This window comes from Kitasatospora sp. NPDC057936 (assembly GCF_042887525.1).
In the GTDB taxonomy this organism is placed as follows: Bacteria; Actinomycetota; Actinomycetes; order Streptomycetales; family Streptomycetaceae; genus Kitasatospora.
Genome location: NZ_JBHVPD010000002.1, coordinates 1 through 57,107 on the forward strand (window position 1 = coordinate 1; position 57,107 = coordinate 57,107).

The following is a 57,107-nucleotide window of genomic DNA, read 5'->3' on the forward strand; positions in this document are numbered from 1 at the left end:
TCGGCACCGGCGCCTCCGCCATCCAATTCCTCCCCCACATCCAACCCCAAGCCGCACGCCTCGACCTCTACCAGCGCACCCCACCCTGGATCGCCCCCAAACCCGACAAACCCAACACCCCCCGCCACACCTGGATGCTCCGACACCTCCCCGGCTACCAGCAATTCCGCCGCAACTTCAACAAACACGGCCGCGAAATCATCGCCTACTTCATGTCCCGCCCCACCCGCACCACCGCCATGAAAAACATGGCCACCACCCACCTCAAAAAATCCGTCCCCGACCCCCACCTCCGCACCCTCCTCACCCCCGACTACACCATCGGCTGCAAACGCCTCCTCTTCTCCAACACCTGGTACCCCGCCATCCAACAACCCAACGTCAACATCATCACCACCCCCATCAAAAACATCGGCCCCACCCACATCACCACCACCGACGGCACCACCCGCCACATCGACACCATCATCCTCGCCACCGGCTTCACCCCCACCAACCAACCCATCACCCACCGCATCCACAACGCCAACGGCACCACCCTCAACCAAACCTGGACACAACACGGCATCCAAGCCCACCGCGGCACCACCATCCACGGCTACCCCAACCTCTTCATGCTCCTCGGCCCCAACACCACCCTCGGCCACTCCTCCCAAACCGTCATCATCGAAGCCCAAATCACCTACATCATCCAAGCCCTCAAAACCACCACCACCCACAACATCACCAGCCTCCACCCCCGCCACCAAGCCCAAACCCACTACAACACCCAACTCCAAAACAAACTCAAAAACACCGTCTGGAACACCGGCAACTGCCACAGCTGGTACCACGACACCCACGGCAACAACCCCACCATCTGGCCCACCTACACCCACACCTACCACAAACAAACCAACCACTTCGACCACACCAACTACCAAACCACCACCACCCAAAACACCACCCACACCACCCACAACTAACCCACACACACACAAAACCGAAGGCGAGGTCAACTGCCGTGCACACCATCGACGTCATCGACGAGACCATCCTCAACCACCCCACCGACCGCGTCTGGCACGCCCTCGTCGCCGAGCTCAACGGCGCCGCCAACTGGTGGACCCCCCACAACACCTTCCAGCCCGGCCCCACCGCCCCCCAGCACAAGGGCGGCACCTCCCGGATCACCGTCCACCCCAACGGTGTCGGCAAGCCCGGGCCGAAGTTGCGCTTCACCGCCACCACGACCCACGTCGACGCCGAGCGCCAGCTCACCACCACTCTCTCCGGCCACTTCACCGGCGACTTCTCCTACACCCTCACCCCCGTCGACGACGGCGCCCGCACCCGGCTGACCATCACCTTCACCAGCACCCCCCACGGCTGGCCCGCCCTCCTCGACAAGGTCGCCCACCTCGGTTTCAAGCACTCCCAGCAGACCCAGCGCGCCCTCACCCAGCTCCGAGCCCACCTCGACACCCACCTCGACACCCACCGGGACGACGCCAAGGGCACGAGCGCGTGATCACCGCCGCGGCGCCGCCCGCCCTGCCGATGCGCGGCGCCGCGCGCGGCCCTGTCCGGTGGGCGGAGGCGTTCGGGGACGGGCCACAGGCGCCGCTCCTCCCGGCCGAGGCCGCGCACGTCGCGGGGCGGCCGGAGCGGCGCACGCGGCAATTCACCGTCGCCCGTACGCTCGCGCGGCGGGCGCTCGGGCAACTCGGCTTCGCACCGTCGCCGTTGCTGCCCGGGGCCGGGGGTGCACCGGTGTGGCCGGACGGCGTGGTCGGCAGCATCACGCACTGCGACGGGTACACCGCGTGTGCGGTCGCGCCGGCCGGGCGGCTCGCCTCGCTCGGCATCGACGCCGAGCCGGCTCGGCCGCTGCCGGTCGGCATCCTGGGGCTCACCGCCTCCGCCGCCGAGCGAGCCGGTCTGGCGCAGTTGCCTCCGGGCCTCGTCCCCTGGGACCGGCTGCTGTTCAGTACCAAGGAGGCCGTCTACAAGGCCTGGTACCCGCTGACCCGGCAGTGGGCCCCGCTCGTCGAGATGCCCGTGACGGTGTGCCCTGACGGGACCTTCACCACCCACCGGGATGGACAAACCCTCACCGGCCACTGGCACCACGCCGGCGGCATCCTGATCACCACGATCGCCCTCCCGTGAGCCCGTGCCAGGATGGCTCCATGCTGAACGCGGCGCTGCGCGCCTCCACCTCGCCGTCCTGGTCGGACCGGGCGAACGCCGGCCGGCAGCTCGCCGCCCACGCGGACGTACCCGAAGTCGCGGCGGTCCTCCGCCGCCTCCTGCAGGACGGCCACGACACGGCCGTCACACAGAGGACGGCGGAGGCGCTGCTCAGGCGGCGCGATCTCCTGGGCCTGCGACTGGTCCTCGCGGCCTTCGCCGGGGCCGACGTCGACACCACCGACCACCTCGGCGACGCGATCCTCAACGTCTGCCTGCGGTCGGACGAGGACCAGGAGTACTTCGAAGGCCTCGTAACGGAACTCGCCTCGGACGCGGAACCCGACGAGGCGGCACGCACGGAGGCCGGGCTCCTGCTCCAGGACTGGAATCCTCGCTTGGCATGATGCCGGTCATGGGAACATCGCTGCGCATCGACGGCTATTCCGCGGCCGACCGTCCGGTCTCCACGCCGACGACCAAGTTCGGCGGCCAACCGGTGTGGCTGACCGGCCCGCAGTGGCCGGTCAGCACGGCATGGGACCGGCCGATGCGGTTCGTCGGCCAGGTCGAGTTGGGCCCGGTGCTCGGAGCGGCCGGGGACGGGAAGGTGGCCTACCTCTTCGTGACCCACGCCGATCACGAGGAGGACTTCTTCGATCCCGACGTCATCGACCCCGACGGCGGTGAGAACGCGGTGATCGTGCAGCCAGCTGGCGACCTTGCCGGCCCGGTGCTTCCGCTCACGACCCTGCCACTGGAGACCGGCCCCGGCCTGTACGGCGACGACGGGTCGGCCGTGGAGTTCACCGTCGATCTGCGGCCCGTCTCCGAGCCCGCTCCCATGACGGATGAGGAACTCGAAGCCCTGCCGGCCGCCGACCGCGACCGCTACGTCGAGCGGATCGACGGCGACAAGATCGGCGGGACGCCACTGTTCTTCCAGGGGGACGAGTGGCCGGACGGCGGCCCCTGGCGACTGCTGCTGCAGCTGGACTCGAACTGGGTGCCGTTCCGGCTCAACCTGGGCGCGGCGCCGAGGTTGTTCGCCTTCGTGTCCGAGGACGGTGCCCAGGGCAGGATGGTCGTCCAGGATTCCTGAGCCGTCAGGATTCCTGAGCCGTCAGGATTCCTGAGCCGTCAGGACGCCCGAGTTGGCAGGGCGCCTCAGCCGTCAGGGCCCCTCCCGGTGGAAGACCCGCGGCCGGTACCTACCTCCCCACCTGGGGGTTCGGTTTTCCGAACCCCGGATTCGGGTGCCAGCACGATCGTTTTCGGCGCTCCGCCCGCCCAGGATTGAGGCATGGCTGAGATGACGATGGATCCGGGGACGGCGGTCCTCGCCGCGCGGGCCGAGGGGCTGTACCGGGAGTACGGTCGCGGCTCGGGTGCCGTGCGGGCGTTGCGCGGGGTGTCGGTGGGCTTCGCGCCCGGGACGTTCACGGCGGTGATGGGGCCGTCCGGGTCCGGGAAGACCACCTTGTTGCACTGTCTGGCGGGCATGGACCGGCCCTCCCGGGGGTCGGTCTGGTGGGGCGGGACGGAGGTGTCGCGACTGCCGGAGCGGCGGTTGGCGCAGGTACGGCGCAGCCGGGTGGGGTTCGTGTTCCAGGCGTTCAACCTGATGCCGGCGATGACGGTCGCGCAGAACGTCGAGCTGCCGGCTCGGCTGGGTGGTGAACGGCCGGCCCGGGGTCTGGTTTTGGAGGCGATAGCGAGGGTGGGGCTGGCGGGGCGGGAGCGGCACCGGCCGGGGCAGCTGTCGGGTGGGCAGCAGCAGCGGGTGGCGATCGCCCGGGCGCTCGTGAGCCGGCCGGAGGTGCTGTTCGCGGACGAGCCGACGGGGGCGCTGGACCGGGCCACGGGCCACGAGGTCCTGGCCCTGCTCCGGGCGGGGGTGGACGAGGACGGGCAGACGTGCGTGATGGTGACGCACGATCCGGTCGCGGCCGGGTACGCGGACCGGGTGGTGCTGCTGGCCGACGGCGTGGTGGTCGACGAGCTGGAGCGGCCAACGGCCGCCCAGGTCGGCGAGCGGCTGAGCCGGCTGGGCGGGTGAGGGCCGTGGTCTCGATCGCGCTCGGGCAGCTGCGCCGGCGGCCGGCCGCCTTCGTCGGTCTGGCGGTCGCGCTGCTCCTCGCCATCGCCGCCGTGACGCTCTTCGGTTCGCTGATCGCCGCCCAGGCCGCCGCTCCGGCGGCTGCCCGGAAGGCCGTCGCCGGGCCGGGGGTGATGGTGATCGCCGGTGCGTTCGGTGAGATCGCCGTGCTGGTGTCGTTCTTCGTCGTGGTGAACGCGCTCGGCTTCGCCCTCCGGCAGCAGAACCGCGAGCTGGCGCTGCTGCGGACGATAGCGGCCACGCCCCGGCAGGCGCGGCGGCTGGTGCGCGGCCAGGTGCTCGCGACGACGCTGCTGGTGGCGGTGCCGGCCTGGGCCCTGGGGTCGGTGTCGGCCCGCTGGTTCCTGGCCGCGTTGCAGCGGCGCGGGATGGCGGCGCCGGGTGTGCGGGTGCCGGGCAGTCCGGTGCCGATACTGGTCGCGGTCGCCGCCGCACTGGTCGTCGGCCTGGTGGCGTCGGCGGTGGCCGCGCGGCGGATCTCGCGGATCGCGCCGGCGGCCGCGCTGACCGCGAGCTCGACCGAGCAGGGGCGGACGGGTGTGCTGCGGCTGCTTGCCGGGGCCGGTGCGCTGGTGGGTGGCGGGCTCCTGCTGCGGCTGGCCGCGACCAGGTCCGCGGAGGATCTGGACAAGGCCGCTCAGGCGGCGCTGCTCGGTTCGCTCGTGCTGCTGGTCGCGGCGGCGCTGCTGGGGCCGCTCATAGCGCGTGTGTTGGTGGCCGTCCTGGGCGCACCGATACGGGTGCTGGTCCCCGGTGCGGGGTGGCTCGCCGATGCGAACATGCGGGGGTACGCGCGGCGGTTGTCGTCCGCTGTGGTGCCGGTCGCCCTGCTGGTCGGGCTTTCGGGCACCATGTCGATCATGACAAGTACCGCCGGGCACGCCGCACGGGCGAGCGCGGGCAGCGTCACCTCCGCGACGGACGTCTGGCTGCGCCAGGCCGAGTTGGGGCTGCTGATCTGCTTTGCGACCGTCTCCACCCTGAACACCCTGGTCGCCGTGACCGCCGAGCGGCGCCGCGAGTTCGCGCTGCTGCGGCTGGTCGGCGCGACGCGTGGGCTGCTGATGCGCATGCTCGGTGCGGAGGCGGTGCTGACGGCGGCGCTGGGCGTGCTGCTGGGCGCGGCGGTGGCGGGGGCGGCGTCGGCGGCGTTCAGCCGAGCGGTGACGGGTTCGGCGGTGCCGTCCGTCCCGGTGGGCGCGTGCGGGTGGATCGTGGCGAGCGCGGTGGCGCTCACCGTTCCGGGGATCCTGGTGACGGGTCTGCGGGCGATCGCGGGTCCGGCGACGGAGCTGGCCGGCGGCGGGCGTGACTGAGACTGCATCGAGGGAGCGGCGGCCGTACCTCTCCGTGCGCAAGGGCGAATGGGCGTTCGCCGTCCTCGGCCTGCCGCTCGCGCTGCTCGGCAGCCTGTACGCGGTCGCCGTCCTCTACGCGGGGGCGCTGCTGTCGCTCACCGTGCTCGGCCTGCCGTTCGTCGTCGCCGCGCTGCTCGGCGCGCGCGGGATCGGCACACTGCACCGGTGGCTGGTCGGCCGGCTGCTGGGCGCGTACGTCGAGCGGCCGGCCCGGCTGCCGCGGCCCAAGGGCGTGTTCGCCCGCGGCCGGGTCGTGCTGACCGATCCCGTCGCGTGGCGGACGCTGCTCTACCTCGTCCTGCGGCTCCCGGTCGGCACCCTCGGGTTCGCCGCCGCCGTGGGGCTTCCCCTCGCGTGCGGCTGGCTGATCGGCTTCCCGCTCTGGGTGCGTTTCCTGGACGGACCGCACCCGGTCGACTGGCTGGACACGGCGCCGCTGGCCGGCCTGGCCCTCCTCACCACCGTGCCCGCCGCCGTCCGGGCGACGGGCGACCTGAACCGGTGGCTCGCCCGGCTGCTGCTGGGCCCGGCCCGCGCCCAGCAGCGCGTCCGGGAGCTGGAGAGCGCCCGGGCCGTCCTGCTCGCGGAGAACACCGACCAGCTCCGCCGCCTGGAGCGCGCCCTGCACGACGGCACCCAGGCCCGGCTGGTCGCCCTCGCCATCACGCTCTCCCTGGCCGACGACACCCTCACCGGAGCGCCGCCGGACGCCGAACGGCTGCGCACCCTCGTCGACCGCGCCCGCGGCCAGACCGACGACACCATCGCCGAGCTGCGCCGCCTCACCCGGGGCATCCACCCGGTGGCCCTGGACGGCGGCCTCGGGGAGGCACTGCCGGGGCTCACCGCCACCTCGCCCGTGCCGGTCGACGTCAGTCTCGACCTGCGGGAGCGCCCGGACCCGGCCGTCGAGCGGGCCGTCTACTTCTGCGCCGCCGAGTTGCTCACCAACGTCGCCAAGCACAGCGGCGCGCAGGCGGCCGAGCTCACCGCGCACGCCGCAGACGGCCGGATCCGCCTCATCGTCCGTGACGACGGCCGGGGCGGCGCAGCACTCGGCACCCGACCCGCACCCGGCACCGGACCCGGCGGCGGCACCGCACCTGGCGGTGGCACCGGCCTGACCGGTCTGGCCGAGCGGCTCGCGGCGGTGGACGGCGTCCTGCGCATCGACAGTCCGCCCGGCGGACCGACGGTCATCACCGCGGAGCTGCCGACGCACCTCTGAACGCCCCTACGAGTTCACGCGCCCTAACGAACCTCCCAACGAACCTGCAGGAACCAGCGTCGCCCCGCCGGCAGGTCCGACGGCAGGTCCGACGGCAAAAATCGGTAGGCCGATCCGGCCGGATCTGCCACGATCACCGGATGGGTGCATTGGATGCGGTGGCGGCCAGGGTCGCCGGCGGGGCCACCGTGGAATTCCGGCCGAGCGGCTCGTCGATGGTCCCGCTGATCCGCAGCCGCCAGTTGGTGACCGTCACCCCGGTCGACCCGTCGAAGCTGGAGCCCGGGGACATCGTCCTCGCCCGCGTCGCCGGGACGGTGTACCTGCATCTGGTGTCGTCCCTCGATCCGGCGAAGCGGCGCGTGCAGATCAGCAACAACCGGGGCCGCGTCAACGGTTGGACCGGTCACGACCGTGTGTTCGGCATCTGCGTCGCGGTCGACGGGGTCCCCCGGGCCGGTGCGGCCGACAAGGCGGTCGAGGCTGTCAACTCCCGTTCTCTGCCAGATAGGTGAGGACCGCCTTCACCCGCCGGTTGTCGGCCTCCGTCGCGTGCAGGCCGAACTTGGCGAACACCGCGGCGACGTGCTTCTCCACCGCGCGCTCCGACACCGTCAGGAGTCCGGCGATGGAGCGGTTCGAGTGTCCCTGGGCCATCAGCTCCAGCACCTCGCGCTCGCGCGGGGTCAGGGTGTCCACCCGGCTGCGCTGACCGCCACGAAGGAGCTGGGCGACGACCTCCGGGTCGAGCGCCGTGCCGCCCTCGGCGACCCGGTGCAGCGCGTCCACGAACTCCGAGGTGCGGGCCACGCGTTCCTTCAGGAGGTACCCGACGCCCGCCGAGCCGTCCGCCAGCAGGCGCGCTGCCCAGGCCGCTTCGACGTGCTGGGAGAAGACCAGGATGCCGACCCCCGGCGCCGTCGCGCGGATCTCGACGGCGGCACGAATGCCCTCGTCGGTGTGGGTGGGCGGCATCCGGACGTCGACGACGGCCACGTCCGGCCGGTGCTCGGCGACGGCGGCCAGCAGCTCGGGTGCCGTCCCGGCGGTGGCGACGACGTCGCAGCCGCGGGCGCCGAGCAGTTCGACCATGCCGTCGCGGAGGACGACGGAGTCCTCGGCCAGGACCACGCGCAGGTGCTTGTTGATCACCCGACCATTATCCGGTCGGCCCGACCCCGCCCGCCCACTCTACCCGTGGCTCCTCGACCAGGGAGTCGAGTGCCGCTTTGACGCCGAGGTCACCGACGTCGACTTCGCGTTCACCGCTGAGGGAGCGTCGTGCCCGCCCGGAGCCGTCCGGGCGGGCACGCGTGTCGGGCGGGTCCGCTCAGCGCGAGCCGCGTCCGTGGAGGAACAGCGCACGGGTCAGGGCCGCCAGGCCCGCCGTGCACAGCAGTGTCCGGAGCATGTTCGTGGCCACCCAGGTGCCCTCGAACTTCTCCCGCACACCGTGGAAGTCCGTGATGTGCGCCGGGTCACCGGCGGCCGCCAGCTGGTTGTTGAGCGGGATGTTGACACCCATCGTGACCATCAGCGCGGCCACGTACAGGACGGTCGCAGCCGCCGCCCAGAACGCCGCGGTGCGCCGGCCGGCCTTGTACTGGAGGTAGGCGGCGACGCCCGTCGCCACGAAGGCCCCGACGAAGACCAGGCCGAACAGCCCGTTCTCGATCGCCTTGTTGATGTTCTGCATCGCCGTCACGTAGGTGCGGTCGTCGCCCTTCGCGAGGCCCGGCATCACCGAGACGTCGAAGGCGAAGAACAGGCCCGCCATCAGGCCCATCGCGATGGTCGCCGCCACCAGCACGGGCCCGGCGGCCTTGCCCTGGGCCGCGACGGGGGCGACGGGGGCGCCGTAGCCGGCCTGGAAGGTGGAGGGTGGTGCGGTTCGGTTGGTGCTCATCGGTACTCCTTCGGGACGCGGATGGTGCGGTGACCGGTCACAGGACCGGGGCCAGGGTGCGCCGGTAGCGGCGTTCCAGGACGGTGCGGCCCAGCAGCCGCACCGGCGCCGGGATGGTCGCCGCGACGGCGGCCACCGAGGCCGCGTCCGCGCCGTCGAACATCCACGGCTGCAGGTAGGTCATCACCTGGGCGGGGGCGCTCCCGATGATCCACCGCTCGACCCGGCCGTACTCCGCGACGCCCAGGGCGGCGAGCACCGGGAAGACAACGCGCTCCTCGTGCCGCAGGTGGTCGCGGACGAGGTCTGCGAACTCCTGGGCAGCCTCCGGGAGTTCTTCGATCCGGCCGGTGGTCAGGACGCCCGCCACCCGGCTCATCGAGCGGTCCAGGGCGCCGTGGTCCTGTTCCAGCGCGCCGCTCCCATCGAAGCCGGGCACGTGCCCGCGCAGGTAGGGCCAGAGGATCTCGTCCTCGCTGTGGTGGTGCCAGTCGATCACCGCGCGCAGCCGGCCGAACCACTCCCCCAACGCCCGTGCGCCTCCGGGCCGTACGCTCCGCGCCGCCGCGCACAGGCGAGCCGCGTCACGCCGCATCGCCACGTGCATCAGGCCGAATCCCCGGACGTGCTCCGGGAGGCCGCCCAGACCCTGCTCGCTCGACCACACCACGCTCTCGTTTCCAGACATGACGCTCCATCACCTCCGCGATCACACCTACCTGTTGACCTACCCGGTGCCCGTCCCCGACCTCGATGGGAACACACCGGCTCGACGGCGAACCACGCATTTCCACCCCTCCTCAAGCCGCTTTCGAGCGATCGTCGGAAATAGCCACCGAATGCGTACGGAAGAGGCGTTCGGAGAATCAGGACCGGGAATTTCCGTGAAACAGCCGCGCATCAGCCGTGTCCCGGTTCCGCGACACGGCCGCGCCCGCCGCCGTCCGCGCCCGGTAGTCTCGGCCTGCTCTCGATTGGAAGGCATGTCCATGGCCAGGTTGATAGTTCTGCTCATCGCGCTCGCGGTCCTGTTCTCCGTGTTCGGGTTCCAGGGCGGCAACCCCTTCGTCGGCGTGCTGTTCGCCGCCGTGGCGGTCGCCCCGTTCGGCTACCTCGTGTACGCGGTCGTCCGCAGAAGGCGCGGGCCCCTGGACGGGAAGGCCGTCACCCCGGCGCAGCGGCAGCGCCGCACGTGGGCGCTGCGGGTGGTCGCGCTGGCGATGGTGGGGGCGATCGGGTACGGCGGCTACTGGGTGGTCTTCGAACCGCACGCGAGCGACAAGGCGCTGCGGAGCCTGTCGGACTTCGAGTCCGGCTGCGGGGGCTCGTTGGCGCGCAAGTACTTCCCGCAGGCCGCCGAGCACACCGGCCCGGGCCCGCATCCGGTGGCGATGTTCGACATCAGCGAGTCCGGCTCGTCCCACCCCGTCTACCCGTCCCTGGAGGCGCCGGACTACTGGAGCGCGAACAAGCTCGACCCGCACCGCGTGCAGTTGCTCGCGTGCCTGGACGAGCCGGACGAGGGCGACCTCCTGACCACCTGCAAGTTCACGACGGACTCGCTGAAGCTCTACCGGGGCGTCTACAACGTCACCGTCTACGAGGCCCGGACGGGCCGGAAACTCGGCAACGAACGGCTGCTGGGCAGTGCGAAGGCCGCCTGTCCGAGCATGGTCTACCTCGGCAAGAACGTCGACAAGCTCCACACCTCGCCAGAATTCGCGGACTACCAGCAGGTGTTGAAGAAGTACGTCGAGCAGTAGCGGGAAAGGGCGAGGCCCCCGGGGACGGTGCTCCCGGGGGCCTCGTGCTCGATGGAACGCTCCGCGCCTCAGGCGGTCATGGCGGCCAGCACGGTGCGCCAGTCCTCGCCCGGCCCGGGGCGCAGGACCGCGGCGAGGGTCTCAGCGCCGTAGTGCCAGGGGCGTCGGAGCTCCCGGTCGGCGTCCGGCCCCGGGGTGACCGTGCTCGCGGACCCCAGCAGGCGGACGAGCTCGGCCGTGAAGTCCGTCCAGGAGAGGTGCCCCGTGACGGCGTTGACGATCCGTCCGGCCGCGGGCGGCTGCTCCACCGCGCACGCGCCGAGCGCCCGGGCGAGGGCGGCCGAGTGGACCCAGCAGGCGCCGGCCCACTCGGGGCCGTCGGGCAGGGTGATCGGTTCGCCCGCCAGGGCGGCCTGGTAGAGGGCGCCGGTGGAGCCCCAGCGGAGCTGGTCGCGCAGCCGCTGGTGCGGGCCCCAGACGATCGGGGCGCGCACGATGCTCGCCGGGCCCCGGCCGGATTCGAGGAGGATCCGCTCGCAGTCGAGCTTGGCCTGCCCGTACGGGGTGAGCCCGGGGCCGGGCTCGGCGCCCTCGGGGACGTCGACGGCTGCGGGCCGGCCGTAGGCGTCGATGCTGCTGACGAAGACGAACGGTCCGCCGCGCCAGCCGTCCACGAGGGCGCGCATCGCGGCGACGTCGGTCGCGTGGTCGGTGAAGGTGCACGCGGCGTGGATGACGGAGTCGGCGCCCTCCACGGCCCGCCGGAGGCTGTCGGGGTCGGCGAGGTCGCCCTCGGCCACCTCGACGCCGTTGAGGGCCGGGAGGTGCGCCGACTCGGGCCGGACCAGCGCCCGCACCGGGCGGCCCTGGGCCATCAGTTCCTGGAGCACGGCCGCTCCGACCCCGCCGGTGGCGCCGGTGACCAGGACCGTGCCCGCGCGGGCCCGTGTGACGGGGGCGCCGGTGCGGGCGAGGGCGGCACGGCGCTCGTCGCCACGGGTGGCGAGGAGCCCGGCGAGGGCCCGCGGGGTGCGCTGCTCCAGGATGTCGAGGCCGGTGAGCGGCAGGCCGGTCCGGGTGCGCAGGCGCTCGGCGAGCTGGACGGCGACGAGGGAGTGGCCGCCGAGGGCGAAGAAGTCGCCGTCGGCGGGCGGGACGGTGCCCAGCAGTTCGCCGAAGGCCGTACGGACGGCGGCCAGCGGCCCGGACTCGTCGGCCCCGGGTGCGGGGGGACGGGCCGCGCCGGGCAGGCAGGCGTGGTCCGGCGTGCCGTCGGGAAGGCGGGGCAGTCGGTCCAACAGGACGACGGCGGACGGGAGTTCGTCTGCCCGCACGGCCCGACGCAGGAGCGATTTGAGCTCGGCACCGCTGGGCGCGACCGGTCCGCGCACGACGGCGTAGCCCAGCAGCGGCCCGTCCGCCGACCTGGCGAGCGTCGCCTCGGCGACCCGCGGATCGGCCAACAGTGCGGTGATCGCCGGGTGTTCGGAGATGGTGAGGCGAGAGCCGGGGAGCTCGTCGACACGGCGCTCCCCGTCCGCGGCGACGGCCGCCAGCAGCTCGGCGAACGCGGCCAGCAGGTGCCCGGCCGTCTCCTCGTCGAGGGCGTCGCGGTCGTGCTGGACCAGGCAGCGCGGCTGCGGGCCGTCCTCGACGAGCAGCGCGAGGCCGAACTTGGCCAGCCCGAGGTCGAGTTCGACGCTCTCGGCGGCGAGGCCGGGCAGCGCGAGCGGCTCGGAGGGGCGGACGACGTCACAGCTGACGGAGAGCAGCGGGGTGCCGTCCGCGCCGCGGGCCGAGGCGCCGAGGCGTTCGAGGACCAGGTCGAACGGGACCTCGTGGTGCTCCTGCGCGTCGAGCAGCGCGCTCCTGACCTGCCCGAGGACCGCCGTGAAAGCCGTGTCCCCCGCGATGTCGGCCCGCAGCGCCAGGGTGTTGACGCTCAGGCCGACGGTGGTGCGCAGGTCGGCGCGGTGGCCGCTGGCGCAGCCGAGGACGAGGTCGCTCTCTCCGGAGGCGTTGCGGAGCGTGGCGAAGGCCGCCGCGAGGACGACGCCGAACAGGGTGGCGCCGTGCCGGGCGCCGAGGCGGCGCAGCGCGTCGACGGTGCCGGGGGCGAGCGGGGCGCTGTGCAGGGCGGCGCGGCGTTCGCGTGCGCCGGGCGGGACGGGCCGCAGGAGCGGCAGCGGGCGGGCGCCGGCCAGGTGGGCGGCGCGGCTGTCCGCGGCGGTGGTGAGCTCGGTGTCGCGGGCGCGTTCGCGGCGGGCGTGCTCGGCGTACGCCGGTCCGGGCGGCGGGAGCTGGGCCGGACGCTGATCGCGCGCGGCCTGGTAGAGGGCGGCGAGTTCGGCGCCGACGATCGGCAGGGAGCCGCCGTCGACGGCGATGTGGTGGATGGTGAGGAGGAAGGTGTGGTCCTCGGGTGCGTGCCGGAGCAGCAGGGCGCGCAGGACCGGCCCGGTGGCGAGGTCGAACGGGCGGGCGGCCTCGGCGGCGAGCAGTCCGGGGGCGTCCGCGTCGGTGGCGTCGACGACCGGGAGCGGCACCGGGGTGGCCGGGAGGGCCTCCTGGTAGGGCTCGTCGCCGCGGCTGCCGTAGTGCGTGCGCAGGACGGCGTGCCGTTCGGTGAGCGCGGTGAGGGCGGCGGCGAGCGCGGCGGGGTCGAGCGGGCCGCGCAGGCGGGTGGCGAGCGGGACGTTGTAGAGGGCGCCGCCCTGGCCGAGGTGGTCCATCAGCCACATCCGCTGCTGCGCGTGCGAGAGCGGGGCGGGGCCGGTGGGGTCCGCCGCCGGGGCGGGCTCGGCGGCGGCGGGACGGGTGCGGCTGCGGGCGCGCCGCAGCAGGTCGGCCTGGTCGACGACGTTCATCGGTCGACCCCCTGCGCTTCGGCACCGGCGACCGCTTCGGCGTCGGCGGCCGCTTCGGCCGCGGCGACGGCTTCCGCGTCGCGCAGGGCCCGTTCGAGGAGTTCGGCCTGGCCCGCGACCGTGGGGTCGGCCAGGAAGGCGGCGAGCGAGAGCTCGACGCCGATGTCCCCGCTGAGGTCGTCGACGACCCACATGGCGAGCAGCGAGTGGCCGCCCTCGGCGAGGAAGTCGGCGGTCGGCGAGGTCACCCGGCGGCCGAGGGCCCGCTCCCAGGCCCCGGCGACGACCTGTTGGATCGGCGTCAGCTCGACGGCCTCCCCAGTGACGGCGGCCCCTGTGGCGGCCTCCCCCGCGGCCGACGCCGTCCCACCGTCGGCGGGCGCGGACTCGGCGAGCGCCCGGCGGTCGACCTTGCCGGTGCCGGTCAGCGGGAGGGCGTCCAGGACGGCCCACGCGGTGGGCACCAGGTGGGACGGCAGCCGCTCGGCGAGCCGGGCGCGCAGCGTCTCGGCCTGTGGCCGCGTGCCCTCGGCGGGCACGACGCACGCGGTGAGCGCCGCCTCCGGCCGGCCGACCCCGCGCACGACCACGGCGGCCTCGGCGACCTCGGGGAACTGCAGCAGCGCGTGCTCGACCTCCTCCGGCTCGATCCGGAAGCCGCGCACCTTGACCTGGTGGTCGACGCGGCCGTGGAACTCCAGGACGCCGTCCGGGCGGCGGGCCGCGAGGTCGCCGCTGCGGTAGGCGCGCCCGACGCCGGGCAGTTCGCGGAATCGCTCGGCGGTGAGCTCGGGCCGGTCGAGGTAGCCGTCGGCGACGCGGGCGCCGGCGATCCACAGCTCGCCGACGGTGCCGTCCGGCGCGGGGGCGAGGTCCTCGTCGAGGACGAGCACGCGGGCGCCGCCGGTGGCGCGGCCGATGGGCACCGGGCCGGCGCAGTCGGCCGGGTCGACGCGGTGCAGGGTGGTGAAGGTGGTCCCCTCGGTGGGCCCGTAGCCGTTGACGAGCTCCAGCCACGGGAACGCGCGCAGCACGGCGGCGGAGTGGTCGGGCGAGAGTGCTTCGCCGCCGACGGCGAGGGTGCGCACGACGCCGAAGATCCGGGACTGGCGGGCCGCGAGGTGGTGGAAGAGCGCGGTGGTGAGGACGAGCACGGTGACGCCGAACCGCTCGACGTCGGCGGCGAGTTCCTCGGAGGTGGGCCGGTCGGCGGGCGAGACGGCGACGGCGGCGCCGTTCGCGAGCGGCGCCCACAGCTCGAAGGTGGAGGCGTCGAAGGTGACGGCCGAGTGGAACAGGACGCGGTCGCGCGGCCCGACCCGGATCCCGTCGGGCGCGGTGACGAGGTCGGCGATGCCGCCGTGCGGGATCCGGACGCCCTTGGGGCGGCCGGTGGAGCCGGAGGTGAAGAGCACGAGGGCGGTGGCGGCCGGGCCCGTGGTGGGCAGGGCCCGGGTCGCCGGCTCCTCGTCGGTGCCGCGCTCGCCGAGGACGAGGGTGCGGTCGTCGGACAGGCCGGCCTCGGCGAGCAGGGCCTTGTCGCCGAGGGTGAGCTCGACGCCGGCGTCGGCGATCATGTCGGCGATGCGCGGGCGCGGGTAGGCGGGGTCGAGCGGCACGACGTGGCCGCCGGCCTGCCAGACGGCGAGCTGGGCGACGACGAGGCGGGTGGAGCGGGCGCAGAGCAGGCCGACGGCGCGGCCTGGGCCGATCCCGCGGGCGGCCAGCACGGTGGCCAGCTTCCGGGCGGCGTCGGCGAGTTCGCGGTAGGTCAGGACGGTGGTGCCGTCGGTCACGGCGAGCGCGTGCGGGCGCTCGGCGGCGTGCCGGGCGATGAGGGCCGGGACGGTGTCCGCAGCAGGCATGACGTGGTTCCCTTCCGGGCGCCCCGGCGGCTGGCCGGGGCACCCTGGGTCAAGGCTTCGAGGACGCGGTCAGGCGGTGGCGCCGGCGCCGGCGCGCCGTTCGTCCACGAGCCGGGCGACGGCGCGCAGGTCGGGCTGGCGCAGCAGTGCGGCGGCGCGCAGCCGCACGTCGTACTCGTCCTCCAGCGCGGCCAGCAGGCGGGCGGCGGCGAGGGAGTTGCCGCCGGCCTCCAGGAAGTTGTCGTGCGGTCCGAGGTCGGCGCGGCCGAGGAGGTCGCGGGAGAGCCGCAGGACGGTGCGTTCGGTGTCGGTGGCGCCTTCCGCGGCCGTCACACCGTTCTCAAGGGATTCGGCGGCCAGCAGCGCGGCGCGGTCGACCTTGCCGTTGGCGTCCAGGGGGAAGGCGTCGACGAGCCGGACGACCGAGGGCACGGCCTGTTCGGGCAGCCACGGGCGGACGGCCTCGATCAGGCCGGCGGCCTCCGGCAGTTCGGTGGAGGCGGCCTGGACGAAGGCGAGCAGCCGGTAGCCGCCCGCCGGGGCCGGTGCGGCGGCGACGACGGCGCGGCGCACCCGCTCGTCGCGCTCGAACGCGGCCTCGACCTCGGCGGGCTCGATCCGCACGCCGCTGACCTTGACCTGGTCGTCGAGCCGGCCGAGGAACTCCAGCACGCCGTCGGCGCGCATCAGGACGCGGTCGCCGGTGCGGTAGACCCGGTCGCTGCCCTCGACGGCCTCGGGCGCGCCGACGAAGCGGCGGGCGGTGAGTTCGGGGTCGAGGTGGCCGGCGGCCAGGCCCCGGCCGCCGATGCGCAGCTCCCCGGCCTGTCCGCGCGGCACCGGCCGCCCGTCCTCGTCGGTGACGAGGACGACGGCGCCGGGGATCGGCAGGCCGATCGGCGGCGCGTCGGTGCCGTGGTCGCCGCCGGGCGCCATGGTGTGGACGGTGGTGGTGACGGTGGCCTCGGCCGGGCCGTAGGCGTTGTGGACGGTGGCGGTGACGTCCGGGCCGGGGGCGCGGCGCAGCCGGTCGCCGCCGATGGTCAGGTGCCGCAGGGCGAGCCCGGCGGGCCAGGGCCGGTCGAGGACGGGCTCGGCGAGCGGGGTGGGCAGCACGGTGACGGTGATGCCGGCCTCGCGCCACCAGTCGGTGAGGGCGCCGGCGTCCCAGCGGACGGCGTCGGGGGCGACGCTGAGGGCGGCGCCGGAGGTGAGGGTGGCCCACAGCTCCTGGAGGTGCGGGTCGAAGGCCACGCCGATGAGCAGGCTGTGCCGCTCGCCGGGGCCGAGGCCGGTGAAGTCCCGGTACCAGTGCAGGAGTGCGCCGAGGGCGGGTTCGCCCACCGCCACGGCCTTGGGGGTGCCGGTGGAGCCGGAGGTGAGGACGGCGTAGTGGGTGCCCTTGGGGATCTCGACCCCGCCGCCGTCGGAGCCGTCCGCGAAGGCGGCGATGACGGTGGCGGCCGCGTTGGCGCCCTCCGTCGGCAGGGCGAGCTTGAGCTGGTCGCCGGCCTGGCGGCCGGTCGGGAGCAGGGCGGGGTCGCCGATCAGGCAGGCCGGCCGCAGCTGTTCGGCGACGGCCTGGAGGCGGCGTTCGCCGGGGCGCGGGCCGAGCGGCAGGTGGACGGCGCCGAGCTTGGCGGTGGCGAGGGTGACGGCGACCAGGGCGGCCGAGTGGTCGAGGCAGATGCCGACCAGGTCGCCCGGGCGCACGCGCTCGCGCAGCGCGTCGGCGACGGTGTCGGCGAGGCGGTCGAGTTCGGCGTAGCTCCAGGCGTGGTCGCCGTCGATCAGGGCGGGCGCGTCCGGCGTGCGGTGCGCCCAGGTGGTGAAGAGGTCGAGGACCGCGCCGTCCTGGTGCGGACGGCCGTACTCGATGCTGAGGGGTTCCATCATCGTCTCCCGGTTCAAGGTCACGGCGCGTCAGTTCAGGCCCATGGAGCGGGCGATGATGACCTTCTGCACCTCGGAGGTGCCCTCGATGATCGTCATCATCCGCACGTAGCGGTAGAGGAACTCCAGCGGGTGGCCGCGCACCCAGCCGGTGGCGCCGTGGACCTGGAGCGAGCGGTCGACGGCGCGGACGGCGGTCTCGGAGGCGGTGAGCTTGGCGAGGGCCGCGTTCTCGGGCGCCTCGGTGCCGTCGTCGACGAGCCGGGCGCACGCGAGGGTGAGCAGCTTGGAGGCCTCCACCTCGGCGCGGGTGGTGACGAGGTGCTCCTGGACGTGCTGGTAGTCGCCGATCGGCCGGCCGAAGGCCTCCCGCTCACGGGCGTACTCGACGCCTGCGCGCAGCGCGTACTCGGCGACGCCGTTGCACATGGCCGCGACGACGAGCCGGCCGCGCGAGAGGCTGTCGATGGCGAGCGCGGTGGCCGCGCCGATGCCCTCCTCGCCGCCGATGACGGCCTCGGGCCCGACGGTGACGCCGTCGAGGAGGAGCTCGAACAGCGGCTCGCCGGACATGCCCTCGTAGCGCTGGCCGATCCGCAGGCCGGGCTGGTCCATCGGCAGGACGAAGGCGGTGGCGCCCACGGTGCTGCCGTCGCCGAGGTCGGTGGCGGCGACGACGAGGACGATGCCGGCCCGGTCGGCGTTGCTGACGAAGGTCTTGCGGCCGTTGAGCACCCACGTGTCGCCGGTGCGGACGGCGGTCGTGGTGAGCCGGAACGCGTCGGAGCCGGCGTGCGGCTCGGTGAGGGCGAGGCAGCGGGTCTGCTCGCCGCGCACCAGCGGCACGAGGTGGCGCTCGATCTGCTCGGGCGTGCCGTTGCGCAACAGCGGGCTCGGGCCGTCGGAGCCGGCGAGGGCGTACGGCGCGAGGGAGCAGCCGCTGCGTCCGGCGGCGTGGTGGAGCAGGACGACGGCGGTGAACGGCATGTCGGAGCCGCCGAGTTCCTCGGGGTAGTCGCCCGCGTAGAAGCCGAGGGCGGCGGAGCGCTTGCGGACGTAGGCGCGCAGGTCGGCCGGGGGCTGGTCGGCGGTCTCGGGCAATTCGGCGGCGAGCGGCACGAGTTCGCGGCGGATGAAGCTCTCGAACGCGTCGACGAGTTCGCGGTGACCGTCCTCCAGGACGGACGAGGGGCTCGAAGTCACTTGGCGTCTCCGGTCAGCGCGCGGGCCTGGTCGGCCAAGACGGGGTGGCGGAAGAGGATGCGCAGCGAGGGCCGGGTGCCGAGGTGCGGCTCCAGCCAGGCGGCGACCTGGGCGGCGAGCAGCGAGTGGCCGCCGACCTCGAAGAACTGCGACTCGGCGGTGAACCGGTCGTGGCCGAGGACCTCGCGCCAGGCGGCGGCGACGAGCTCCTGCCCCGGGCCGTCGAAGGCCGCGCCGGTGGCGGCGGGGGCCTCCTCGGGGGCGGTGGCCTCGGCGGCGAGCCGGGTGAGGGCGGCGCGGTCGGGCTTGCCGCCGGGCAGGGTCGGCATGGCGGGCAGGGCGGTCCAGGTGGCCGGGACGAGCCCGCCGGGCAGGCGCTGTGCGAGGGCGGCGTGCAGGGCGGTCTGGTCGGGGCGGTCGGCGCCCTCCAGGAAGCCGACCAGGCGCGGGCCGGCCTCGGGGTCGGTGTGCAGGACCACCGCGCAGGAGCGGCCGCCGAGTTCGGCGGAGGCGGCGGCCTCGATCTCCTCCAGCTCGATGCGGTAGCCGCGCAGCTTGACCTGGTTGTCGGTGCGGCCGAGGAAGCGCAGCCGGCCGGTCAGGTCGCGGTAGCCGCGGTCGCCGGTGCGGTAGACCCGGCCGAGGCCGGGCAGGTCGCGGAAGCGCTCGGCGGTGGGCTCGGGCAGGTCGAGGTAGCCCTCGGCCAGCATCGGTCCGCCGACGGCGAGTTCGCCGACGCAGCCGGGCGCCAGCGGGCGCAGCGCGGCGTCCAGGACGTGCATCCGCACACCGGGCAGTTCGGCGCCGAGCGGCACCTCGCCGTCGCTGTCAAGGTCGGCGGGCCCGACCTGGTGGACGGTGGAGGTGACGGTGGCCTCGGTGACGCCGTAGGCGTTGAGGACCGTGGTGGCCTCGGTGAGGCCCGCGAGGGCGCGGGCTGGCAGCCGCTCGCCGCCGAGGACGAGCAGGCGGGGCGTCCAGCGGCCGTCGCGCAGCGCCTCGTGCAGGTCCTCGCGGACGGCGAGGAGGTAGCTGGTGGGCAGGTTGGCGACGGTGACGCCGCGGGCGGCGAGGACGGCCACCAGTTCGGGACCGGTGGGCACTTCGCGCTGCGGCACGACGAGGGCGGCGCCGGCGGCGAGCGCGGGCAGCACCTCCTCCAGGGCCACGTCGAAGGACGGGCGGGCGAAGAGCAGCACCCGGTCGGCGGCGGTGAGCTCGTAGCGGGCGGCGATCGCGCCGACGTAGCCGGCCAGCGCCTCGCGGCCGACCAGGACGGGCTTGGGCACGCCGGTGGAGCCGGAGGTGTGGATGACGTACGCGATGCCGTCGAGCACGGCCGCGGGCTCGGCCTTGGGAAAGGCCGGTCCGTCCAGCAGCGCGGGGGTGACGCCCTCGGCGGGCAGGGCGAGCGCGCTCTGGCGGGTGGCCAGCACGAGCGCCGGGGCGAGCCGCTCCAGCAGCAGACCGAGGCGGGCGGCCGGGTCCTCCGAGGAGAGCGGGGCGTACACGGCGCCGTGGCGCAGGCAGGCGAGCAGGGCGACGACGCTGTCGACGCCGCGCGGCAGGACGGCGGCGACCGGCTGGCCGGGCTCGACCCCGGCGGCGCGCAGCCGCTCGGCGAGCTCGGAGACGCGGCGGTCGAGCTCGCCGTAGGTGATCCGCTCGGTGCCGGCGACGAGGGCGAGGGAGGTGGGGTCGTGGGCGGCGGCCGGGTCGAGGTCCGCCGGCTCGACGGCCGTCTCGACGCTCTCCGTGATCGGGGCGGCCAGGGCTGCCAGGGGCTCCTCCGGCCGGTCGAGGTAGGCGCGCAGGAGGTCCAGGAGGCGCTCGGACAGCAGTACGGCCTCGGACTCGGCGAACAGGTCGGCGTCGTAGTCCCACACCAGGGTCATGCCGGCGGCGCCGTGCTTCTCGCCGACGACGCGGCGGTCGTCGGGCATCAGCACGAGGTCGAGGTCGAAGCGGGTGGTGCCGGTGTTGAAGCCCTCGTAGAGGAGGACCTCCAGGCCGGGCACGCGCACGTCCGGGAGCGGGGCGTCGTGGGCGCTGAACATCACGTTGAACAGCGGGTTGTCCGCGCCGGTGGTGTGCAGCCCGAGGCGGCGGGTCAGCTCCTGGACGGGCAGGTCCTGGTAGGGCAGGGCGCGCAGCAGGACGTCCGTCACCTCGTCGATGGCGTCGGTGCCCGAGGTCTCCGCGTCCGGCCGCAGGCGCAGCGGGACGGTGTTGACGAACATGCCGAGGGTGCCCTCGAAGCCGACCGGGCGGTTGCCGACGGCGGTGCCGACGACGATCTCGTCGTGGCCGCTGTGGCGGCGCAGCAGCTCGGTGAACAGGGTGAGCAGCGTGCTGAACGGGGTGTGCCCGTCGGACTTGCTGCGCTCGCGCAGCCGCTCGGCGAGGTCGGCGCCGACGGCCTGGCGCAGCTGGCCGCCGCGGTGGCGGCGGACGGCGCCGGGCCGGGCTAGGCCGGGGAGGGTGACCTCGCGCGGGGCGTCGGCCAGTTCGCGGAGCCAGAAGGCGAGGGCGTCGTCGCTCGGGCCGGTGGCGGTGCGGGCGTGCTGTTCGTAGGAGGGGGCCTGGGCCAGCTCGTAGGGCTCGTCCAGGACGTGGGCGCGGTAGACGGTGAACAGGTCGCGCAGCAGGATCGCGAAGGAGTGGCCGTCGTGGATCAGGTGGTGCTCGACGTGGATCAGCCGGTGGTGGTCGTCGGCGACGCGGACCAGGTGCCAGCGCAGCAGCGGGGCCCGGCTGGTGTCGAGCGGCTCGGCGGCCTCGGCGGCGAGCAGGGTGCGGAAGGCGGCCTCGGGGTCGGCCTCGGCCGAGAAGTCGCTGGTGCGCAGCCGGGGCTCGCAGTCCTCGGCGACCCGCTGGCCGGGTACGCCTTCTTGGCGGGCGACCAGCTCCAGACGCAGGCCGGGGTGGTGGGCGACGACGGCGGTGAGGCCGGCGCGCAGGGCGTCCCGGTCGACGGTTCCCCAGAGGTCGAGGACGGCGGTGAAGTTGTAGGCGCGACTGCCGGGCAGCATCTGCTCGTGCAGCCAGACGATCTCCTGCGAGGAGGAGAGTGCGAACATGGGCGGCTACTCCCTAGTGGTGGCGGGCGTGTTCGTCCTGCGGGCGGCGGGGCGGGCGAATTGTGGGGTCCCGTCCCGGCCGGCCGGGCGCGCCGGGGTGGTGGCGCGTGCGGCACTGCTGCGTGGGGGAGTTCGTGGTTCCTTGCGGAAGCTCGCGTCGAACGGCCCGGGGCCGTCGGCGGATCGGCGGCGCTCTGGTCAGGCGGCCGGCCGGAGGTGGTGGCGCAGCGCGCCGAGCAGGCCCTCGAAGGCCGCTTCGGCGGTGGCGTCCGGGAAGCGCTCGCGGTCCCAGGCGAGGCGGACCAGCAGGTCGTCGCCGTGCGAGGCGGAGACGGCGAGCGGCACGGGCAGGGGGCGCCCGGCGAGGTGGGTCTCGCGGCCGGGGACGCCGGCGAGGGCGAGCGGCGGGCGGCGGTGGAGGTCTTCGAGGGTGAGGAGGCCGTCCAGGGCGCCGTTCCAGCCGGCGCCGGCCGCGCGGGCGGCGCGGACGACCTCGTCGAAGGGGGTGTCGGCGTGGTCGAGGTCGTCCCACCAGCCGTCGGCGAGCGCGTCGAGGTCCCCGGTCGGGCCCGGGAGCGCCGGGTGGACGAGGGTGTTGATGAAGCAGCCGAGCGCGGCGGGCGCTCCGGGCGGGCGGCCGCCCCACGGGTAGCCGAGGGCGAGCGGACGGCTCCGATCGGGGCCCGTCCCGAGCGGGCGGCTCCGGTCGGGGCCGGTGCCGTGCGGGCCGCCGGTGCCGTGCAGGCGGTGGGCGGCCACGGCGACGGCGTCCAGCAGGACGGGGAAGACCGAGCCGCGGACGGCGCCGGGCACGCGTTCGGTGAGCATGCCGGTGGAGTGCGCCGGGCCCGCCTCCGTGGTGGCGAGGCCGCCGAGCCGCTCGCCCCAGTGGGCGTGGGCGGCGGGGGTGGAGGCGGCGTCCTCGGCGGCGAGCTGGCGCTCGACGGCCTCGCGGTAGTCGGCGACGGCGGCCTCGTCGGGGCCGCGGCCGGGCTGGGCGTCCGCCGCGTAGGCGTCCTCCAGTTCGGCCGTGACGACGCCGAGCGACTGCTCGTCGCAGGCCGCGTGGTCGAGCGCGACGGCCAGCAACTCCTCGTCGCCGTCCCGCTCTTCGGCCACCAGCAGGCGCAGCGCCGGTCCGTCGGCCGGCCAGTCGAGGAGGGCCTCGCGCAGCGCCTCGCGGGCGGAGCCGCCGGGGGCGACGGCCACCCGGGCGGCCTCGGCCGACGGTCCGCCGACGCGCAGCACGGGCGTGGCGCGCACGTTCGCGAAGGCGCCGCACAGCGCGGGGTGCCGGGCGGCCACGGTGGTGGCGGCGCGCTGGAGCCGGGGCAGGTCGACGGTGCCGCGCGGGTAGGCGAAGAAGACCGGGACGATCTCCGGGCGGCCGCCGGGGGTGAGCCGGCAGGTGATCAGGAAGCGCCGCTGGGCGCCGGTCAGCGGGAGGAGGGTCTGCGGGGTGTCGGCGGCGATGGCGCGGTAGCGGGCGAGGTAGGCGGCGGTGATGCTGGGGGCACCGGTAGCGGTGCTGGTGGCGTGCACGGAACGGTCTCCGGTCTCCGGGTCTCGGTCTCGGTACGGGTTCAGGGCGTGGGGCTCACGGCCGTGTCGGGCGTCTGCGCCCTCGTCTCGGACGCCTCCGCCGCCGCCTCCGGAGCGGGCGCGACGGCTGTCGGCAGGTCGCGCATCCGGAGCAGCGGCGAGAGCAGCAGCGGCACGGGCACGAGCAGGAAGCCCGCCGCGCACAGCCACAGCGCGGTGCGCGGCCCGGCCGCGTCGGCGACGGCGCCCCCGGCGAGCGCGCCGAGGGGCAGCGTGCCCCAGACGAGGAAGCGCATGGTGGCGTTCATCCGGCCGAGCAGGTCGGGCGGGCAGACGGACTGGCGGAAGCTCACCTGGGCGACGTTGTAGGCGACCGCGCCGAACAGCACCACGGCCGAGCCGACGCCGAAGAGGACGACGCCGAGGCCGCCGTCGGCCAGCGGCCACAGCACGGCGAACGGTCCGGTGACGACCGGGGCGAGCCAGATCAGGCGGGCCTGCCCGACGCCCCGGGCGAGCGGCCCGGCGCACAGCGCCCCGGCGAGGCCGCCGACGGCGGAGGCCGACAGCAGCACGCCGATGGCGCCGGGCGGGAGGTCGAGCACGCGCACCCAGAACACGGTCTGGACGGCCATCAGCACGGCGGCGAACAGGTTGGAGACGGCGGTGGCGGCGGCGATGACCCGCAGCAGCGGGTGCCCGAGCACGAACCGCACGCCCTCCCCCACCTCGGCGCGCAGCGACTTCCCGGCCACGGGCTCCGGCTGCGGTTCCTCGGCGCGGATCCGGGTGAGCAGCAGCGCGGAGGCCAGGTAGCCGCAGGCGTCGGCGACGATCGCGAGCGGCGCGCCGAGGAGTTGGACGAGTCCGCCGCCGAGGCCGGGCCCGGCGATCTGCGCCGAGGAGCGGACCGTCTCCAGCGCGCCGTTGCCGCCGACGAGGTGCTCGCGCGGCAGGACGGTCGGCAGGAAGGACTGGTGGGCGACGTCGAAGAACACCGTCGCCACGCCGGTGACCAGCGCGACGGCGTAGAGCTGGGCCATCGTCAGCGCGCCGAGCGCGGCGGCCGGCGGGATGGACCCGACGGCCACGCAGCGCACGACGTCGGCGCGGATCAGCACGGGCAGTTTGCGCATCCGGTCGAGCCAGGCCCCGGCGGGCAGGCCGACCAGCAGGAAGGCGGCGGTCTCGGCGGCGGTGAGCAGGCCGACCTGGAAGGGGTCGGCGTCCAGCACCAGCACGGCGACCAACGGGAGGGCGACCAGGGTCACCTGACTGCCCGTCTGGGCCGCGGCGGCGCCCGCGAGCAGGAGCCGGAAGTCTCGGTGACCGAGGAGGCGAGGGCGGGGAGGGGACGGAGTATCGCTCTTCTCGTTCATCAGTACGACTCTCGGTCACTGATTCGACACGCGGCAACCGCCAGGTCCGTTTCCGGACGAAGCGATGGCCGGTCCGATCCCGCCACCGCCCCGACCGGCCTTCACGCGCCGCTTATCCGCCCCGCAAAGGGGCCCGCAGCGCGCTGCGCAGGGGAAACCGGCCCTCCGGTCGGCCGGTCGCCCCCGGCGTGCGAAGTCCATACCTCCGTCCGAAATACGGACACGCCCTTTCCAGCCATCGGACGGATACGCTCAACTTGGCCGGATCCTGTGAGGTATTGACGTTTGGTCACCTCGGCGTGGTGTCGGCGTGATACCGACCCGTCCGATCGCCACCGCGTCAGAGCGCGGCGCGCAGCCGCTTCTTGTCGGGCTTGCCGACCGCCGTCAGCGGGATCTCGTCCACCACGTGCAGGGCCTCGGGCGCGTACATCCGCCCCTTGCGCGCCGTCACGAACTCCCGTACGTCGTCGAGCTCCGGGCGCCGCCCGGGCGCCGGCACGACGGCGACGTGGACGTGTTCGGCCTCGTCGCCGTCGCGCACGCCGAACACCGCGCACTGGGCGATCGCCGGGTGGGTGACCAGCAGGTCCTCGACGTCGGACGGGTAGACGTGGCCGCCGACCACGATGATCACGTCCTTGAGCCGGTCGGCGAGGTAGAGGTAGCCGTCCTCGTCGACGTAGCCGACGTCCCCGGTGTCGAGCCAGCCGTCGCGCAGCACCGCGGCGGTGAGGTCGGGCCGCTTCCAGTAGCCGGCCATGACGGAGGCCGAGCGCACGTGGATCCCGCCCTGCTCCCCCACCGGCAGGTCGGTGCCGTCCGCCGCGCGGATGGCCACCTCGACGCCCGGGAGGGGGCGGCCCACCGAGATCTGGCCGCCGCGCCCGACGCGGTCGTGCTCGTGCGGGCCGAGGACGGCGATGTTCTGCGCCTCGGACTGCCCGTAGCCGCTCGCCAGCACCGGGCCGAACACCTTGATCGCCTCCCGGATCCGCGTCGGCGAGGCCGCGCAGCCGCCGTAGAGGACCCGGGCCACGCTGGACAGGTCGGTGCGGCCGATCGCCGGGTGGTCGAGCAGCCGGTAGAGCAGGGGCGGCAGGACCCACAGGTCCGTGATGCGCTCGCGCTCGACGGCCGCCAGCACGTCGCCCGGGTCGAACGCGCGCTGGAGGACGACCGAACCGCCGTGGTAGAGCGCGAGGTCGACGAACACCCCGGCGAGGTGGGCGATCGAGGTGGCCGCGAGGAAGCGGGGCCGCTCGCCGGCCCCGTACGGCGACGCGTCGAAGATGCGCCGGTAGGGGCCGTGCAGGCTGCGGATGCCCTTGGGGATGCCGGTGGTGCCGCCGGTGTGGCGGATGCCCCAGTCGTCGTCCGGGCCGATGCGGACCGACGGCGGCTCGGCCGGCTGTGCGGCGGAGGCGGCGACGACGTCCTCGCCGGGCCCGCCCGGCCCGAGCGAGAGGACGGTCGGGACGTCGACCAGGGGCAGCAGCTCCTCGGCCACCGGGAAGCGTTCGGCGTCGACGAGCAGCACGGCGGTGTCGACGCTCGCCACGATCTCGGCCATCGTCGGGGCGCCCATGCCCTCGTACAGGCTGACCAGCCGCGCACCCGCGAGGCTCGCGGCGTAGCGGGCGCTCAGCGCCTCGGCGGTGTTGCCGGTCAACAGGGTGACGGTGACGCCGCGCGCCGCGCCGCGGTCGGCGAGCTCGCGGGCGAGGCGGTAGGTGGCGGCGGCGAAGTCGCCCGCCGTGACGTCCACGCCGTCGGCGGTGGTGACCGCCCGGCGGGCGGGGTCGGCGGCGAGGGCGCTCAGGATCAGTACGGGGGCGCTGACGAAGTCCTGCTGGTGCATGACTGCTCCTACCTCACGTTCTTCTGCGGGTCGTTCCTCGGGCTCTTCTCGGGTCCACTGACGCTGTGCAATCGCACCATAACGCCATGTCCCTGCCGGTTTCCCGGAGTTCGCGCACCGGCGCCGGCCGCGTCGGGGGCACGCGTCACCGCGCGAACCGCGCCGCGCCGGAGCCGGCGAGGAGGCCTGCGGGCACGCGCCGGCCGTAGGCGAGGAGCAGCAGCTCCTGGGACCGGCCCTCGACGAGGTCCGCGCCGTCGCCGTACCGCCAGTCCGCGTCGACGGCCCGCAGCCGGACGCCGTCGAGGCGCGCGCCGAAGAAGCGCAGGCCGCGCGGGGTGATCGCGTCGAGCAGGGCGGTGGCGCGCGGGAGCGGGAGGCGGGCCGGGAGGCCGAGCGCCACGGTGATGTCGAGGCCGTGGACGGCGTCGTGCGCCAGGCCCGCGATCCGGCCGCCGACCGGCGGGCGCCACGGGTGGGCGGCATTGTCGCGGAGCGCGGCGGCGATCTCCTGCTCGCTCAGGGCGGCGGCGTCCCGGCGGGCCACCCGGTCCGCCATGCGGTGGATCGACCCGCCCGCCCGGACGATCTCCAGCAGGGTGCGGGCTCTGGAGTGGCGGAAGCCGGTGCTCATGTGGGCGGCGACCGCGCGGACGGTCCAACCGTCGCACAGTGACGGCGAGTTCCACTGGTCGGCGGTCAAGGAGTCCAGCACGTCGGCGAGTTCACTGCGCTCGGCCGCGATCTGCTCGCGCAGCCACGCTGGGTCCTGTGCTCGTGACACGGTTTGCATGCACCCAGCCTGCGGGCGGGAGCGTCCGCGCGTCCAAGACCTGGATCTTCTTCCCGGGATAATCGCAGGTTATGGAACTCCGGCAGCTCACCTACTTCGTCACCGTCGCCCGGGAAGGCAGCTTCACCCGGGCCGCCGAACTGCTGCACGTGAGCCAACCCGGCGTCAGCGCGCAGATCAGGCAGCTGGAGAAGGACCTCGGCCAGCGGCTCCTCGACCGCTCCGGGCGCCGCGTCGGCCTGACCCCGGCCGGCGAGGCCGTCCTCCCGCACGCCAGGGCCGCCCTCGCCGCGGCCGGGGAAGCGCGGCGCGCGGCCCAGGAGTTCGGCGGCCTCCGGCGCGGGCACGTCCGGCTCGGGACGGTCTCCGGCGCGGCGCTCCCCGGCTCCGGCGCCCTGCCCTCGCTGCCCGGCCTCGCCACGACGCTCGCCGCGTTCCGCAAGGAACACCCCGGCATCGACCTCTCGCTCGCCGAGAACACCACCCGCCACCTGCTCGCCGAGCTCCGCGCCGGCCGTCTCGACCTGGCCGTCGCCGGACTCCCCGCCCCCGCGAGCGGCCGTCCCGGCGACGACGGCTGGGACACCCTCGCGGGCCTCGCCCTGCACCCGGTCCTGGAGATCCCGCTCGCCGCGGTGCTCCCCCACGACCACCCGCTGGCCGCCGACGGCCCGCTCCCGGTCGCCGAACTCGCCGGCCACGCCCTCGTCGGCACCCCGCACGGCACCGGCCTGCGCACCGCACTGGAACGCGCCTTCGCCGAGGCCGGCGCGACCCCGGCCATCGCCGTCGAGGCCGCCGCCCCGGCCCACCTCCTCGAACTGGCCGCCCACGGCATGGGCGTGGCGGTCCTCCCGACCCCGACCCACTCCCCCGGCCTGCGCGTCCGCCCCCTGACGTCCCCGGTCCCCCTCGCCCGGATCGCCCTGGTCCACCCCACCGACCGACCGCGCACGGCCCCGACGGCGGCTCTCCTCGCGCACCTCCGGAAGACGTACCCGGGCCTGTGAGAGCCGTGTCCGGGCGGAGGCGCGCGGGTACGGTACCCGCGTGACAGGAACCACGGACACCGTGCTGATCGTGGTGCGCGGGCCGAGCGGCGCCGGCAAGTCCACCGTCGCCGCGCGGCTGCGCGCCGCCTACGGGCGGGGCGTCGCCGTCGTCGCCCAGGACGTCCTCCGCCGGACGGTCCTGCGCGAACGCGACGTGCCCGGCGGGGCGAACATCGGCCTCGTCGAGCTCGTCGCCCGGCACGCGCTCGACCACGGCTACCACGTCGTCGTGGAGGGCATCCTCGCCGCCGACCGCTACGGCCCGATGCTGGCCCGCCTCGCCGCCGGCCACCGGGGCCGCACCCACCTCTACTACCTGGACGTCGAGTTCGACGAGACGGTGCGCCGCCACGCCACCCGCCCGCAGTCCGCCGAGTTCTCCCCCGCCGACATGGCCGAGTGGTACCGGCCCCGGGACCTCCTGCCGGGCGGCGTCGAGCGGGTCGTCCCCCAACACAGCACCCTGGACGCCACGGTGGCGCGGATCCTCGCCGACACCGCCCTCACCCCGCCCGGCTGGACTCCCCGCCCCTGAGGCGGCGGCCGACCGGGAGGGGTCCCGGCCAGCCGCCTCTCGCCGGGTCAAACGAGTCGAACGGGTCAAACGGGTCAAACGGGTCAGACCGGCAGGGCCTGCCAGTCGCCGAAGGTCGTCGGCGTCGTGCCCGCGCGGAAGTACACGCGGCCGTCCGTGCCGATCGCGAGGACGTGGAGCACGCCGGCGCCGTCGACGACGGCCGACGGGTAGTCGAGGACGGTGCCCCCGAGGTCCTGCCAGGCGCCGTAGCCGGAGTTCGGCGCGGTCTGGGCGGTGGTGCTCACGCCGCCGCCCCGGTTGCGCTCGAACAGGACGACCTGGCCACCGGCCGTGGTCGCGGCGGGCTCGCCGACGCCCAGGTGGCCGCCGAGGGAGGCCGGGGACTGGCTCCACGCGCCGCCGACCTGCGTCTGGTAACTGACCAGCACGGCGCCGGTGCCGGCCTCGCGGTAGGCGAGTTCGATGCGGCCGTCCTGGTCGAGCGCGGCCTTCGGCGGACTGGCCGGCTGGGCGTTCGGGATCTGGCCCGGGCCCGCGAAGGTGCCGTTGGGCGCGCTCTGCCACCAGCCGAGGATCCCCGTGCGGGTGCTCGCGAACACCTCGATGGCCCCGGTACCGTTGCGGATCGCGGTGACCGGGTCCTGGACGTCGCTGCCGCCGTGGTCGGCCCACGTGCCCGACCACGCGCCGCCGGGGGCGGTCTGACCGGTGCGGCTGACACCTCCCCCGCCGTTCTTGACGAAGACCTCCAGCCGGCCGTCCTGGTCGTTGGCAACGGCGGGCACGCCAACCTGGTCCTCGTTGCCGAACCCGGCGTTGGGGTTGCCGTGGTCGGTCCACGAGGACGCCCACGCCCCGTTGGGCGTGAGCTGGGCCAGGGAGACGATGCGGTGGTCGGTCAGCCGGCGGCCGAACACCTGCAGCCGGCCGTCGGCGTTGGTGCCGACCGCGAGGGCCGGGACGAGCCACCCACCCGGGTCGGCCATCCGCAGCGGGGCGGACCAGGTGCCGTCCGCCTGGCGCCAGTTCGTGTAGAGCGCGCCGCTGCGGACGACGAACACCTGCGGCCGGCCGTCCTGGTTGAGCCCCGCCCAGGAGGTGCCCCGGGACCAGCGGTAGTACATCCGGGCGTACCAGGACTGCGAGTAGTTCCCCGAGTGGTCGTGGCTGGCGTACTCGGAGACGAACACGCCCTTGTCGCCGACCGTCGCGGGGTCGAGGTTCACCGGGCCGTCGCCGATGTTGTAGTCCCGGTAGTTCACCTGGATCAGCTGACCGCCGTACTTGGCGGCCGCGAGCCCCGCGAACCGCGCGGCGGCCACGTGGTCCCCGTGGTCGGCGGAGTAGCGGCTGTCCGGGAGGTCGTCCTGGGCCCGGAGCACGGTGGGCTGGTACGTCACCATGATCTGCCGCAGCACCTCGACCACGTCCGCGGCCGTGAAGGTGGAAGGACCGGTCATCGGGCTGCCGACGGGGACGACCGTGGTGTCCGTGGCGCCGCCCAGGACACCGGCGAGCTGGGCGTCGTGCAGGTTCATGAAGACGAGGTGCACCGGCCGGTCCTTGAGGACGTACCGCTCGACCTGCTTGCCCGCGACCGTCCACGCCTCGGCCGTCCAGTGCCCCACCTCGTCGGTCGACGGGTCGGTGTCGCCGACGCCGGTCATCCGCGAGTAGGCGTTGATCGCGCCCATCTGCCGGTTCCAGGTGCGCAGCGGCTCGCCGGCCGGGTCCCAGCAGACGGTGGGGCACGGGTCGCCGGTCCCGTTGCCGGCGGTGACGAAGACCGTGACCGACGGCGTGCCGTTGGCGAGCGAGTTGGACAGGTCCGGGTTCATGAACAGGATGTCGTCGTCCTCGTGCGCGACGACCTGCATGAACAGCGGCCCGGAGCCGGCGGCCGGGGCGGCCGTGCTACCCGCCGCCGCGGCCGCGCGGGTCGCGGTGCCCTTGGCCAGCACGGGCACGGCCAGGGCGGTGAGTGCTATGGAGGACAGGAGTTGCCGTCGTCCGATTGCCATGTGATCCCCCCAGGATCGAGATCGGCATGTGGTCATGCCAGGGGGGAGGCTAGCGCACGGAGAGTTGACGGGAGGTCAACGGCGAGGCGGTTTTGCCTCAGGGGTAGCGGAGGTACTGGTAGGTGCAGGCGCCCTGGGTGACGGTGCCCGTGACCGTCCACCCTGCGGGGACGGGGTAGCCGTAGACGCGCCCGCCGGGCATCCAGCACACGACGTAGGCGGTGGCCCCGGCGCCGTGCGCGGCGCCGCCGAGGTAGGAGACCTGGGCGGTCTGGCCGTCGAGCGAGGCCCCGACGAGCACCCAGCCGGCCGGCACGGTGGTGTTGGCGAGGACGGCGACCCTGGCGCCGTAGGGGGCGCCGCCGAGGTACTCGATGAGCTTGTCGTGGACGGCGGTGTTGATGCCGACCACCGCCCAGCCCGCCGGGACGGGGTTGTACTGGGGAATGCGCATCTGTGTCCCGAACGGCGGGTTCACGACGCGGGCGGCCGGGGCCGCGACGGTGGCGGGGGCGGCTCCGGCAACGGTGGCGGACCCGAGGAGGGCGGCGAGGGCGGCGGCGCAGGCGGTGAGGACGGAGGTTCTTCGACGCACGGTGGGGCTCCTCTTCATCGGCGGAGGGCGCGTGGTGCACGGTTCACGCTCCGCCCCGGCGCCGCCCGCCGTCAACGCCGCCCGCCCCCTTCCCCGGGGCGCAGAGGGGCACGCGGCGGCGGATTGCCGCCGGTGCATCACGCCCCCGCGATTCGGCACTCCTCCCTTCATTACTGCCTGGATCAGTACTGCTTGTCGATCAGCCGACGTGCCGCCACCAGCGCCCCGTCCGTCCGGACCCGGCCGGCCAGTTCCCGGGCCTTCTCGACGGTCCGCGGAGCCAGGGCCCGCCGCAGCTCCGCCGTCAGGGAGTCGGCCGTCAGCTCGCCGCCCGGGTGCGCGGCGCCGATGTGGAGCTGCTCGACGCGCTGGGCGAAGTAGAACTGATCGAACATCTGCGGCACGACGACCTGCGGCGCGCCGGCCCCGGCGGCCGCGGTGGTCGTGCCCGCCCCGCCGTGGTGCACGACCGCGGCGACCCGCCGGAACAGCGCCTGTTGGTTCACCTCGCCGATCACCAGGCAGTCGGGCGCGGCCAGGTCCGCGGCCAGGTCGGCCCAGCCCCGGGCGAGGATCACGCGACGGCCGAGGACGCGGGCGGCGGCGAGCATCGTCCGGGCGGCGTCCTCGGGGGCGCGGACGCTGCCGAAGCCGACGTGGACCGGAGGTTCACCGGCGTCGAGGAACGCCGTCAGCTCGGCCGGGAGCGGGCGGTCGTCCGCCAGGGTCCACGCCCCGGTCTGCCGGACGTCCAGCTCCGACCGCCCGGGCCACGGCGCCAGCGTCGGATCGGCGGCGAGCCACGGGGTGCCGGTGAAGATGTGCCGGCTGACGTCGCCGATCGGGCCGAGGCCGACGGCCTCCCGCTGGACGTTGAGCGCCGCACCCCACATGACGTTCCAGCGGTGGGCGTCGCGGTCCCACAGCGTCCGGTTGTCGACGCTCCCGTCCGCCGGCTTCTCGCCGAGCATCCCGAAGACGGGCGGCGCGTGGTGCGGCGACGGCAGCGTGATGGGCGCGAACGCGGCGTAGACGTAGCCGGCGCCCCGCTGTTCGGCGACCGAGCGCGCCGCGACCGCCAGCGCGCCGCCGCCCACGATCACGTCGCACCCCTCGGCCGCCGTGCCCACGGCCTTGAACTGGTCGGCCACCGTGCTCTCGATCATCCGCCGCCGCTGCTCGGGCGTGGGCACCTGCCCGGCCGGGCGCTTCGCCGTCCCGTGCAGCAGCGGGCCCACCGGCACGTACTCGATCCCCAGCGACCGCGCCCACTCCTCGAAGTCGGGCGGCGCGCACACCACGGCCTCCTGGCCCAGCTCCAGCAACCGCAGCGCCAGTGCGACCACCGGTTGCGCCTCGCCCCGCGAGCCGATCGTGGACAACAGCACCCGCATGTTCGTCACTTCCCGTCCGTCCGCCGCGTCCCGTCACGCGGAGGTCCATCTTCGCCCGATATGGGGGCCTTGCGGCAAGATCCCCCGTGCGGTATACCGTGGAACGGGAGGGGAAACGGGCGACCCCACGCCTGCGCGCCGGAAATTGCCGCGACATCGTGCGCGTACGGGTGTTAGCTTCCGCCCCATGCAACCCCTGAACGAGACCGAGATCCGCGAATCCTTCGTCAACTGCTCCAAGGGCGAGGCCCGCCGGCTCAACCTCCCCCGGGGGCTGGCCGAACTCCCGTGGGAGCAGCTGGACTTCCTCGGCTGGCGGGATCCGGGCGCGCCCGACCGCGCCTACCTGGTGGCCCACCACGGCGGCGAGCTCGTCGGCGTCACCCTGCGGGTGCCGTCGGTGCGCCGCAGCCTCACCAAGAGCAACGTGTGCTCGTTGTGCGTCACCGCCCACGCCGGTTCCGGCGTCGCGCTGCTGGCCGCCCGTCGGGCCGGCGCCGCCGGGCGCGAGGGCAACTCCGTCGGCAGCTACATCTGCGCCGACCTGGCCTGCTCGCTGTACGTGCGCGGCCTCAAGAAGTCGACGCTGGTGACGCGTCCCAACGAGTCGCTGCCGGTGGAGGAGCAGATCGTCCGCACGGTGGGCAATCTCGACGCCTTCCTCGCGAAGGTGCTCACCGACTCCGTCGCGTAGTACCCACGGCGTAGGCCCCGGCGCCGACCGCGAGGACGGCGGCGCCGGCGGCCACCGATGACGGCGGCAGCGCGAACGCCAGCACCAGGCAGCCCGCGAGGCCGACCACCGGGACGGCCCGCGGCGGGCGGCCTTCGGCCCTGGTCAGCGTCCAGGCGGAGGCATTGGCGATCGCGTAGTAGGCGAGCACGCCGAAGGACGAGAAGCCGATCGCCCCGCGCAGGTCCGCCGTCGCCGCGACGGCCGCCACCACGGCCCCCACCGCGAGCTCCGCCCGGTGCGGCACCCGGAAGCGCGGGTGGACCGCCGCCAGCGCATGCGGCAGGTGGCGGTCGCGCGCCATCGCGAGCGTCGTCCGGGAGACCCCGAGGATCAGCGCCAGCAGCGAGCCGAGCGCCGCCACGGCCGCGCCCGCCCGCACCACCGGGGCCAGCCACGCGGCACCGGCCGCCCGTACCGCCTCCGAGAGCGGCGCACCCGCGGCGGCCAGCCGTTCGGGCCCGAGCACCGCCAGGACGGCGGCCGCGACCAGCGCGTACACGACGAGCGTGATGCCGAGGGCCAGCGGGATCGCCCGGGGGATCGTGCGGGCCGGGTCGCGGACCTCCTCCCCGAGGGTGGCGATCCGGGCGTAGCCGGCGAACGCGAAGAACAGCAGGCCCGCGGCCTGCACCACCCCGTGGAACGACGCGTCCGCACCGAAGCCGAGCCGGGCCGCGTCCGCGTCACCGGACGTCAGGGCCGCCACGACGACGGCCGCGAGCACCGCGAGCACCACGGCGACGACCGCCCGGGTGAACCACGCGGACTTCTGCACGCCGCCGTAGTTCACCGCCGTGAGCGCCACGACGGCCGCCGCCGCCACGGCGCGCTCCTGCCCCGGCCAGACGTAGCCGCCCACCGTCAGCGCCATCGCCGCGCACGACGCGGTCTTGCCGACGACGAACCCCCATCCGGCCAGGTAGCCCCAGAACTCGCCCAGCCGCTCCCGCCCGTACACGTACGTCCCGCCGGACTGCGGGTACCGGGCGGCCAGCCGGGCGGACGACGTCGCGTTGCAGTACGCCACCACGGCCGCGAGCGCGAGCCCGGGAAGCAGTCCGGACCCCGCAGCGCCGGCGGCCGGGGCGAGGGCGGCGAAGATGCCCGCCCCGATCATCGAGCCGAGGCCGATCACGACGGCGTCGAACGTGCCGAGCCGCCGCCCGAGCCCGTCCGGCGCGTGATCTGTCGACGGTTGTCCCACGGTGCTCCCCTGTCCGCCCCCGGCTCCGCCCCCGCCCCCGGCTCCGGGGGACGAGCGTCAGCCGACGGGCTTGCCGTCCCGGCGGATGACCTGCGGGAGCAGGCCGTCGACCTCGCCGGCGATCGCGTCGAGCAGCTCGGTGCCGAACACGCAGAGGGACTTCTCCGACGGGTGCCCGAAGACGCCGAAGCGGAAGTCCTCGGCGAGCTGGACGGAGTGGTTCCCGTCCGGGTACGGGCTCAGCGGCCACCCCTGCCACGGCTGCCCCTCGACGACGCGCGGCGTGGCCGCGCCGTCCGGCACGAGGTCCGGGCGCAGCCGGTAGGACGCGTGCGGCTGGTCGAGGAGCCAGAGCGCCTCGCCGGGCCGGCAACATCGCGCGAGCCCGTCCTGCACCACGCCGACGAGCCGGTCGAGCTTCCGGTACCCCGGGTCGTCGTCCAGCGCGTCGAGGCTCCACGTCACCGAGGACGCGGGCTCCGAGATGCCGGGAATGACGGACGTGTCGGGTCGGAAGTCGAACGCGGCCTGGAATCGGTTCCAGATCTCGCCGTGCTCGGAGTCGTTGAGTCGCCGCAGGGCCTCGGTGGTCATGGGGGTGAACTTATCAAGGACCGACCCCCCTGTTGCCACCCCTGCATGTGTCCGCAACCCGTCCCGGATTTCTCTCATAGAACCTGGTCAGCGAACGTGTGTACGGCTGCGGCACTTCACGGTACGGTGGCCGCGCCCGCGGTCTGCCGACGGCCGCGCCCCTGCAGTCCGCCGACCACCGCACCTCCGCAGCCCGCCTGACGGCAAATCCGGTGGCAACGGCCCCTGCCGGCTGGCATGGTGACGGCCATGGATTCTGCCCACCCAGCTGACTGATCGTCAATATCGTTCCATCAATGGACAGTTGCCCATGGCGCTCCGGCTCCCTACCACCCGCCCGACCGCCTGCCGCTGTTCCTCCGCTTTCGGCCCGCGCCGACAGCCGGGCCCTGTGGCCGGGCCCGGCCTCACGTCGGCGGCGCAGCTCCCGTTCGGATCATGCCCCGGGCTGCTCCGAGCGGGCCTGGAACGGGCAGCGCCACTCCCCGTCCGTCGCCATCCCGGAGTACTGGCGCGCCTCGGAGGACTCGCCGAACTCGGCGAGGTTCGGGTTGATCGAGTCCTGGAGGCGCAGTTCGCGCTCGCGGATGCGGCGCTGGAGGCCGCCGTAGACGCCGTTCTCCACGAGGCGCTTGAACTGGTGGTGCGAGTTGAACGCCAGCGCGGGGAAGGCGAACCGCCGGGTGATCCGCGACGCGTTCTCGTGCAGGCCGACGATGAAGAAGGGGTGGCCGGCGATGCTGAAGCCGAACGACGGGGATTCCGGGTCCGGGTTGGCTCCCTCCGCCCAGGGGTAGCCGCTGTCGGCGTCGAGGGCGTGGAGGTCGGCGAGCTGGCGCCACAGCAGGGCGTGGAATTCGGGCTCGGGGAGGCCTGACGGGCCGTCGAAGACGGCGACGATCGACGCGAAGTTCTGGTCGGGGCCGAGGTCGTGCGTGACGAAGTCGACCAGGGCGTCGTGCAGCGCCTCGGTGGTCGCGGCCTCGCCCATGGGTCCCACCTGGATGGGGCGCAGGCTCTCGCGGCGCAGCGCCGCCTTGGCCCCCAGACAGGAGAAGTCCTCGCTCTCGATCCAGGCGGTCAGTTGCCGGTGGATGGATGTGGTGGTCATCGGTATCTCCTCATAACGAATGACGGATCATGGGGCCGGGGCTCAGAACGGCCGGGGCTCAGAACCGCTCCATCCGGGCCGCCACCGCACGCGCGCTGCCCGCCGCCACCAGGTCGGAGGCGCGCAGGCGCCAGCCGTGCCGCTTCATCGCACCGCTGACGCGCAATGCGACCAGCGAGTCGCCGCCGCGGGCGAGGAAGTCGTCGTCGGGGCCGAAGTCGGGCGCGCGGAGCAGCGTGCGGACGAGGTCCAGCAGGAGCGAGAGTTCGGAAGCCTGGGCGGTGTGCGCGACGACGTCGGGCTCCGGACCGGCGGCCGTCGTGGCTGTCGCAGCGGCCGCGACGGCCCGGCGGTCGATCTTGCCCGAGGGGGTGAGCGGCAGCCGGTCCCGGACGAGGATCAGGCCGGGCACCATGTGCCGGGGCAGGCGCGCCCGCAGGTGCTCGCGGATCCCGTCGGCCGTCGGGCCGTCCGGACCGACCGAGACGACGGTGGCGAGCGTCCGTCCACCCGTCCCCGTCCCGTCGTCGATCGCCACGGCGGCGGCGGCCGTGACGCCGGGCGTGTCAAGCAGGTGCCGGTCCACCTCGTCGAGCTCGATGCGGTGGCCGCGCACCTTGACCTGGTTGTCGAGGCGGCCGAGGAACTCGACGGCGCCGTCCGGGTGGCGCAGCACGAGGTCGCCGGTGCGGTACATGCGGGCGTCGTCGTCGGCCGCCGAGAACGGGTCGGGGCGGAAGTTCTCGGCGGCGCGGGAAGGGTCGTCGAGGTAGCCGTCGGCGAGCGGGGTGCCGCCGATCCAGAGTTCGCCGGGCGCGCCGGGATCGGCCGGGCGCCGGTCGGCGTCGAGGACGTGGAGCCGTCGGTCGCCGACGGGGTCGCCGATGGGCAGGCCGGTGGTGGTCGGCAGCGGGTCGTCGGGGCGCAGGACGAGGGCGGTGCAGGTGATGACGGTCTCGGTCGGCCCGTAGCCGTTGACGAGCGTGCAGTGGCCGAGCGGTCCGGCGCGGTGGGCGTGGACGTCCTTCGTGCCGGCGCTCTCACCGCCGATGACGACGGTACGGACACCGGCGAAGGAGACGTCCGCGCCCTGCATCTCCGCACACAGCAGACGCCAGTAGGCCGTGGGGAGTTGCAGCATGGAGACGTTCAACTCACGAGCACGGGAGGCCAGTTCGACGGACGGTAGCGCCCGGGCGGCGGAGTCCAGGAACGCCACCGTCCCGCCGACGGCGAGCGTGGGCCAGATCTCCTCCTGCGCGACGTCGAACCCGAGCCCCGCGAACTGCAGCACGGTGTCGGCGGGTTGGAGCCCGAGCAGGTCCGCGACGCCCACCGCGTGCGCGGCGAGCGCGTCCTGCCCGACGAGCACGCCCTTCGGGGTGCCGGTCGAGCCGGAGGTGTAGATGGCGTACGCCGCCCGGTCGGCGAGGCGCCCGACGTTCAGCTGCGCCGCCGTGCCCGCGTCCGCTCCGGCGAGCGCGTGCGGGCCTTCGGCGTCGACGAGGGCCCGGGCGCCGGATCTGCTCAGCAGCCGGTCCCGGTACTCGTCGGGCACCGCCGCGTCCATCGGCAGGAAGGCCGCCCCGGCGAGCCAGCTCGCGAGCATGGCGACGACGACGCCCGGGCCGGAGGGCAGCCGGATGCCGACGAGGTCGCCGGGTCCGATGCCCAGGGCCGACAGCTCGGCGCCCGTCTTCTGCGCGCGCTCCCAGAGCTCGGCGTAGGTGGTGTCGGTGCCGGTGGTGCGGAGGGCGACGCGGGAACGGACGGCGGGGTCGGCGGACTCGGCCCGCGCTCGGATCCGGTCGGCGATCCACGGTGGGGAGGGAAAGGAAGTCATCGGGTACCCGGCTCGGAAGTCTGGAGGTTCGACGGGGGTGTGGTGGGCAGGGCGGGCCGCGGTTCGAGGCGCCGTCGCCCCGCCATGACGACCACGAAGCCCACGCCGCCGCACAGCGCCGCGAAGGCGTACGCCGCGTGCGCGCCGAAGGAGTCGGCGAGGTGGCCGCTGGCCGAGGAGCCGACCGCCACCCCGAGCCAGAGGGCCGTGGACTGCCAGGCCATCGCCTCGGTCCGGCGGGAGGCTGGAACGCCCTCCCCGACCAGCATCATCGCGGCGATCATCGCCGGGCAGGAGCTCGCCCCGGCCACCAGCAGCACGATCCCGGCGGCGAGGAAGCTGTGCACGAGGAGCATCGGCAGGATGCCGACGGCCATGATGACGGTCGAGACACGGAGGATCTGCGCCAGCGGCGCCGGCCATTCCCGCGCGCCGTACACGACGCCGGCCACCGAGCTCCCGATCGCGTAGATCCCGAGCAGCACGCCCGCCATGAAGTTCTGTTCCTCGGCGCCGGAGAAGGCGACGGTGGCCATGTCGACCGAGCCCCACATGCCGCCGAAGCACAGGTTCACGCCCGCGACGACGGCGACCGGCCCGAGGAACAGGGCGCTGCCCGTGACACGGTCGCCGGGCCGCCTCCGGGGCTCGGTCCGGCCGCTGAGCGACAGCAGGACGCTGCCGCCGCACACGAGGACGAGCGATCCGATGATGCCCGCGGTCGGGTTCACACCGACGGCGAGGGAGGTCGCGACGACCGGGCCGGCGATGAAGATCACCTCGTCGACCAGCGATTCGAGCGCGAAGGCCGTCCCCTTGAGCGGCGAGCTCTCCAGCAGTCCGCTCCACCGCGCCCGCACCATCGAGCCGATCGCGGGCGTGGCCGCGCCCATCACGGCCGCCGTCACGAACAGCGTCCACAGCGGCATGCCGGTGTGCAGCGCGCTCACGACGAACGCACTGCCGCTGACGCCACACACCGCGGCGCAGGACAGCAGGACCCTCCGCTGCCCCACCCGGTCGGCCAGGCGCGCCAGCTGCGGTGCGGCGACGGCGTACCCGATCGCGGCGAGGGCCGACAGGGCGCCCGCGGTCCCGTAGTCGTGCCGCGTCTCGGAGACGAAGAGCAGGATGCTGATCCCGGTCATCCCGATCGGGAACCTGGCGAGCATCCCGGGGATGAAGAACCCCCACGCACCGGGCGTGGACAGCGCCTTCCGGTAGCGATCGATCCCGAGCGTCACGGCGTCGGCCCGGCGGCGGCGCCGGTGACGAACGCCGCGATCAGCCGGGTGAGCGCGTCCGGCTCCTCGAACTGGACGGCGTGGCCGGTGTCGAGCTCGTGCACCTCCAGGTCCGGGTGCGCTTCGAGGAAGGCGCGCACGCGGGCGTTGTCGACGAGCTTGTCGCGCCGGCCGAAAACGGCCCGCACCGGGAGCCGCCCGATCCGTGCGTAGTCCTTCTCGGAGGCGACGGCGATCTCCTCCCAGGAGTCGACCGTGCCGACGGTGACGTGCCCGAGCTTGAGCCGGTCGGCGTCGATGGCGGCGAGCCAGTCCGCGTCGTCGGTGAAGTCGCCGGGGCGCAGCGGGATCTTGATGAACGGGCGGCTAGGTTCGACGCCGAGGTCGAGCACCTCGACGACGTCGAGGGCGGCGTCGATGGAGCGGTCGAGGACGTCGTTGTACCGCTCGTTGAAGAAGAAGCCGGGGCAGACCATCAGCAGGCTCGCGAGAACGGTGCGCTCGGCGAGGCGGGCCGCGACGACGGTCGCCACCTGGGCGCCGAAGCACCAGCCGGCCAGGTGGATCCTGGTCCCGGGGCGGGCCGCACGGATGCTGTCGAGGAGGCGGGCGACGTCCTCGACCGCCAGGTCCCCGGCGGGGATGTGTCCGCGCACGGCGTTGAGCCCGGAGCCGCGCAGGTCGACGGCGAGGAAGGCGACGCCGGCGCCGAGTTCGGCGAGGCGGGTGCCGAGGGGCGCCTGCCAGCCGGAGTGGCTCATGCCGCCGTGCAGCATGACGACGAGGTCGGGGGCGGCCTCGGCGCCCCACACCCGGTAGTGGGTGAGGTAGCCGTCCGGCTGCTCGAAGGTGCGCACGCCTTCCTGGGCGCTCTGGTCGATCGTTGTCACGGGTTCTTTCCTCTCTCAGGTGGACGGGTTCTGCCGCGCGCGGAGGTCGTCCGTGCGGGTGCGGATCTCGTCGGTGACGTCGTGGACCCGGCCGGTCGGGCGGGCGGCGATCTGGGCGAGGACGGCGGAGTAGAGGCGGGCCAGGTCGTCCAGCGCCGCCTGCGGGAGCCGCCGTCCGTCGGCGTCGAGGGTGATCTCCAGCGCGGCGCGGGCCGGGTCGCGGCCCACGGTGGCGAGGAGCGGGGCGTCGGTGTGCTCGAACCACCGGACGTCGGTGAGGTACGCGCGATCGGCGGCCACGTCGGAGTAGGCCGGGAAGTCCGTGTAGTTGAACAGCGCTGCGTAGCGGGGCTGTTCGGGCGCCGCGCACCGCCGGTGGGCCAGCACCTGCATCTCGGACGCGAACACCTCGTCGATCAGCTCGGGCCACGTCTGCCCGTCGACGCGCACCCGGTGCGGCTGGAAGTTGAGGAACATCCCGACCAGCGCCTCGGCTCCGTCCGTCTCGGGTCGGCCGTGCGTGAACACCCCGCTGACGACGTCCTGCTCGCCGGTGACGAGCGCCAGGACCCGCAGGTGGGCCGCCAGGAGCACGTGCTTGAGCGGGTGCCCGGTGCTCCGGGCGACCTCGCGCAGCTCGGCCTCCTGCGCGGCCGGGACGACGACGGTCGCCTCCGCCCAACGCGCGTCGCGACCGTCGGACGGGTAGCCGGGCAGCGCCGTCCCTGGGTGTCCGGCGAGGACGTCCCGCCAGAACCCCTGCGACTCCTCCGAGGCTCGGGCGGAAGCCTCCGCCTCCACGTAGGCGCGGAAGGAACCGGGCTGCGGCCACTCCACCGGCGTGCCCGTGTACGCGAGCAGGAGGTCCCGGACGAGCAGCGACAGGCTCCAGCCGTCGATGATCGCGTGGTGGAAACCGAGCGAGAGGACGAAACGATCCTCCGCGAGCCGGTGGGCGGCGAACCGCAGCGGCGGCCGGTCCCAGGCGAAGCCGGAGCCGCGCTCGCGCTCGAACCAGGCGCCGGCCGAGCCGTCGTCGTACACGGTGAGGTCGGGCTCGGCCGAGGCGTGGACGAGCTGCCGCCGCGCGTCCAGGTCGAACGAGGTCCGCAGGGTCTCGTACGCCTCGATCATGCGCCGCAGCGAGGCCCGGAGCAGCGGCTCGTCCAGCGGCAGGGCGACGGTGTACGCGAAGACGTCGTGGTACGCGGACTGCGCCGGGTCGCGCCGCGTCGCTTCGAGCATCCTCAGCTGCGTGGCCGTGAGCGGGTACGCGTCGACGACGCCCTCCGGCAGCGGCCCGGCCGTGCCGGCGCTTTCCGTCACGTGCACCGCCTCGGTGACGGGCGCCTGCCCCGCCAGGCGACGGACGAGGGCCCGGACCGTCCGCGCCTCCATCACGTCGCGCATCGCCGCGCCGGGGAACACCTTGCGGAGCTTGACGAGGATGCGGATCGAGGTGATCGAGTCGACCCCGGCGTCGAGGTAGTTCTCGTTCGCCCCGACCGTCTCCCGGCCGACCGCCTTAGCGATGATCCCGGCGACGGCGAGCTCCGTCTCGTCCTCGTCGCCGCCCGCCGCCCCGTCGGCCGCGTAGCGCCCGAGGGCCGCGAGGAAGTCGTCGACGAACGCCTCCGCCGTGGCGCTCTTGATCCGGGACGGGTCATGGCACACGGCGATCTCCGTGGCGTCCGCGAAGTGGTCCCGGTGGACGTGGACGAGCACCGGGAAGCTGGTGAGCTCGAAGTAGCGGGCGCTCGCGATCGTCACCGGGCCCTCCTGCGCCGCGACCTCGCCGACTCCCCCTACTCCGCCCGCTCCCGCCGCGTACGCGTGGAAGTCGGTGTAGTTGAAGACGACGTCGAAGAGCGCTCCCCCGTGCTGCCGCTCGATGTCGGCGAGCGGGTACCGCTGGAGCGGGATCAGCTCGCGCTCGCGCGCGAAGACCGCGGCCGGCAGCGCCGGGTCGTCCGCCTCGCCCACCTCGACGGGGAACGGCAGGGTGTTGAGGAACAGGCCGACCATTTCGCTCCCGCCCGGGATCTCCGGACGGCCGTTGCCGACCAGGCCGGCGATCACCCGGGAGGCGCCGCTGAGCTCGGCGAGCGCGGCGCAGTGCGCGGCCAGGTAGAGCGACTTGAGCGGCAGTCCGAGGGCGGCGGCGCGCCGGCGCAGCCGGGCTTCGAGGTCGGCCGGGACGATCCGCTCGACCGCCGCGGTCTCGATCTCCTGGCCGGGCGACGGACGGCCTGCGACGAGCGTCGCGGAGTGGCCGCCGAGCAGGCGCCGCCAGGTGGCCCGGTCCTCGGGCCGCTGCGCGCTCTCGCGTTCCAGCGCCACGTACGTGCCGTAGCTCGGCGCCGGAGCCGGCACCCGCCCGCCGGGGAGTTCGCCGCACCGCCGCCGGATCTCTTCGACGACGAGTGCGACGCTCCACCCGTCCAGGATCAGGTGGTGGAACGAGACCGCCAGGTTCACGCGGTCCGCACCCCGCACGTGGACGCAGAAGCGGATGGGCGGCCGGGCGAGATCGAGCGGGCGGTGCTTCTCGGCCTCGATCCAGTCCTCGACGGCCTTGTCCTGTGCGCCGGAGGGCAGCTGGGAGACATCCACGAACTCTACGGCCGGCAACGCCTCGGCGAGGACGATCTGGAGAGTCTCCTCGTAGTTCTCCAGGTCGAAGTACGACCGGAGTTGGGCGTGCCGGGCCACAGTCTCGCGGACAGCACGGGCCAGTTGGCCCGGGTCGGGCAGGCCAGCAAGCTCGTAGTCGAAGATGTCGTGGTAGACGGGCGAGTCCTCGTCCAGCAGCGAGTGGTAGATCATGCCGGACTGGAGCTTCGTGAGCGGCCACGCGTCGACCGCGTCGGCGGGTAGCAGGGCCCGGTCCTCGTCCGCCACGAGCGCGAACGCGGGCGTGACGGCCGCCTCGGCTGCGCCGCCCCGGGTGAGCGTAGCGGCGAGCTCCCCGAGCGTCGCGTGGGCGAACACGTCGCGCAGGCCCACGGGGTAGCCGGCCGCGCGCAGGCGGGAGGAGACGCGCAGGGCGAGGATCGAGTCGCCGCCGAGGGCGAAGAAGTTGCTGTCCAGACCGACCGGTTCGGCCAGGCCGAGCACCTCCTGCCAGGCGCGGGCCACGGCACGCTCGGCGTCCGTGGCGGGTGCGGGGCCGGGGCTCGCGGTCTCGGCGGCACCCGCCGTCGGCGCGGGCAGCGCCCGGCGGTCGAGCTTGCCGTTCGGCGTCGTGGGCAGGGCGTCGAGCCCCACGAGGAACTGCGGCACGAGGAACTCCGGCAGCAGCTTGCGCAGCCGGGCCCGCAGGTCGTCGGCGTCGAAGGCCTGGCTGACGACGTACGCGGCGAGCGCCTGCGCGGGCCCCGACGAGTCCACGACGACGGCCGCGTCCTGGACACCGGGCAGGTCCCGCAGCACGGCGGCGATCTCGTCGGGCTCCACGCGCAGCCCGCGCAGCTTGACCTGGTTGTCGATGCGGCCCAGGTACTGGATCTGCCCGTCCGGCAGGAAGCGCGCCAGGTCACCGGTCCGGTAGAGACGGGCGCCGGGCGCGGTGCCGTACGGGTCGGCGACGAACATGCGGGCGGTGAGCTCGTCGCGCCCGTGGTACCCGGTGGCGACGGCCACGCCGCCGATGCACAACTCGCCTGGCACACCGACTGGTTGGAGCCGCAGGTCCTGGTCCAGGACGTACAGCCGCACGTTGGCGATCGGCGTGCCGATGGGGACGATCTCGCCCGGGTAGTCGGTCGTACAGGGCCAGTGCGAGACGTCGATCGCGGCCTCGGTGGGCCCGTACAGGTTGTGCAACTCGCAGCCCGGGAGCGCGGCGTCGAACACCTCGATGGTCTTGCGCGGCAGCGCCTCCCCGCTGCAGACGACGCGATTGAGCGAGCCGCAGTGGCCGGCGAGGCCGTCCGTCTCCAGGAACACGTTGAGCATGGAGGGCACGAAGTGCACGGTCGTGACGGCGGCGGAGCGGATGAGCTCCTTCAGGTGGTCCGGGTCCCGGTGCCCGCCGGGCTTGGCCACGACGATGGCGGCGCCGGTCATCAGCGGCCAGAAGAACTCCCACACCGACACGTCGAAGCTGTACGGGGTCTTCTGCAGGACGCGATCCTCGCCCGCGAGGGGGAAGGCGGACTGCATCCAGTGCAGCCGGTTCGCGAGCGCGTCGTGCCGGTTGACGACGCCCTTGGGCTGCCCGGTGGAGCCGGAGGTGTAGATCATGTAGACGGGGTCGGCGGGGCTCGACTCCCGTACGGGGTCGACGTCGTCCTCGTGCCACGATTCCGGACCCGACAGGACGAGGACGTCCGCCGTCACCTCACCGAGCCCCTCGCGGTGCCGCTCCTGGGTGAGGATCAGCGGCAGGTCCGCGTCCTGCACCATGAAGGCGGTCCGGGCGGCCGGGTACTCGGGGTCGATCGGGACGTACGCGCAGCCCGCCTTCACGATCGCGAGCAGCGCGACGACCATCTCCACGGACCGTTCCATGAAGACGCCGACGAACGGGCCCTTCCCGCGCGCCGCGAGCTGCCGACGGATCCGGTGCGCCACCCGGTTCGCCCGTCGGTTGAGCTCGCCGTACGTGAGGCGCTCACCGTCGAACGCGACGGCAAGCACGTCCGGGGTCCGCCGGACCTGCTCCTCGATGACGTCGACGACCGTCCCGGCCGGGTATTCGGCCCGCGTGGCGTTCCAGTCGTCGAGGATCAGCCTCCGGTCCGCCTCGCGCGTCATCGACGCCGCGCCCACCCGGGCGTCGACGCCGGCGGCGGCCAGCGAGGTCAGGAGCTGCGCGTAGTTCCGCAGGATCCGCTCGGCGGTCTCGCGCGTGAAGAGGTCGGTGTTGAACTCCAGCTCGAACGCGTACGCGTCGTCGGCCGCCTCGACGTACAGCATCAGGTCGAACTTGGCGGCCGTGCGGCGGACCGGGCGGTACTCGGCGACCGGGCCGGGCCCGAGGTCGAGCGCGGGCCGGCCGCCGAGCAGCGTGAGCATCGTCTGGAACACCGGGTTGTGGTCGCGCGGCCGCTCGACCCCGAGCGCCTCGACCACCTTCGGGTACGGGGTGTCACCGTCGTCCAGCAGCCGCTCGGCTGCCTCCTGCGCGCTGCCCAGCACCGTGCGGAAGCTGTCGTCCGGGTCCACGGGGACGAAGAGCGGCAGCGTGTTGACGTAGCAGCCGACCTCGTCCAGGTCCTCGGCGCCCGGCCGGTTGAGCACCGTGGTGCCGACGGCGAACCCGTCCTGGCGCGTGTACCGGTTCAGCAGCACGGCGTACGCGGCGAGGAACACCGGGAACGCGGTACTGCGGCACTCGCGCGCGCACTCCTTCAGCAGCGGCTCGACGTCCGCGCGCGGGACGGTCACCGTCAGGCTGTCGCCGCGGAAGGTCTGCACGGCGGGTCGCGGGCGGTCGAGCGGCATGCCCAGCAACTCCGGGCAGTGGGCGAGGGATCGGCGCCAGCGCTCGACCTTCTCGGCCTGGTCGGCGGTGGCGTCGGCCGTGCGGCTCGCCGCGACGAACGCGCGGAACGCAGCGCCGGCGGCGGGCCGTTCCGGGATGCGTCCGTTCGCCGTGAGCGCGCGGTAGTTCTCCCCGATCTCCTCCAGGACGAGATGGATGCTCCAGTCGTCGATGACGATGTGATGAGCCGTCAGTCCAAGGAGCCAGCGATCGCCCGGCAGCGCCACGAGGAGGGTGCGCAGCAGCGGGGCCGCAGCGAGGTCGAACGGCTGCCGGTGGTGCTCGGCGAGGAGCTCGTCCGCCTGAACGCGGGCCTCGGCCGGGGCGGTTGTGCGGAGGTCGGCGAAGGTCGTGCGGTCCGGAGCGGAGTCGTGCACCCTGGCCCGTGGGCCGTCCGGGGTTTCGAGGAACGTGGTGCGGAGGGCGTCGTGTCGGAGGACCGTCGCGTGGACGGCCCCGCGTAACGCCTCCGGATCGAGCGGGCCGCGTATGTCGAAGGCCACCGATTCGTTGTAGGCCGGTTCGTCGAAACCGGCGAGCTCGTGGAAGAGCCAGAGGCTTTCCTGGGTGTGGGAGAGCATGCGCATGCCAGATTGAGGGATCGCGGCCATACCGCACTCCAAAGTCGGGGCAGGGCTTCAGCCCGTGGGCGTGAATTTGCTGTTGTGCACAATCACGGCGTGCTGCAGCGGAGTTGCCGCCACCGGCCGGAACCGGGGCAGGCCACTCCCACGCCGCACCAGGTCGACGTTCGGACGGGTCCCGCCGCTGCCCTACGAGGCGTCGGCGGACCCGTGGAACGGGTCGAACACCTCGTCGTAGGGGCGGAGGATCGCGTCCAGCGTTTCGGGCGCCGCCGCTGCGTCCGGGCCTTCGGCGACGGGCTCGGTGGTGATCACCACGTGGGCGGCCGCCTTGCGGGCCAGGGCCACGGCCGTGTCGACGTCCTCGGCGTGGACGACGACGAGCCCGCAGCGGTCGTCCGACCAACGGAGCTCCGACACCACCCCACCCGGCCGGACGCTCACGACCACGTCCACGACGCCTTCGACGGCCTTCGCCGCGTCGACACCGGTCACGGACGTGACGACACCGGGGTCGGCGGTCAGGAAGCGGACCGCCGCCGCACCGCGCGCCGGGTGGAGGCCGTCGAGCGGAGAGCCTCGGCCGGCCAGCCGAAAAGCGGCTTCCTCCATGTCGATTCCGTACACCAATTTCACGAGATCGTTGATGCGGTCGCCGCCGCGCCGGGTGTGCGATTCGATGATGCGCGGTCCGTCGGCGGTCACGATCACCTCTGTGTGCGAGGGACCGTCCTGAAGGCCGACCGCGTCGAGCAGGCGAATCGTCACATCACTGATCTCCGAGAGTTCGATGTCGGAAATGGGCGCGGGAATGACGTGCCCGACTTCGACGGTCCCGCCGTCGGTGTCTTTTGCCGTGACCGCGACGACGGTGTGCCGCCCGGCCTCGGAAAAGGCCTCGACACTCAGTTCCGGGCCGACCAGGAGCTGCTCGACCTGGAATTCACCGAGCCCGAACTCCTGGCACCAGGCCCACACGTCGTCGACCTCGTCGAGCGATGTGATCCGCCGCACCCCGAGACTGCCGGACCCCATCGTCGGCTTGACGATCGCGGCACCGTGCGCCGCGACGAACGCGCGCAGCTGCGCATGGGTGGGGTTCAGCTCGAAGGGCACCGGGCCGATGCCGCGCTCGTCGAGGAGCGCACGCATGGCCGACTTGTCGTGCAGCAGCCGGGCGGTGCGTTCCGTGGTGCCGGCGATCCCGAGCAGCGAGGTCAGGTGGCCCGCGACGAGCTGGGCCGCCTCGGTCTGGGTGACGATCCGGTCGATCGGGCCGAGCTCGTGCAGGGCCCGCGTCATGGCGACGGCGGAGGGCACGTGCTGATAGTCCACCAGAACGAGCTGACGACAGAACGGAATAACCGCCTGGTCGAATTGCGAAGGCTTCTGGAGGTAAACGACGTCGACATCGGCCGACGTGGCCTTCGGAACAATTCGAATGCTGTCCCCGATGATGAGGACACGAGGCTTTGCCACGAGCTTTCCCCCGGTCTGACCGCGCTCACTCATGCCGCTGGCGACCCTAGCACAGGGGCAACGGGGGCTGGTAGGGACGGACTTGGCGATTGACGTTTCTTTACTCGTCACCGTACTTACCGGCTGGTACTTCTTCGTTTTCGCTGGTCAATGGTCCGGCTCGGGGAACCGGACCGAATTGATCACCGAACGGGAGTAAGGGTCGCGGTCGGATTCCGCTGGGGCGAATGGTGCGGGTGATGACGGGCGAGAGGGGAGAGCCAGATGAGGAGAGCGAGGACGAGGGTGATCGGCAGGACCGTGCAGGCGGTCGCGGTGGCGGGGGTGATGTCAGGCCGCATCGGCGCCGCCGGCGGGGAGGTCGAGTTCGACCCAGACGGTCTTGCCGTTGGGGTGGCGCGGGATCGTGCCCCAGCGGTCGGCGAGCGCGTCGACGAGCGTGAGGCCGCGCCCGGACTGGGAGTTGGACGTGAGCCTGACCGGGAGGACGGGGAAGCGGTCCCCTCGGCAGTCGGACACCTCGATACGGAGGGTGGTGCCCCGGCGCACGGTGGTGGTGAGGCAGAGGTGGAGCTCGAACCCGCGCCCCGGAACACGGCCGTGCGTGATCGCGTTGGCCGCGAGCTCACCGACGACGAGGAGGGCGGCGTAGTACGCCTCGGTGGCCGTCAAGTTGAGGCGCCAGGCGGCGAGTTGACGGCGGGCGATCCGGCGTCCGATCGCCGCGCCCTTGGGGGTGGCGGTGAGGACGGAGGTCTGGGAGCGGGGATTGTCGAGGGGGGTTTCGGACTTCATGAGCAAAAGCGTGACGGCAGAGACGTACGCTGACCATGGCCGGAGCGGGCACGGAGAGTGCTTGTATGGCAGCGGATTGTCGCCTGTCACCTCTGGCGGGCGTGATCGGATCATAGGGGTGGTCACCATGGGTGGAGTCCGGGACGAGGACTCGACGACGACGATGCCGGAGGAGGAGGGTGAGGTCTCCGACTTCTTCCGCGCCATCGGGAAGCAGATCAAGCTGCTGCGCGAGCGGGCCGGCTTGACCCAGAAGGAACTCGGCGAGAAGGTCGGCTACGGCGAGCACCTGATCGGCGCGGTGGAGCGCGGAAAGCGCACCCCGCAGCCGGAGTTGCTGGTCGCCCTCGACAAACTCCTCAACGCCGGTGGCCTGTTGGCCGTCGCGGCGGAGGACGTGGTCAAGGCACGGGCGAAGGCGCGGATGCGGCACCCGCACTGGTTCCGGGGCTACGCGGGCTTGGAAGTCGACTCAATCGAGACGCACGACTACAGCACGCTTCTCATCCCTGGACTGCTCCAGACCGAACCCTACGCGCGAGCACTCTTCGAGATGCGGCAGCCCGCACTCTCCGAGGAAGTGATCGAGATGCGCATCGCCGCGCGCATGGCGCGGCAGGAGGTCCTCACGCGCTGGCCAAGAGCGATCTTCAGCTGGGTGATTGACGAGAGCGTGCTTCTGCGTCCTCTGGGCGGATCCGAGATCCTCAAAGGACAGCTGCGCCGGCTGCTTGAAGTCGGGAACACACGAGGCATGGCGATCCAGGTCATGCCGATGAGTCGCACGGAACACGCGGGGCTGGGTGGAGGGTTCATTCTGATCACTCCCAAGGGCAAACCACAGACCGGCTACATCGAGGTTCAGACGAGCAGTAGGCTGATCACCGACCCGGACGAGGTTCGGATCATGAACGCGCGGTACGGCACGCTCAGGGCACAGGCTCACAGTCCGCAGGAGTCCTTGTCCTTGATCGAGAAGATGCTGGGAGAGCTATGAGCACCGAGCTGGCATGGTTTAAGAGCAGCCACAGCAGCAACGAAGGCGGCGCTTGCGTCGAGGTGGCAGAGACCCCCGGCGTCGTCCACGTCCGTGACTCAAAGGACAAGAGCGGCCCGCAGCTGGCCTTCGAACCGACCGCGTGGAAGGCGTTCGTCGACTTCGCCGCGACCGCCGAGGTCTGAAATCGGCCTCTTGACGGCCCATCGCTAGGCAGCGATGGGCCGTCGGCGTACCGTCGGAACATGACCGAGCTGACCTGGTTCAAGAGCAGCCACAGCAGCAACGAAGGCGGCGAGTGCGTCGAAGTCGCCTGGCGCAAGAGCACCTACAGCGGCAACGAGGACGCCAACTGCGTCGAGGTCGCCGAGACGACGACCGCCGTTCTCGTCCGCGACTCCAAGGACAAGACCGGCCCCCACCTCACCATCTCCCCCACGGCCTGGCAGGCCTTCGTGGACTTCGCCGCGACCGCCGAGGCCTGAGAGAGCGCAATCCGAGCCGGTACGTGGGAAGTCGGATCCGCCGACTTCCCACACCGTATCGAGGGTCGCGCCGACGTCCGATTCCCAGCACCACTACGGACCACCCGACGGCGAAGAACAGGCGCCGCCGTCGAGCGGCGTCGGTCGAAGCATTCACCGCGCCAAGGTAGACCCGCCGACCGGCCCGGCACCATGGCCAGGCAGGATCCCGGGGCGGCGGACCGGCGAAAGTCGCGTGACCCCACCGGCGGCACCGACGACACTGACGCCATGACTGGTTCCGCACCGCCTCGACTGCTCCGACCGCGTGCCCTGAGGCCCGGAGACCTCGTGGTCATCGCCTCGCTCTCCGGTCCCCTGCCCGCCGCTTACGAACCCAACGTCGAGCAGACGGTGGTCGTGCTCCAGCGGATGGGCTTCCGTGTGCGTCGGGCGCCGCTGCTCGAAACTGGACGCAGCCATTGGTGGAGCGCGGCCACGCCGGCGGAGATCGCCGGTGAGCTCAACGGTCTTCTGCGGGATCCCGAGGTGCGCGCGATCGTCGCGAGTGACGGCGGTCAGACCGCGCTCGGCTACCTCGACCTGATCGACGTCGAGGCGATCCGGGCCGACCCCAAGCCGATCCTCGGCTACAGCGACATCTCGCTGCTGCACCTGGTGCTCTACGCGCGCACGGGTCTGGTCGGGTTCCACGCCGACATGGCCGTTCCCGGCTTCGGCGGGCACTGGCAGTCCGCACCCGTGGCGCGCCGGGCGGAACTTGAGAATCTCTACTCCAGACTGCTGACCGGTACCGAAGCGATCGGCGCGCTGCCTGCGAGCTCGTCGTGGGAGTGCTGGCGTCCCGGTCGCGCCGAGGGCCGGCTGATCGGCGGGGTGATCAATCGCATCGTGCTGGCGCAGGCGACGCGTTTCGCCCTCCCGCTCGAACGGTTCGACGGTGCGGTGCTGTTCTGGGAGGAGATGGGCGGCCTGGCCTCCCACGTGTGGAGCTACCTGCAGGTGATGCGGCACTCCGGCATCCTCGACCGGATCTCGGGCATGGTCGTGGGCGTTCCGCGCGAGATCGTCGGACTGGAGCCCGGCGCGTCCCCGACCCTGCCCGAGATCGTCCTCGACGTCCTCGGCGACCGCGACATCCCGGTCCTGGGCAACGTCGACTTCGGGCACGCCGGCCCGAACCTGCCGATGCCGGTCGGCATCCGCGTCGGCCTCGACGCGCAACAGCGGATGTTGTCGCTGCTCGAACCGGCGGTAGGGCCGCCCCCGACGACGGGACCGGTCGGCTGAGCGCCACGGATCAGCAAGCCGACGCGTTGAGCGTCCACCCGGTTTCGCATTTGACGTCCACTCACACCCGAAGATGGCGTTCGCCGCTGCTCGTTCCCTATACCGCGGTGCGGTGTTGGGTGCCGGCGGCTGTCAGCGGCGCCCGTGACCCGTCCGGTCGGCATGGCGCCAGCCGGGCGTAGTAGGAGAACGGCGGGCCGATCAGCCGGGTCACGTGGAGCCCCGCAGCATTGGCATGGCGAGCCAGGGTGGCGCGCCGCACCTGGTGCCGGTCGAAGAACTCGCCCACCACGATCCGTCCGTTCGGCTTCACCACCCGGCTCAGCTCCGTCAGCGTCACCTCCACCTGCGGGATCTCGCCCAAGGCCGTCACCAGGTAGGCGGCGTCGAACACGGAGTCCTCGAACGGCAGGTGGTGGGCGTCCGCCCGGGTCGGCGCGATGTTGGTGAGACCGCGCTGTGCGGCCCGGCTCATCACGTGGTCGAGCATCTCCTGCTGGACGTCGACGATGTCGAGTCGACCGTCGGTGCCCAGTTGCGGGGCGGTCTGCAGAGCCTGCAGGCCCGTGCCCGGTCCGACCTCCAGGACCCGCTCGCCCTGACGCAACTCCAGCATCGAATCGAGCCGCTCCTGGCTGAGCAGCGGCAAGGGCAGGTCGAGGAGCCGGCGCTGCGCGTACGGGTAGGGGGCGGAGTCGAACGCCCACCAGGACAGGGCCGCGGCGCCGGCCGCCGCCGCGGTCAACCCCCATCGCGCTCCGGGGTGACCGAGTGCAGTGCGAAGATTCATGATCAAGAGTCCTCTGTCGTGAGTACGTGACGGCTGGTCAGACAGGCTGTGGTGTCGGAACGCGGAGCGCCCGCCAGGCGACGAGGGCACAGACCACCGCAAGCGGTAGTTCGGCGAAGCACGCCATGGCCAGCGCCACGGCGAAATCGCTGCCGGGCCCCGCTGTCACCGGGTCGAACCAGGAGTCGACCAGCAACAGCATCGACGTGGCCGCAGCAGGCAGGGCCCGGCGGGGATCGCCACGAGCGGCCAGGACCCCGGTGGCGATGAAGCCGAGTGCCTCCATGGCATCCAACCCGGCCCAGGCGGCCGACCAGTGCACAGCAGTCGCTGTTGACGGCAGGGTGGTGCAGAGCACGAACGCCCAGGCGAGAACGGCGACTCCACAGGCGATGAGTGCCAACTCAGGCCACCGGCAAGGGCTACGGCGCCGATGCTTCGCGGGCTGCTTGCCCGCGGCGGCGCGGTCGCGGGTCGAATCGGGCAGCACCTTCGCCGTTGATCGCTCGATGACGCTGTACTTCTTTGTCGTGCCGCGAAGATCGATCATCGGTGCATTCCTCATGGCCATGAACCTAGGAACGGACCACGATCCACCGCGTCGGCCGGCGGATGTCACCTCTTCCCAGGCCGTCGGCCCGGGAGCGTATCCGGCGTACATCCCCGGGGCGACGCGCAGAGCCGACGCCACTGAATACGATCTCCGTATGGAACGGCTTCTCCAGCGTCTCGCGACATCGAGCCGACCGTGAGCACGCCGGTGGCACCGCCCGAGGGGTTGGAACTCCTCGGGCGGTGCCACCATTGCGCGAGCCGATCCGGCACCCACGACCTCGCAGGCGCCCGACAATCACCCGACAGCCGGGCCTTGTACGGGTTGACCGGCCGCCTCCAGCAGCAGCTTCGCCGCCACCGTCGCCCCGTCCGCCCGGATCGTGCCTGCCACGGCCTTCGCCCGCTCGGCGACCTCGGGCGTCAGCACCACCCCCAACGCCGCCGTCAGCGACTCGACCGTCGGCGCCGGCCCCTGGTGTGCCGCGCCGATCCCCAACTCGGCCACCCGCGCCGCCCAGTACGGCTGGTCCGCGATCAGCGGCACGATCACCTGCGGCGCTCCCGCCCGCGAGGCCGTCGTCGTCGTGCCCGCGCCGCCGTGGTGCACGACCGCAGCCACCCGCCGGAACAGCGCCTGCTGGTTGACCTCCCCGACCACGAAGCAGTCGTCGCCGTCGTCGACCGCCCCCAGCCCGGCCCACCCGCTCCCGACGACGACCCGACGCCCGTACCCGCGGCTCGCCTCGATGACCGCCCCCGCCACGTCCTTCGGCGCGTACGACGCCATGCTCCCGAAGCCCACGTACACCGGCGGCTCCCCCGCGGCCAGGAACGCCTCCAGCTCGTCCGGCAGCGGACGCTCGTCCCGCAGGATCCACGCTCCGGTCTGCAACAGCTCCAGGTCCGTCATCCCTTCCGACGGGCAGAGCACCGCGTCCGCCGCCAGCCAGGGCCGCTCCCCGAAGACGTGATCGCGGACGTTGTCCACCGGCGGCAGCCCGATCCCGGCCCGCCCACGGTTGAGCGCCTCGCCGTACAGGCCGTTCACCCGCTCGCCGTCCTCCCGCCACAGCACCCGGAGGTCCGTCTCCCCCTCCGACAGCGGCGGCCCCGGGCGCCGGCCCGGCCGGAAGTGCGGCGACGGGATCCCGGCGATGTGGAAGCACGCGAACACGTACGGCACGCCGAGCTTCTCCGCCACGTCCCGCGCGCCCGCCGGCATCAGCCCGGTCGCGAGGATCGCATCGCACCCGTCCTTCGCCGCCGCGGCGAGCGTCTCGAACCGCGCCTCCACCAGCGCCGGCGCCAGCCGGAAGGCGTCCTCGCCCGTCGGCGGCTTCGGGTTGGCGACGATCGACTTCACCGTCGGCCCGAGCGGCACGAGCGGCACGCCGACCCGCTCCAGCAGGGCGACGAAGTCGTCGTCCGCGGGCGCGCAGACCGCCGCCTCCGCCCCGAGCCGCTGCAATTCCAACGCCAGCGCCGCCAGCGGTTCGACGTCTCCGCGTGATCCCCAGCTCGTCAACAAAACGCGCATTTCCCGGCTCCCGTTTCCGCAGGTCATGGCCTTGAGACCGACGATTGTGCGGCACACCGGGGGCCTTGCGGCAAGCCCCCCGATGCGTTATATCTTGATAGTGGCGAGGAGAATATTTCTTCTCGCCTTTTCCGTGCCCACTGGACCTCCGGATAGGGTTTCCCGCAGGGGACGGACGCGAGGGGGCGCGGTGGAGCGACGGAAGCTGATCGGGATCGGTGCGGGGCTGTACGGCTAGCCTCCGGCCCTACCCGCGCCGGGGCTCCAGCACGAAGACGGGGATCACGCGGTCGGTCTTCTCCTGGTATTCGGCGTACGGCGGATACGCGGCGACCGCGCGCTCCCACCACTCGGCCTTCTCATCTCCGGTGATCTCACGGGCCGTCATGTCCCGGCGTTCGGGACCGTCCTGGAGCTCCACGTGCGGGTCGGACTTGACGTTGAAGTACCAGACCGGGTGACGCGGGAAGCCGCCCTTCGAGGCCACCGCCGCGTACCGCCCCTCGTGCTCGACGCGCATCAACGGGGTCTTGCGGATCTTGCCGCTCTTCGCGCCGCGCGTCGTGAGGATGACGACGGGCAGGCCCGTGTCCCAGAGCGTCGTTCCCTGCGTGCCGCCCGAACTCTCGTACAGCTCGACCTGCTCGCGCACCCACTGCGCCGGACTCGGCTCGTACTCGCCCTCAAGAGGCATCGCGTTCACCCCATCGTCACGTCATGAAGTGTGGTGTCCGACAGGCAATGCCCGCTCCGGCCGGAGGCACCCCCAGCTGAAGAAGCCTATCGGGTCCTACGCGCGTGTTCGCGTCACGGGCGGTGGCCGTTCGGTGGTGTCACAAGCACGTGGGCGCGGCCTCATGAAGGCCGCGCCACGTGGCCGTGCGCGCGCTCGACCTACTCCGGGTGGTCAGACCTTCCTGATGGTGTACGCGATGCCGCTGCCCACGCAGTTGCTGGCGCCCTGCGAGCTCGCCACGACCCACCCCGCCGGGACCGGCGAGAAGGAGCAGACGGTGGCGTAACGCAGGTTGGCGGTGTTCACGATGATGTACGCCACGCCGGTGCCGACGCAACCGGCGGTGCTGTACGAGCTCGCCACGACCCACCCCGCCGGGATGGGAGACATCGAACACGCGGTGACGTTGGTCCGGTTCGCGGTGTTCGCGATGGAGTACGCGACACCGGTACCGGCGCAACCGGCACTGCTGTACGAAAGCGTGATCACCCACCCCGCCGGAATCGGCGACATCGAACACGTAGTGGCGGCAGTCCGGTTCGCGGTGTTCGCGATGGAATACGCGACACCGGTACCGGCGCAACCGGCACTGCTGTACGAAAGCGTGATCACCCACCCCGCCGGGATGGGAGACATCGAACACACGGTGGCGCCGGCCTGCCCGGTCACGTCCACGATGGTGAACGCCACGCCGGTGCCGGGACAACCGGCGCTGCTGTACGAACTCGTGATCACCCACCCCGCCGGAACCGGTGAGTAGGAGCAGATGGTCCCGCCACCGGCGAGCCGCTGCGGGGCCGCCTGTGCTTGCGCGGTCGCGGCGGTCATCACGCCCAGGAGCATGAGGACGACCGTCACCAGATGGGGTATGCGGTTCCGTACGGACTTCAAGGCCGGCCTCGAATCTTCTCGACGCTCCACGACCACGCTGGTGTGGCCGAAATGAACGATTGGCACACGGTGCATTCACCGTAGCTGAGATAGTGTCAGAGTTGCTCCAGGGCCGCCACCGTGCAACGGATACCGGTGTTCCGAGGGCCCCGGCCCATGGGCAAAGCAGTTGCCGGAAGCCAGGTCGCCCTGCTCGAATCGCCGTCGTGAACGCCTACCTCCACACCGACCGCCTGACCCTCCGCCGCTTCACCCCCGCCGACCTGGACGACCTCGCCGCCCTGCACGGCCACCCCGACGTCATGCGCCACATCGACGACGGCCGGCCCGTGCCCCGGACCGCCGTCGAACGCGAACACCTCCCCGCCCTCCTCCGCGAGTACGTCGAACTCCCGGACGGCATGGGCTGCTTCGCCGCGGTCGGGACGTCGTCCAAGCGCTTCCTCGGCTGGGTCTCGCTCCGCCCCGCGAGCAGCGTCGGCCTGACCGGCGGCGACACCGAACTCGGCTACCGCATGCTGCCGTCCACCTGGGGCCGGGGCTACGCCACCGAGGGCGCGCGGGCCATCGTCCACCACGCCTTCACCGAGCTCGGCGTCGAGCGGATCGTGGCCACCACGATGACGGTGAACACGGCCTCCCGTCGCGTCATGGAGAAAACCGGGCTGACGCACGTCCGCACGTTCTTCGAGGAGTGGCCCGAGTACATCGAGGGCGCCGAACACGGCGACGTCGAGTACGCGATCACCCGCGGGGCGTGGGCCCGGGGCCGGTAGGACCACGGCACCAACGCACCTGCTCCGGCCGAGGAATGAGCAGCCGAGCCCCCTGTTAGGGTGCGCGCATGTCATCGATCAAGCAGTTCCAGGTCACCTTCGACTGCGCGGAACCCGAGCGCGTCGGCCGCTTCTGGTGCGAGGTGCTGGGGTACGCGGCAGCGAATCCTCCGAAGGAGTTCGCCACTTGGGACGACTACGAGAACTCCCGCTCCCCCGAGGAACGGGGTTCGTGGTTCGCCTGCACCGATCCGACCGGCGTGGGCCCGCGGCTGTACTTCCAGCGCGTTCCCGAGGGGAAGGTCGTCAAGAACCGGGTGCACCTCGACGTGCGCGTCGGCACCGGGCTCGTGGGCGAGGAGCGCCTCGCCGCGCTCGAAGCCGAGTGCGCACGGCTGCTCCCGCTGGGCGCGGTACGCGTGCAGTTGCTGTACGACGGTCACGACTCGTGCA

General features: G+C 73.3%; 49 protein-coding genes (1 of these 49 running past the window's edge). 20 read left to right on the forward strand and 29 right to left on the reverse strand.

Features of this window, described 5'->3' with window-relative positions; genetic code table 11:
- The 9 genes from ACFVU9_RS01140 to ACFVU9_RS01180 all read left to right on the forward strand — a co-directional run.
- On the forward strand, positions 1-965 hold a 965-nt coding region (locus ACFVU9_RS01140), incomplete at its 5' end, for a flavin-containing monooxygenase (protein WP_387588725.1).
- Positions 966-1,003: 38 nt separating this feature from the next.
- The gene (locus ACFVU9_RS01145) at positions 1,004-1,510 is read left to right on the forward strand and encodes an SRPBCC domain-containing protein (protein ID WP_387588727.1); all 507 of its coding nucleotides are present in this window, start codon (positions 1,004-1,006) and stop codon (positions 1,508-1,510) included.
- Positions 1,507-2,151: a 4'-phosphopantetheinyl transferase gene (locus ACFVU9_RS01150; RefSeq protein ID WP_387588728.1), complete on the forward strand. Its 645-nt coding sequence runs from the start codon at positions 1,507-1,509 to the stop codon at positions 2,149-2,151. The genes ACFVU9_RS01145 and ACFVU9_RS01150 overlap by 4 nt, the downstream gene beginning before the upstream one ends.
- A gap of 20 nt (positions 2,152-2,171) precedes the next feature.
- On the forward strand, positions 2,172-2,579 hold the full coding sequence (locus ACFVU9_RS01155) for a hypothetical protein (RefSeq protein ID WP_387588730.1): 408 nt from the start codon (positions 2,172-2,174) through the stop codon (positions 2,577-2,579).
- 8 nt (positions 2,580-2,587) lie between these two features.
- Positions 2,588-3,274, forward strand: coding sequence for a DUF1963 domain-containing protein (locus tag ACFVU9_RS01160; protein ID WP_387588732.1), 687 nt, complete (start codon positions 2,588-2,590; stop codon positions 3,272-3,274).
- Between the two features lie 201 nt (positions 3,275-3,475).
- On the forward strand, positions 3,476-4,231 hold the full coding sequence (locus tag ACFVU9_RS01165; protein WP_380445797.1) for an ABC transporter ATP-binding protein: 756 nt from the start codon (positions 3,476-3,478) through the stop codon (positions 4,229-4,231).
- 5 nt (positions 4,232-4,236) lie between these two features.
- Positions 4,237-5,607 carry an FtsX-like permease family protein gene (locus tag ACFVU9_RS01170; protein ID WP_387588734.1) on the forward strand — a complete coding sequence of 457 codons (1,371 nt, stop codon included), beginning with the start codon at positions 4,237-4,239 and terminating at the stop codon, positions 5,605-5,607.
- Positions 5,600-6,877 (forward strand): sensor histidine kinase, encoded by a 1,278-nt coding sequence (locus ACFVU9_RS01175; RefSeq protein WP_387588736.1) that lies wholly within the window; start codon positions 5,600-5,602, stop codon positions 6,875-6,877. Before ACFVU9_RS01170 ends, ACFVU9_RS01175 begins: the two co-directional genes overlap by 8 nt.
- Positions 6,878-7,017: 140 nt before the next feature.
- Positions 7,018-7,392, forward strand: a complete 375-nt coding sequence (locus tag ACFVU9_RS01180; protein WP_387588738.1) for a S26 family signal peptidase — start codon at positions 7,018-7,020, stop codon at positions 7,390-7,392.
- Here the strand turns inward: ACFVU9_RS01180 and ACFVU9_RS01185 are convergent.
- The 3 genes from ACFVU9_RS01185 to ACFVU9_RS01195 all read right to left on the reverse strand — a co-directional run bounded on the left by ACFVU9_RS01185 (position 7,364) and on the right by ACFVU9_RS01195 (position 9,471).
- Positions 7,364-8,029, reverse strand: coding sequence for a LuxR C-terminal-related transcriptional regulator (locus tag ACFVU9_RS01185; protein ID WP_380445801.1), 666 nt, complete (start codon positions 8,027-8,029; stop codon positions 7,364-7,366). The genes ACFVU9_RS01180 and ACFVU9_RS01185 overlap by 29 nt on opposite strands.
- A 178-nt stretch (positions 8,030-8,207) precedes the next feature.
- Positions 8,208-8,783 (reverse strand): DUF1772 domain-containing protein, encoded by a 576-nt coding sequence (locus ACFVU9_RS01190; RefSeq protein WP_380504389.1) that lies wholly within the window; start codon positions 8,781-8,783, stop codon positions 8,208-8,210.
- Between the two features lie 37 nt (positions 8,784-8,820).
- Positions 8,821-9,471 carry a hemerythrin domain-containing protein gene (locus tag ACFVU9_RS01195; protein ID WP_387588741.1) on the reverse strand — a complete coding sequence of 217 codons (651 nt, stop codon included), beginning with the start codon at positions 9,469-9,471 and terminating at the stop codon, positions 8,821-8,823.
- 301 nt (positions 9,472-9,772) lie between these two features.
- Between ACFVU9_RS01195 and ACFVU9_RS01200 the strand changes: the two genes are divergently transcribed.
- Entirely contained in the window at positions 9,773-10,546 is a 774-nt protein-coding gene (locus ACFVU9_RS01200) for a hypothetical protein (protein ID WP_387588743.1), read from the forward strand.
- Positions 10,547-10,614: 68 nt separating this feature from the next.
- Here the strand turns inward: ACFVU9_RS01200 and ACFVU9_RS01205 are convergent, their stop codons facing one another.
- From ACFVU9_RS01205 to ACFVU9_RS01245, 9 genes are all read right to left on the reverse strand, one after another.
- A complete protein-coding gene (locus ACFVU9_RS01205) occupies positions 10,615-13,413 on the reverse strand; it encodes a condensation domain-containing protein (protein ID WP_387588745.1) in 2,799 nt (932 codons plus the stop codon).
- Positions 13,410-15,278: a non-ribosomal peptide synthetase gene (locus ACFVU9_RS01210; protein ID WP_387588747.1), complete on the reverse strand. Its 1,869-nt coding sequence runs from the start codon at positions 15,276-15,278 to the stop codon at positions 13,410-13,412. The genes ACFVU9_RS01205 and ACFVU9_RS01210 overlap by 4 nt, the downstream gene beginning before the upstream one ends.
- A gap of 69 nt (positions 15,279-15,347) precedes the next feature.
- Positions 15,348-17,195: an amino acid adenylation domain-containing protein gene (locus tag ACFVU9_RS01215; RefSeq protein WP_387588749.1), complete on the reverse strand. Its 1,848-nt coding sequence runs from the start codon at positions 17,193-17,195 to the stop codon at positions 15,348-15,350.
- Between the two features lie 6 nt (positions 17,196-17,201).
- The gene (locus tag ACFVU9_RS01220; RefSeq protein ID WP_380445809.1) at positions 17,202-18,374 is read right to left on the reverse strand and encodes an acyl-CoA dehydrogenase family protein; all 1,173 of its coding nucleotides are present in this window, start codon (positions 18,372-18,374) and stop codon (positions 17,202-17,204) included.
- The gene (locus ACFVU9_RS01225) at positions 18,371-21,454 is read right to left on the reverse strand and encodes an amino acid adenylation domain-containing protein (RefSeq protein WP_387588751.1); all 3,084 of its coding nucleotides are present in this window, start codon (positions 21,452-21,454) and stop codon (positions 18,371-18,373) included. Before ACFVU9_RS01225 ends, ACFVU9_RS01220 begins: the two co-directional genes overlap by 4 nt.
- 198 nt (positions 21,455-21,652) lie before the next feature.
- Entirely contained in the window at positions 21,653-22,996 is a 1,344-nt protein-coding gene (locus ACFVU9_RS01230) for a non-ribosomal peptide synthetase (protein WP_387588753.1), read from the reverse strand.
- Positions 22,997-23,037: 41 nt separating this feature from the next.
- The gene (locus ACFVU9_RS01235; protein ID WP_387588755.1) at positions 23,038-24,375 is read right to left on the reverse strand and encodes an MFS transporter; all 1,338 of its coding nucleotides are present in this window, start codon (positions 24,373-24,375) and stop codon (positions 23,038-23,040) included.
- Between the two features lie 340 nt (positions 24,376-24,715).
- The gene (locus ACFVU9_RS01240) at positions 24,716-26,236 is read right to left on the reverse strand and encodes an AMP-binding protein (RefSeq protein WP_387588757.1); all 1,521 of its coding nucleotides are present in this window, start codon (positions 26,234-26,236) and stop codon (positions 24,716-24,718) included.
- A 145-nt stretch (positions 26,237-26,381) separates the two neighbouring features.
- Positions 26,382-27,020, reverse strand: a complete 639-nt coding sequence (locus ACFVU9_RS01245; RefSeq protein ID WP_387588759.1) for a maleylpyruvate isomerase family mycothiol-dependent enzyme — start codon at positions 27,018-27,020, stop codon at positions 26,382-26,384.
- 80 nt (positions 27,021-27,100) lie between these two features.
- Here ACFVU9_RS01245 and ACFVU9_RS01250 point away from each other — a divergent pair, with 80 nt between their 5' ends.
- Positions 27,101-28,039: a LysR family transcriptional regulator gene (locus tag ACFVU9_RS01250; protein WP_380504357.1), complete on the forward strand. Its 939-nt coding sequence runs from the start codon at positions 27,101-27,103 to the stop codon at positions 28,037-28,039.
- 40 nt (positions 28,040-28,079) lie between these two features.
- Positions 28,080-28,616 (forward strand): kinase, encoded by a 537-nt coding sequence (locus tag ACFVU9_RS01255; protein ID WP_380445818.1) that lies wholly within the window; start codon positions 28,080-28,082, stop codon positions 28,614-28,616.
- Between the two features lie 83 nt (positions 28,617-28,699).
- Here the strand turns inward: ACFVU9_RS01255 and ACFVU9_RS01260 are convergent, their stop codons facing one another.
- The 3 genes from ACFVU9_RS01260 to ACFVU9_RS01270 all read right to left on the reverse strand — a co-directional run bounded on the left by ACFVU9_RS01260 (position 28,700) and on the right by ACFVU9_RS01270 (position 32,629).
- Positions 28,700-30,640 (reverse strand): PIG-L family deacetylase, encoded by a 1,941-nt coding sequence (locus ACFVU9_RS01260; RefSeq protein ID WP_387588762.1) that lies wholly within the window; start codon positions 30,638-30,640, stop codon positions 28,700-28,702.
- 97 nt (positions 30,641-30,737) lie between these two features.
- Complete coding sequence (locus ACFVU9_RS01265; RefSeq protein ID WP_380445820.1) at positions 30,738-31,235, reverse strand: hypothetical protein; 498 nt, start codon at positions 31,233-31,235, stop codon at positions 30,738-30,740.
- A 182-nt stretch (positions 31,236-31,417) separates the two neighbouring features.
- The gene (locus ACFVU9_RS01270; RefSeq protein ID WP_380445826.1) at positions 31,418-32,629 is read right to left on the reverse strand and encodes a glycosyltransferase; all 1,212 of its coding nucleotides are present in this window, start codon (positions 32,627-32,629) and stop codon (positions 31,418-31,420) included.
- Positions 32,630-32,816: 187 nt separating this feature from the next.
- Between ACFVU9_RS01270 and ACFVU9_RS01275 the strand changes: the two genes are divergently transcribed.
- Complete coding sequence (locus ACFVU9_RS01275) at positions 32,817-33,323, forward strand: FBP domain-containing protein (protein ID WP_380445822.1); 507 nt, start codon at positions 32,817-32,819, stop codon at positions 33,321-33,323.
- Here ACFVU9_RS01275 and ACFVU9_RS01280 read toward each other — a convergent pair.
- The 9 genes from ACFVU9_RS01280 to ACFVU9_RS01320 all read right to left on the reverse strand — a co-directional run bounded on the left by ACFVU9_RS01280 (position 33,304) and on the right by ACFVU9_RS01320 (position 48,597).
- Positions 33,304-34,569 carry an APC family permease gene (locus ACFVU9_RS01280; RefSeq protein ID WP_387588765.1) on the reverse strand — a complete coding sequence of 422 codons (1,266 nt, stop codon included), beginning with the start codon at positions 34,567-34,569 and terminating at the stop codon, positions 33,304-33,306. The genes ACFVU9_RS01275 and ACFVU9_RS01280 overlap by 20 nt on opposite strands.
- Before the next feature lie 57 nt (positions 34,570-34,626).
- Positions 34,627-35,163 carry a DUF2716 domain-containing protein gene (locus ACFVU9_RS01285; protein ID WP_380445824.1) on the reverse strand — a complete coding sequence of 179 codons (537 nt, stop codon included), beginning with the start codon at positions 35,161-35,163 and terminating at the stop codon, positions 34,627-34,629.
- Positions 35,164-35,599: 436 nt separating this feature from the next.
- Entirely contained in the window at positions 35,600-36,274 is a 675-nt protein-coding gene (gene gntA / locus ACFVU9_RS01290) for a guanitoxin biosynthesis heme-dependent pre-guanitoxin N-hydroxylase GntA (protein WP_387588767.1), read from the reverse strand.
- A gap of 58 nt (positions 36,275-36,332) precedes the next feature.
- Positions 36,333-38,117 carry a non-ribosomal peptide synthetase gene (locus ACFVU9_RS01295; protein WP_387588769.1) on the reverse strand — a complete coding sequence of 595 codons (1,785 nt, stop codon included), beginning with the start codon at positions 38,115-38,117 and terminating at the stop codon, positions 36,333-36,335.
- Positions 38,114-39,289 (reverse strand): MFS transporter, encoded by a 1,176-nt coding sequence (locus ACFVU9_RS01300; RefSeq protein ID WP_387588771.1) that lies wholly within the window; start codon positions 39,287-39,289, stop codon positions 38,114-38,116. The genes ACFVU9_RS01295 and ACFVU9_RS01300 overlap by 4 nt, the downstream gene beginning before the upstream one ends.
- A gap of 68 nt (positions 39,290-39,357) precedes the next feature.
- Positions 39,358-40,251: an alpha/beta fold hydrolase gene (locus ACFVU9_RS01305; RefSeq protein ID WP_387588773.1), complete on the reverse strand. Its 894-nt coding sequence runs from the start codon at positions 40,249-40,251 to the stop codon at positions 39,358-39,360.
- 15 nt (positions 40,252-40,266) lie between these two features.
- Positions 40,267-46,326: an amino acid adenylation domain-containing protein gene (locus ACFVU9_RS01310; RefSeq protein ID WP_387588775.1), complete on the reverse strand. Its 6,060-nt coding sequence runs from the start codon at positions 46,324-46,326 to the stop codon at positions 40,267-40,269.
- A gap of 186 nt (positions 46,327-46,512) precedes the next feature.
- Positions 46,513-47,835 carry an ATP-grasp domain-containing protein gene (locus ACFVU9_RS01315; protein ID WP_387588777.1) on the reverse strand — a complete coding sequence of 441 codons (1,323 nt, stop codon included), beginning with the start codon at positions 47,833-47,835 and terminating at the stop codon, positions 46,513-46,515.
- A gap of 297 nt (positions 47,836-48,132) precedes the next feature.
- Positions 48,133-48,597, reverse strand: a complete 465-nt coding sequence (locus ACFVU9_RS01320) for an ATP-binding protein (RefSeq protein WP_387588779.1) — start codon at positions 48,595-48,597, stop codon at positions 48,133-48,135.
- Positions 48,598-48,724: 127 nt separating this feature from the next.
- Between ACFVU9_RS01320 and ACFVU9_RS01325 the strand changes: the two genes are divergently transcribed.
- The 4 genes from ACFVU9_RS01325 to ACFVU9_RS01340 all read left to right on the forward strand — a co-directional run bounded on the left by ACFVU9_RS01325 (position 48,725) and on the right by ACFVU9_RS01340 (position 51,369).
- Complete coding sequence (locus ACFVU9_RS01325; RefSeq protein WP_380495247.1) at positions 48,725-49,594, forward strand: Scr1 family TA system antitoxin-like transcriptional regulator; 870 nt, start codon at positions 48,725-48,727, stop codon at positions 49,592-49,594.
- On the forward strand, positions 49,591-49,779 hold the full coding sequence (locus ACFVU9_RS01330; RefSeq protein ID WP_387588781.1) for a DUF397 domain-containing protein: 189 nt from the start codon (positions 49,591-49,593) through the stop codon (positions 49,777-49,779). Before ACFVU9_RS01325 ends, ACFVU9_RS01330 begins: the two co-directional genes overlap by 4 nt.
- Positions 49,780-49,839: 60 nt before the next feature.
- Positions 49,840-50,079, forward strand: coding sequence for a DUF397 domain-containing protein (locus ACFVU9_RS01335; protein ID WP_387588783.1), 240 nt, complete (start codon positions 49,840-49,842; stop codon positions 50,077-50,079).
- A 270-nt stretch (positions 50,080-50,349) separates the two neighbouring features.
- Positions 50,350-51,369 (forward strand): LD-carboxypeptidase, encoded by a 1,020-nt coding sequence (locus tag ACFVU9_RS01340; protein ID WP_387588785.1) that lies wholly within the window; start codon positions 50,350-50,352, stop codon positions 51,367-51,369.
- Positions 51,370-51,466: 97 nt separating this feature from the next.
- Here ACFVU9_RS01340 and ACFVU9_RS01345 read toward each other — a convergent pair whose 3' ends face one another.
- The 5 genes from ACFVU9_RS01345 to ACFVU9_RS01365 form a co-directional block, all read right to left on the reverse strand.
- Positions 51,467-52,159 (reverse strand): class I SAM-dependent methyltransferase, encoded by a 693-nt coding sequence (locus ACFVU9_RS01345; RefSeq protein ID WP_387588787.1) that lies wholly within the window; start codon positions 52,157-52,159, stop codon positions 51,467-51,469.
- Between the two features lie 37 nt (positions 52,160-52,196).
- Positions 52,197-52,709, reverse strand: coding sequence for a hypothetical protein (locus ACFVU9_RS01350; protein WP_380445041.1), 513 nt, complete (start codon positions 52,707-52,709; stop codon positions 52,197-52,199).
- Positions 52,710-53,009: 300 nt separating this feature from the next.
- Positions 53,010-54,251, reverse strand: coding sequence for a glycosyltransferase (locus tag ACFVU9_RS01355; RefSeq protein ID WP_387588789.1), 1,242 nt, complete (start codon positions 54,249-54,251; stop codon positions 53,010-53,012).
- 247 nt (positions 54,252-54,498) lie between these two features.
- Complete coding sequence (locus ACFVU9_RS01360; RefSeq protein WP_380445039.1) at positions 54,499-54,945, reverse strand: nitroreductase family deazaflavin-dependent oxidoreductase; 447 nt, start codon at positions 54,943-54,945, stop codon at positions 54,499-54,501.
- Between the two features lie 213 nt (positions 54,946-55,158).
- A complete protein-coding gene (locus ACFVU9_RS01365) occupies positions 55,159-55,308 on the reverse strand; it encodes a hypothetical protein (RefSeq protein ID WP_387588791.1) in 150 nt (49 codons plus the stop codon).
- Between ACFVU9_RS01365 and ACFVU9_RS01370 the strand changes: the two genes are divergently transcribed.
- From ACFVU9_RS01370 to ACFVU9_RS01380, 3 genes are all read left to right on the forward strand, one after another.
- A complete protein-coding gene (locus ACFVU9_RS01370; protein WP_387588793.1) occupies positions 55,295-55,747 on the forward strand; it encodes a hypothetical protein in 453 nt (150 codons plus the stop codon). The genes ACFVU9_RS01365 and ACFVU9_RS01370 overlap by 14 nt on opposite strands.
- Before the next feature lie 337 nt (positions 55,748-56,084).
- The gene (locus ACFVU9_RS01375) at positions 56,085-56,654 is read left to right on the forward strand and encodes a GNAT family N-acetyltransferase (RefSeq protein ID WP_387588795.1); all 570 of its coding nucleotides are present in this window, start codon (positions 56,085-56,087) and stop codon (positions 56,652-56,654) included.
- A gap of 68 nt (positions 56,655-56,722) precedes the next feature.
- Positions 56,723-57,107, forward strand: partial view of a VOC family protein gene (locus ACFVU9_RS01380; RefSeq protein WP_380445034.1) — the 5' portion only. The gene runs 44 nt beyond the window's last position; 385 of the gene's 429 nt are visible here — the first part of the coding sequence; it begins with the start codon at positions 56,723-56,725; its stop codon lies beyond the right edge, outside the window.

Bases quoted from the DNA above. Each gene is read 5' to 3' on its own strand.
- ACFVU9_RS01355 (WP_387588789.1), bottom strand. From the start codon at position 54,251: ATGCGCGTTTTGTTGACGAGCTGGGGATCACGCGGAGACGTCGAACCG.
- ACFVU9_RS01225 (WP_387588751.1), bottom strand. From the start codon at position 21,454: ATGTTCGCACTCTCCTCCTCGCAGGAGATCGTCTGGCTGCACGAGCAG.
- ACFVU9_RS01165 (WP_380445797.1), top strand. From the start codon at position 3,476: ATGGCTGAGATGACGATGGATCCGGGGACGGCGGTCCTCGCCGCGCGG.
- ACFVU9_RS01190 (WP_380504389.1), bottom strand. From the start codon at position 8,783: ATGAGCACCAACCGAACCGCACCACCCTCCACCTTCCAGGCCGGCTAC.
- ACFVU9_RS01270 (WP_380445826.1), bottom strand. From the start codon at position 32,629: ATGCGGGTGCTGTTGTCCACGATCGGCTCGCGGGGCGAGGCGCAACCG.
- ACFVU9_RS01160 (WP_387588732.1), top strand. From the start codon at position 2,588: ATGGGAACATCGCTGCGCATCGACGGCTATTCCGCGGCCGACCGTCCG.
- ACFVU9_RS01300 (WP_387588771.1), bottom strand. From the start codon at position 39,289: ATGCTCGCCAGGTTCCCGATCGGGATGACCGGGATCAGCATCCTGCTC.
- ACFVU9_RS01360 (WP_380445039.1), bottom strand. From the start codon at position 54,945: ATGCCTCTTGAGGGCGAGTACGAGCCGAGTCCGGCGCAGTGGGTGCGC.
- ACFVU9_RS01310 (WP_387588775.1), bottom strand. From the start codon at position 46,326: ATGCGCATGCTCTCCCACACCCAGGAAAGCCTCTGGCTCTTCCACGAG.
- ACFVU9_RS01335 (WP_387588783.1), top strand. From the start codon at position 49,840: ATGACCGAGCTGACCTGGTTCAAGAGCAGCCACAGCAGCAACGAAGGC.
- ACFVU9_RS01370 (WP_387588793.1), top strand. From the start codon at position 55,295: ATGATGTACGCCACGCCGGTGCCGACGCAACCGGCGGTGCTGTACGAG.
- ACFVU9_RS01200 (WP_387588743.1), top strand. From the start codon at position 9,773: ATGGCCAGGTTGATAGTTCTGCTCATCGCGCTCGCGGTCCTGTTCTCC.
- ACFVU9_RS01350 (WP_380445041.1), bottom strand. From the start codon at position 52,709: ATGATCGATCTTCGCGGCACGACAAAGAAGTACAGCGTCATCGAGCGA.
- ACFVU9_RS01155 (WP_387588730.1), top strand. From the start codon at position 2,172: ATGCTGAACGCGGCGCTGCGCGCCTCCACCTCGCCGTCCTGGTCGGAC.
- ACFVU9_RS01275 (WP_380445822.1), top strand. From the start codon at position 32,817: ATGCAACCCCTGAACGAGACCGAGATCCGCGAATCCTTCGTCAACTGC.
- ACFVU9_RS01320 (WP_387588779.1), bottom strand. From the start codon at position 48,597: ATGAAGTCCGAAACCCCCCTCGACAATCCCCGCTCCCAGACCTCCGTC.
- ACFVU9_RS01295 (WP_387588769.1), bottom strand. From the start codon at position 38,117: ATGACTTCCTTTCCCTCCCCACCGTGGATCGCCGACCGGATCCGAGCG.
- ACFVU9_RS01345 (WP_387588787.1), bottom strand. From the start codon at position 52,159: ATGAATCTTCGCACTGCACTCGGTCACCCCGGAGCGCGATGGGGGTTG.
- ACFVU9_RS01330 (WP_387588781.1), top strand. From the start codon at position 49,591: ATGAGCACCGAGCTGGCATGGTTTAAGAGCAGCCACAGCAGCAACGAA.
- ACFVU9_RS01340 (WP_387588785.1), top strand. From the start codon at position 50,350: ATGACTGGTTCCGCACCGCCTCGACTGCTCCGACCGCGTGCCCTGAGG.
- ACFVU9_RS01315 (WP_387588777.1), bottom strand. From the start codon at position 47,835: ATGAGTGAGCGCGGTCAGACCGGGGGAAAGCTCGTGGCAAAGCCTCGT.
- ACFVU9_RS01180 (WP_387588738.1), top strand. From the start codon at position 7,018: ATGGGTGCATTGGATGCGGTGGCGGCCAGGGTCGCCGGCGGGGCCACC.
- ACFVU9_RS01250 (WP_380504357.1), top strand. From the start codon at position 27,101: ATGGAACTCCGGCAGCTCACCTACTTCGTCACCGTCGCCCGGGAAGGC.
- ACFVU9_RS01235 (WP_387588755.1), bottom strand. From the start codon at position 24,375: ATGAACGAGAAGAGCGATACTCCGTCCCCTCCCCGCCCTCGCCTCCTC.
- ACFVU9_RS01240 (WP_387588757.1), bottom strand. From the start codon at position 26,236: ATGCACCAGCAGGACTTCGTCAGCGCCCCCGTACTGATCCTGAGCGCC.
- ACFVU9_RS01205 (WP_387588745.1), bottom strand. From the start codon at position 13,413: ATGAACGTCGTCGACCAGGCCGACCTGCTGCGGCGCGCCCGCAGCCGC.
- ACFVU9_RS01325 (WP_380495247.1), top strand. From the start codon at position 48,725: ATGGGTGGAGTCCGGGACGAGGACTCGACGACGACGATGCCGGAGGAG.
- ACFVU9_RS01195 (WP_387588741.1), bottom strand. From the start codon at position 9,471: ATGTCTGGAAACGAGAGCGTGGTGTGGTCGAGCGAGCAGGGTCTGGGC.
- ACFVU9_RS01260 (WP_387588762.1), bottom strand. From the start codon at position 30,640: ATGGCAATCGGACGACGGCAACTCCTGTCCTCCATAGCACTCACCGCC.
- ACFVU9_RS01285 (WP_380445824.1), bottom strand. From the start codon at position 35,163: ATGACCACCGAGGCCCTGCGGCGACTCAACGACTCCGAGCACGGCGAG.
- ACFVU9_RS01210 (WP_387588747.1), bottom strand. From the start codon at position 15,278: ATGCCTGCTGCGGACACCGTCCCGGCCCTCATCGCCCGGCACGCCGCC.
- gntA (WP_387588767.1), bottom strand. From the start codon at position 36,274: ATGACCACCACATCCATCCACCGGCAACTGACCGCCTGGATCGAGAGC.